The sequence below is a fragment of the Rathayibacter sp. AY1F6 genome, assembly GCF_002932035.1.
Taxonomy (GTDB): Bacteria; Actinomycetota; Actinomycetes; order Actinomycetales; family Microbacteriaceae; genus Rathayibacter.
In genome coordinates this window covers 111,259-166,555 of record NZ_PSVD01000005.1, presented here as the reverse complement: position 1 = coordinate 166,555, position 55,297 = coordinate 111,259, and the positions used below count along the sequence as shown (strand labels likewise).

Sequence of the window (55,297 nt, the reverse complement as noted above, 5' to 3'; positions counted from 1 at the left end):
CGGTGCGCGGCGATCGCCTCGCGCAGGACGGGGAAGCCGGGACCCGGCGGGTACTGGTTGAGCCCGGACGCGATGGCGTCGCGCGCGGCGTCGAGGATCTCGCGCGGGCCGTCCTCGTCCGGGAAGCCCTGGCCGAGGTTCACCGCTCCGGTGCGCAGGGCGAGCGCGCTCATCTCGCTGAAGACGGTGGCGGCGACCTCGCCACCGGGGCCGAGGAGGCCGGCGCCCGCCGCGGCGCGCGACCAGGATCCGGGAATGCTCACGTGCCCAGTGTGCCCGCTCGAGCAGTCCGGCCGGTTTCATTTCCCGCTCGCAGGCCCGTCATAAGAAACCCCCAGGTACGATCGCCAAGCTATCCACGCTTGGAAGGAGCAGCACCCATGACCGAGAGTCACGAGGGTCCTCGTCAGCCGGAGGAACCCACCACGCCGACGGAGTCCGGCGCCCGAGAGGCGACCGAGCGCACCCCCGGCGAGAGCTCCGGAGCGTCGTCCTCGACCACCGGGCCCACCGAGCCGATCCACCGGGGCGGAGCGCACCGCGAGAGCGAGAACCCGACCGTCCCCCACCCCTCCTCCTCGGCCACCCAGCCGCCGTACACGCCGAACGCGACGGCCGGCAACGAGGCGCAGCCCGTCTCCCAGCCGGCCCGCTACGGGCAGTACGCGCCGCCCGCGGCGAACACCCTGCACGGCTCCGAGGAGCCGCCCTCCTCGAGCCCCTTCGGCCCGGGCGCCGAGTACACCCCCGCCCCCACCGCCACGAAGCGCCGAGCCGGAGTGGGCGTCGTCGCGGCGCTCGCCATCGGCGCGGTCGTGGGCGGAGTCGCGGGAGCCGGCGTGTTCGGCCTCTGGTCCGCCTCCAACGGCGGCGGGACCCGCGTGGTCTCCGCCGGCGGCTCGCAGACGATCACGGTCAACAACGCCGAGGACGCGACGACCGCCACCGCGGTCGCCGCCAAGGCCACTCCGAGCGTCGTCACCATCGCGGTGAGCGGCAGCTCGTCCGCCGGCACCGGCTCCGGCATCGTGCTCTCGAAGGACGGCTACGTCCTGACCAACACCCACGTGGTCACCCTCGACGGCGAGATCGCAAACGGCACCGTCTCGGTCACGACCAGCGACGGCCGGATCTTCGACGCGACCGTCGTCGGCACCGACCCGACCCTCGACCTCGCCGTCATCAAGCTGACCGGCGCGACCGACCTCAGCCCGATGACGTTCGCGGACTCCACCAAGATCAACGTCGGCGACACGGCGGTCGCCATCGGCGCCCCGCTCGGCCTCTCCGGAACCGTGACCGACGGCATCGTCAGCGCGCTCAACCGCAGCATCCAGGTCGCCTCCTCGGCGGCTCCGGACGACTCGGGCGACAGCTCGAGCGGCGGCACCGAGAGTCCGTTCAACTTCGACATCCCGGGCCAGCAGGCGCCGACCCAGGCGAAGAGCACCATCTCGCTGCCCGTCATCCAGACCGACGCGGCGATCAACCCGGGCAACTCCGGCGGCGCGCTGCTCGACAGCGACGGCGAGCTGATCGGCGTGAACGTCGCGATCGCGAGCGCCGGCCAGTCCTCCTCGAGCGGCCAGTCCGGCAACATCGGAGTCGGATTCGCGATCCCCAGCGCGATCGCCGAGCGCATCGCGAAGGAGATCATCGCGAACGGCTCCGCCTCGCACGGCCTGCTCGGCGCGAGCGTCTCCGACTCGACCGCGGACGTCCTCGGCGCCCGCATCGAGGAGGTCTCCGGAGGCGGTGCCGCGCAGGCGGCCGGTCTCGCCAAGGGCGACATCATCACCGCGATCGACAGCACTCCGATCACGAGCGCGTCCGACCTCACCGCGCAGGTCCGCGCGCAGGCCGCGAACGCCGCGGTCGAGCTGACCTACGTCCGCAACGGCCAGAGCTACCAGGCGAAGGCGACGCTCGGCCAGATGGCCGCCGGCTGACCCTCCGCCGCCGCGCACAGCCCCTCGAGGATCCGTCCCCGGGGGGCTTTTCCGCGTCCGGGCCCGGCCCGGGGCGCGGCGCTCCCCGCTGGTAGGGTGGTGGATCCCTGCGCCCGCGCTCCTCCCGCACGAACTGGACCCATGCAGCACGAGATCCCGGAAGACGACCTCTCCGACCTGCCCGGCGTCTCCTACGTCATGCCCGTCCTCAACGAGGTCGCCCACGTGCGCGCCGCGGTCGACTCGCTGCTGCATCAGGACTACACCGGCCCCTTCGACGTCGTCCTCGCCGTCGCCCCGAGCATCGACGGCACGGAGCAGCTCGTCGCCGAGCTGAGCGCGGCCGATCCGCGGATCCGGGTCGTGCCGAACGAGGTCGGCTCCACTCCTGCGGGCCTCAACGCCGCGATCCGCGCCTCGCGCCACCCGGTCGTCGTCCGGGTCGACGCGCACTCCGTCCTGCCGCCCGAGTACGCGCGCACGGCGGTCGAGGCGCTGCAGCGCTCCGGAGCGGCGAACGTCGGCGGAGTGATGGCGGCGGAGGGCCTCACCCCGTTCCAGCGCGCGGTCGCCCGGGCCTACGGCTCCCGCATCGGGCTGGGCGGCACACCCCACCACGTGGGAGGCGAGGAGGGCCCGGCCGACACGGTGTACCTCGGCGTCTTCCGCCGCTCCGCCCTCGAGCGCGCCGGCCTGTTCGACGAGCGCTTCAAGCGCGGGCAGGACTGGGAGCTGAACCGGCGGCTGCGCGAGCGCGGCGAGGTCGTCTGGTTCACTCCGCGCCTCACCGTCACCTACCGGCCGCGGCCCTCGATGCGCGCGCTGCTCCGGCAGTTCCTCTCGACCGGGATGTGGCGGGGCGAGCTCACCCGGATGTTCCCGGCCTCGCGGTCGCTGCGCTACTTCGCTCCGCCCGTGCTCGTCGCGATGCTCGCGATCGGGCTGCTCGTCGGGCTGGCGGGAGTCGTCCAGGTGCTCGCCGGAGCTGCGCCCTGGCTCCTGCTCGGGTTCGCGGTGCCCGCCGCCTACCTCCTCCTGGTGGCGGCGGCCACTCTCGTGGTCGCGCGGCCGGACGGCGCGCGTGCGATGCTGTGGTTCGCCGTGGTCATCCCGGCGGTCCACGTGGCCTGGGGGACCGGCTTCGTGCTCGGCTTCGCCGGGCTGACCAGCAACATCTCCGCCCACCGCCACCAGCCGCGGTCCGACTCGCCGAGGGGCGCATGACCACGACGACGAGACCCCGCTCCATCGCCGAGCTGCGCGCCGTCGCGCAGCCCCCGGAGGTGCGCGGCCGCCGCAACGCCGAGCACTGGACGGCGTCGCTCTACCTGCGCCGCTTCTCGCCCTACCTGACCTGGCTGCTGCTGAAGACCTCGATCTCGGCGAACGGCGTCACCGGGCTGATGATCCTGGTCGGCTGGAGCGCGGCGGCAGCCCTCCTGATCCCGGGGATCGCCGGAGCGGCGCTGGCGCTGCTCCTCGGCCAGCTGCAGATGCTGGTGGACTGCTGCGACGGCGAGGTCGCGCGCTGGCGCCGCACGTCCTCGCCGGCGGGCGTGTTCCTCGACAAGGTCGGGCACTACACGACCGAGGCGCTGATCCCGATCGCGCTCGGGCTGCGAGCGGCGGGCGTCCCGTTCGAGGCACCGGCGGACTTCCTCTGGACCACGATCGGCTTCGCCCTGGCCCTGGTGATCGTCCTCAACAAGGCGCTCAACGACATGGTGCACGTGGCGCGCGCGAACGCCGGTCTCACGAAGCTGGCCGACACGAAGGGCGAGGCGGTGCCGTCCTCGTCCGGGCTGGCGGGGCTTCGCCGCGCCGCCCGCTTCCTGCCCTTCCACCGCCTCTACCACTCCGTCGAGCTGACGATGCTGGCCTTCGCGACCGCCCTCGTGGGCCTCGTCGTCGGAGCGGGCACGGCCGACCGGGTCCTCGTCGGGGCGCTGCTGCCGCTCGCCCTCCTCGCCCTGGTCGGCCACTTCGTCGCGATCATGGCGTCCAAGCGTGTCCGCTCCTGAGCCGCGGGTCGGCGTCGTCGTCCTGACGCAGGGGACTCGGCCCGACGACCTCGCCGCGGGGCTGGCCGGCGTCCTCGCGCAGGAGGGCGTCGAGCTGGACGTCGTCTGCGTCGGCAACGGCTGGGAGCCGGACGGCCTGCCCGAGGGAGTGCGCGCCCTGGCGCTCCCCGAGAACCTCGGCATCCCGGCGGGCCGGAACGCCGGAGTCGACGCCGTCGCGGGGGAGTACCTCTTCTTCCTCGACGACGACGCCCGGATCCCGTCCGCCCGCTTCCTCGTCGACGCGGTCGCGCTGCTCGCCTCGAACCGCCGCATCGGCCTGGTGCAGCCCCGCGTCGACAGCACGGACGGCACGCCGAGCCCGCGGCGCTGGATCCCGCGGATCCTCAAGGGCGACCCCCGCCGCTCCGGCCCCGTCTTCTCGGTCTGGGAGGGAGCGGTCGTGCTGCGGCGCGACGTGTTCGCCCGGACGGGCGGCTGGGCGGCTCCGTTCTTCTACGCCCATGAGGGCATCGAGCTGGCCTGGCGGGTCTGGGACACGGGTCGCACCGCCTGGTACGCGGGAGAGCTCGTCGCCCAGCACCCGGTCATCCAGCCGACCCGTCACGCCGACTACTACCGGCTGAACGCGCGCAACCGCGTCTGGCTCGCCCGCCGCAACCTCGCCGCACCTCTGGCGCTCGTCTACGTGGGGTCCTGGACCGCGATCCAGTGCCTCCGCTGGCGTCGCGACCCGGCCGCCCTGCGCGCCTGGTTCGCCGGCTGGCGGGAGGGATGGCGCTCGGATCCGGGCGGCCAGCGCGTCCTCTCGGCCCGCACGGTGCTCCGGATGGCGTTCGCCGGGCGTCCGCCGATCGTCTAGCATCGGGGAATCCGCCCCCGCCGGGGCCCCCGAAAGGACGACGGTGTTCGATTCGACCCAGCTCTCCCCGCCCGAGCGCGCCGAGGCGGAGGCGACCCCTGCCGGACCGGACCTCCTGACGGCGGTCCGCGAGCGCCTCGGCGCCGTCGACGACGAGTTCTCCGGCCGCCTCGACGAGCACCTCGCGCGCCTGGTCGATCTGCTCGCCACGGTGTACGCCGGCCGCGACGACCTCGAGGACCAGCTCGTCGCGATCGTCGAGCTCGCCGCCGCCTCCTGGGAGGAGCGGCCCGAGGAGCTCCGCGCGCTCGACCGCGCCCGCGAGCAGCACCCGACCTGGTTCCTCTCGAACAAGGCTCTGGGCGGGGTCTGCTACGTCGACCGCTACGCGGGCGACCTCGAGGGGCTGCGCGCCGAGATCCCGTACCTCCGCGAGATCGGCCTGAACTACCTGCACCTGATGCCGCTCTTCGATGCGCCCGAGGGCGAGTCGGACGGGGGCTACGCGGTCTCGAGCTACCGGCGCGTGCGGCCGGACCTCGGCGACATGGAGCAGCTCCGCGGGCTGGCCTCCGAGCTGCGTGAGCAGGGCATCGCACTCGTGGTCGACTTCGTCTTCAACCACACCTCGAACGAGCACGAGTGGGCGCAGCGCGCGCTCGCCGGCGAGCAGCGCTTCGAGGACTACTACTGGATCTACCCGGACCGGGAGCAGCCCGACGCCTTCGAGCGCACGACGCGCGAGATCTTCCCGGACGACCATCCCGGCTCCTTCGTTCAGCTGGAGGACGGGCGCTGGGTCTGGGCCACGTTCCACCGCTACCAGTGGGACCTCAACTACTCCAACCCCGAGGTGTTCCGGGCGATGGCGGGAGAGATGCTCTTCCTCGCCAATCAGGGCGTCGACGCCCTGAGGATGGACGCGGTCGCGTTCATCTGGAAGGAGCTCGGCACCACCTGCGAGTCGCAGCCGCAGGCGCACCTGCTGCTGCGCGCGTTCAACGAGGTCTGCCGCCTGGCCGCTCCGGCGCTGCTGTTCAAGTCCGAGGCGATCGTGCACCCCGACGAGGTGATCGAGTACATCGACGTCGAGGAGTGCCAGCTCTCGTACAACCCGCTGCAGATGGCGCTCACCTGGGAGGCGCTCGCCACCCGCGACGTCCGTCTCCTCTCGCAGGCCCTCGAGCGCCGGCACGCCCTCCCCGAGGGCACGGCCTGGGTCAACTACGTGCGCGGGCACGACGACATCGGCTGGACCTTCGCCGACGAGGACGCCGCCGAGCTCGGGATCGACGCGGCCGGCCACCGCCGCTTCCTCAACGACTTCTACACCGACCGGTTCGACGGCACGTTCGCCCGCGGAGTGCCGTTCCAGGAGAACCCGCGCACCGGCGACCGCCGCGTCTCGGGCACCACCGCGTCCCTCGCTGGAGTGGAGGCGGGTGACCCGTACGGGATCGACCGTGTGCTTCTCGCGCACTCGATCGCCCTGAGCACCGGGGGGCTGCCGCTGCTCTACCTCGGCGACGAGGTCGGCCAGCTCAACGACCACGGCTACCTCGACGACCCGACGACGGCCGGCGACTCGCGCTGGGTGAACCGGCCGCGCCGCCCCGCGGAGCGCTACGACGAGCGCGAGGTCCCGGGGACGGCCGCGAGCGAGGTCTTCGGCGGGCTGCTGCACCTCATCGCCGTGCGCAAGGCCGTGCCGATGTTCGCGGGCACCGAGCTGAGCGTCTTCGACCCGGTCAACGACCACGTGCTCGGCTACCAGCGCCCCGGCGACGGGGAGTCGGTGCTCGTGCTCGCGAACGTGTCGGACGAGGTCCAGGAGGTCGCGGCCGAGCGGTTCGGCGGGTTCGCCGCGGAGGCGGTCGACCTGGTCACCGAGATCGCGGTCGACCTGCGCGAGGGCTTCCGTCTCGCTCCGCTGCAGTTCGTCTGGCTGAGGGTGACCCCGGCCTGATCGGCCCGCGCGACGCCCCCGGCGCGGGGGCCGTCGCCGGTACCCTGGGGCGGATGACTCCCGCTCCCCGTGCCCTGATCGCCCGCCTCCGCACCGACGCGCGACTCGCGCGCAAGGTGGGCGGCGAGCTGCTCGCGGCTCGCCGGGCCCGCCACGCGGTGACCCGGCTGCTCGCGGAGCGCGGGCCGCTGCCCGAGGGCCGGTTCGAGGTCGGCGTCTACTTCGCCGACGGCGACATCAACCTGTACCAGCTGCGGCAGTGGTACCGGCCGCTGGCCGAGCTGGCGGAGACGCACCCGGTCGTGCTGCTCAGCCGCAACGCCGGCGCCGCGGAGGTGCTGCTGCGCGAGAGCCCGGTCCCCGTCGCCTACGTCCGCTCCGTCGCCGACCTCGAGAGCACCATCGCGAGCCAGCCGCTGCGGATCGTGCTCTACGTCAACCAGAACGCCCGCAACTTCCAGATGATGCGCTACGGGCGCCGCTGGCACGTCTTCGTCAACCACGGCGAGAGCGACAAGATGTACATGACGACGAACCAGTTCAAGGCGTACGACTACAGCATGATCGCCGGGGACGCCGCCCTCGCCCGGCTGCGCCGCGTGCTCTGGGACTACGACTTCGACAGGCGCGCCCTCGCCATCGGCCGTCCTCAGGCGGACCACTTCGCCGGCGCCGTGCCGTTCACGCCCGACGAGCGCCGCGTGGTGCTCTACGCGCCGACCTGGGAGGGCGACCGCCCCGCCGCGGGCTACGGCTCGATCCGGAGCCACGGCACAGCCCTCGTGCGCGGGCTCCTGGCCGACCCGCGGTTCCGGCTCGTCTACCGCCCGCATCCCCGCAGCGGCGCGGTCGACTCCGACTACGCCGCGGCCGACCGGGCGATCGTCGCGATGATCGCCGCCGCCAACGCGGCCGATCCGCGCGCCGGTCACGTGCACGACACCGGCGCCGAGCTCGGCTGGCAGCTCGCCGCCGCCGACCTCGCGATCCTCGACGTGTCGGCGATGGTCTACGACCGGCTGGCCACGGGGCGCCCGCTGCTGGTCACCCGGCCCGTCAGCGCCGAGGCCGAGGTCGACGAGAGCGGCTACCTCGGCGACGCGGAGTGGCTGCACGCCGAGGACGCCTCCGCGATCATCGCGCGGATCGACAGCGCCGAGCACGATCCGGAGTCGGTCGAGCGGCTGGAGCGCTGGGTGCACCGCTACTTCGGCGACACGTCGCCCGGAGCGGCCACGCGGCGCTTCCACGAGGCGATCGAGCACCTGCTCACCGAGTGGGAGCGGCACGCCGCTCTGCACCGGGGCGACGGCGCGGTCGACGACCACGATCCGGAGGGCTGAGCGGGCGGGAGCACCGCTCGAACGGCCGCGTCAAGGGTGGGCCGGTCGCCGGGCGGCCTCCCGGTGCCCCGCTACGCTCGTCCCATGATGACCCCGCGCGCCTTCGCCCGCTCCCGCCGGCGCCGGTCGGCATCCGCCCAGCCCGCGGTCGAGCCGGACATCGTGGTCTCCGCCGACCCGGAGAAGCCGGTCTTCACGATCCGCTCCTTCCGCATCGGCCTGTTCGGCGCGCTCGGCGTGCTGGTGGCGCTCGTCCTGGGCGGCCTCGTCGTGCAGCTGGGCACGGTGCTGACCTACATCTTCGTGGCGCTGTTCTTCGCGCTCGGCCTCGATCCGCTGGTCTCCTGGCTCGAGAGTAAGCGCCTGCCGAGGCCGCTCGCGATCACAGCGGTCTTCGCCGCGGTGGTGCTGATCTTCGCCGGCCTGCTGGTCTACATCATCCCGATCCTGGTCGAGCAGCTGACGATGTTCGTCACGAGCGCCCCGCAGATCGTCACCGACATCGCCTCGCAGCAGTGGGTGCTCGACCTCGAGCAGCAGCTGCGCGGCGTGATCGACATCGACGAGCTGATCGAGAGCGTCCAGAGCTTCATCGGCAACCCCAACAACCTGCTCTCGCTCGGCGGCGGACTGATCGCGGTCGGGACCGGGATCGCCAGCGGCGTGACCGGCGCCGTCATCGTGCTGATCCTGACGCTGTACTTCCTCGCGTCGCTGCGCTCGATGAAGGCCGTCGCCTACCGCTTCGCCCCCGCCTCGCACCGCGCGAAGGCGCACGAGGTCGGCGACGAGATCACCGGCGCCGTGGGCCGCTACGTGGTCGGCCAGGTCTCACTCGCCGGCGTGAACGGCGTGCTCACGTTCATCCTGCTGCTCTCGATCGGCGCCCCGGTGCCGGCGCTGCTGGCCTGCGTCGCGTTCCTCGGCTCCCTGATCCCGCTGGTCGGCACGCTCTCGGGCGCCGTGATCATCTCGCTCGCCTGCCTCCTGGCCTCGCCGCTGACCGCGCTGGTCGCCGCGATCTACTACCTCGTCTACATGCAGGTCGAGGCGTACCTCCTCAGCCCCCGCATCATGAACAAGGCCGTCTCGGTCCCCGGTGCGGTCGTCGTGATCGCGGCGGTGGCGGGCGGCACCATCGCGGGCGTGCTCGGCGCCCTGGTCGCGATCCCGGTCGCGGCCTCGGTGATCATCGTCGTGCAGAAGGTCGTCTTCCCCCGTCAGGACGCCAAGTAGCGGACCGCACCGCGACGGCCGGTCCGCTCAGCGCCAGGGCGGCACCGCGCCGTCGACCGCAGCGCTGAAGCGGCGGACCGACTCCGGGACCGCGACGCCCTCCTCCGCCGGCACCGGCGCGAGCGTGCGGGTGACCAGCGGCACGACGCCCGCCCAGACCCCGGCCTCCGGCTCGTCGTCGGCTCCGTGCGCGCGCACCTTCAGGCTCGCCTCGGCCAGGGGGAGGCGCAGCACCAGCGTGGCCGCGATCTCGCGGGCGGTGCTCGCTCGCACCTCCTCGTCGCGCCCCGGGAGGAGGCGTGCCACCAGCAGATCGAGGGCCCGCGCCTTCTCCTCGCCCTCCAGCGCCTCGGCCCGGCCGATCACCATCGCCGAGCGGTAGTTCATCGAGCTGTCGAAGGTGGAGCGGGCGACGACCAGTCCGTCGACCAGCGTGACCGAGGCGGTGAGGAGCGAGTGCCGAGCCGCCTCCCGCAGCAGTCCTCCGCCGCTCGACCCGTGCAGCAGGAGGGAGTCGCCGTCGCGGGCGAAGAGGATCGGCAGCACGATCGCGGCGCCGTCCCGCACGACGGCGACGTGGGCGACGAGCGCCTCGTCGAGCAGGGCGTGCAGCTCGGCGGGATCGGTGCGCTGGCGGTCGCGGAGACGGGAGACGCGGGTGCGGTCGGTGACGGGGAGGCTGTCCATGTCGGAATCGTCCCGCGCCGACTGGATCTGCCAGGATGCCACTGGGCCGCGATCGGAGTGGTCCAGAGCGGAGCGGTCGATGGCGTCGGGCGATCTGGAGATCCCGCTCCTCCTCGGGCCGTCGCCGCGCGGCTCGGTCCGCGCCGGGCTCGCCGAGGCGCTGCGCCAGGCGGTGCTGGACGGGCGCTACCGGGCGGGCGATCCGATCCCGTCGAGCCGCGTGCTCGCCGAGCGGCTCGGCGTCTCGCGGGGCTCCGTCGTCGCCGCGGTGGATCAGCTGGTGGGGGAGGGCTACCTCGTCGCCCACCCGCGCGCAGCGGTGACGGTCGCCTCCGACGGACTGCTGGCGCCGGCGCCGCAGGAGCCGCGGCCGGAGTCCCGGGAGACCGTCGTCCCGCCCGCCGCGGCGGACCTGAGGCCGGGCCGGCCGGACACCCGCGCCCTCGACACCCCGGAGTGGCGGGCCGCCTGGCGCCTGGCGCTCGCCTCGCCGCCCTCGGCGCCTCCTCGGGGTTCCGGGGACCCGGCCCTGCGGGAGCGGATCGCCGAGCAGCTGAGCCGGTCCCGCGGAGTCGACGTGCAGGCGTCGGACGTGGTGGTGACCAGCGGTACCGCGGGCGCCGTCGCGCTCCTGGTCCGCGCCGCCTCGGCCTCGCTCGGACGCGAGGTGCGCGTCGCCGTCGAGGACCCCGGCTACCCGGCCGTCCGGCGCCGCCTGCGCGCCGACGGGCACGAGGTCGTCGGCGTCCCGGTGCGCGGCGACGGCATCGACCTCGACGCTCTCGCGAGCTCCGGCGCGGACGTGGTCGTCGTGACTCCGTCGCACCAGTACCCGACCGGCGGCAGGCTCGCCCTCGCCGAGCGCCTGGAGCTGGTGCGCCGCGCGTCGGCCGGCCCCCTGCTCGTGGTGGAGGACGACTACGACAGCGAGTTCCGCTACGTCGGCGCCCCGCTGCCCGCGCTCGCCTCGCTCGACTCCGGCGGCGGGGTCGCCCATGTCGGGTCGTTCTCGAAGACCGTCTCGCCGTGGCTCCGCATCGCCTACCTGGCCGTTCCGCGGGCGTCCTGGCTGCGCGCGGCGCTGGCGGGCCTCGACGACGAGAAGGACGCCTCCGCCTCGGGTCCGACGCAGGCGGCGCTCGCGCAGTTCATGGCGAGCGGGGCGTTCCGGAGGCATCTCACGCGCTCGAGACGGCGCTACGCCCACCGCCGTGAGCTGGTCCACGCATTCGGGGAGTCGGTGCCGTGGGGGCGCGCGAGCGGACTCGACGGGGGTCTGCACGTCGTCCTCTCCCTGCCCGCGCCTCTGGACGCGCACGCCGTCGCGGCCGCGCTGCTTCGGGAGGGACTGCTCGTCGCCACTCTGCACGAGTACGCCCTGTCGGGACGGGCTGCGACCGAGGCGCTGGTCCTCGGCTACGGCCATGTCGGCGACCTCGAGCTCGCTGCGGCGCTGGACCTCGTCGACCGGACCGTCCGCGCGCTCGCCGCCGGGGCCGTCCGTGGTATCCCTGGAGGATGACCCGCGACTCCGCCCTGCACATCACCGACGATCCCGACGCCGACGCGCTGCTCAGCCGCGACCCGCTGGCGCTGCTGATCGGGATGCTCCTCGACCAGCAGGTCGCGATGGAGACGGCCTTCTCCGGGCCCCGCAAGATCGAGGAGCGCCTCGAGGCGGAGGGCGCCTCCTTCGACGCCGCGTCGATCGCGGGCTTCGACGAGGACGCGTTCTCGGAGCTCTGCCGGACTCCGCCCGCGATCCACCGCTACCCGGCGAGCATGGCGGGGCGCGTGCAGGTCCTCTGCCGCGCTCTGGTCGACGACTGGGACGGCGACGCCGCGGCGGTCTGGACGCGCGACGAGCCCGACGGCCGCACGGTCCTCGCGCGTCTGAAGGCGCTGCCCGGCTTCGGCGAGCAGAAGGCGCGGATCTTCCTCGCCCTGCTCGGCAAGCAGCGCGGATTCTCGGGGGAGGGCTGGCGCTCGGCCGCGGGCGCCTACGGAGAGGAGGGCGCCTTCCGCTCGGTCGCCGACATCGTCTCTCCGGAGTCGCTGACGAAGGTCCGCGCCACCAAGCAGGCCGCGAAGGCCGCCGCCAAGGCGGAGAAGTAGGGCCGGGGGCGGCGGCCGGATGGATCGAGCGCTCGACGACGGTCCCGGTCGCCGTCTCCGCAGTCGCAGGCCGAGCAGCCCGACCCGATGATCCCCGCCGCCACCGCCCGGCTGCGCTTCCGCGAGATGACCGCCGAGGACCTCCCCGACATGGCGGACCTGCTCGGCGACCCGGTCGTGATGCGGTACTACCCCGCGCCGAAGGACCGCGAGCAGGCAGCCGCCTGGATCGAGTGGAACCGGCGCAACTACCGCGAGCACGGCTTCGGGCTGTGGATCGTCGAGACCCTCGACGGCGAGTTCGTCGGCGACTGCGGGTTGACCTGGCAGCGCGTCGACGGCGGGATCGAGCTCGAGGTCGGCTACCACGTGCGGGCCGGGCTGCACGGCCGCGGCTACGCCACCGAGGCGGCTGCGGCCTGCCGCGACCTCGCGCTCGCCCACCGCCTCGCGGGACGACTCGTGGCGCTCGTGCACCCGGACAACGCCGCCTCGAGGCGCGTCGCCGAGAAGACCGGCCTCCGCGTGATCGCCGAGGACCGCGACGGCGGCGGACTCGTCCGCACCGTGCTCGGGATGCCGCTCGTCGGGCCCGGGCGCCGGCCTCGGGAACGCTGACCGAACGCCTCCGACGGCTCCGGACCACAGCGCGCGGCCCGCGCCGAGCAGGATGGTCTGAGCTAGATCCGGTCCTCCAGCGCCGCGATCAGCGCCGCGCGGTCCTCACGGAGGATCGAGGCCCCGCCCCCCGGCACGGTCCGCACCTCGACGCCGCGGCCGGCGAGGACGCCGCTCAGCGAGCCGTGGCCCAGCGGGTCCTCCGGCATCACGGCGAGCGTCGGCACGGGGAACGTCTCGGGGGCCTCGGCCGCACCCCGTGCCGTGAGCCCGCCGGCGGAGTCCTGCTCCCAGAGCGCGTGGGCCGACACGTCGAGCTCGATCTGCTCGTCCGTCCAGATCGGGTGGCGGTGGCGGAGGGAGCCGGCGTCGCCCTTCTCGACGTGCGCGACCGAGCCGCCGCGGTGGAGCGCGCTCGTCAGTCCGCGGGCGTCCGAGAACGCGGGGTCGAGCAGGACGAGCCGGTCGGCGCCGTACTCCGGGGCGAGCCGGGCGGCGACGACGGCGCCGAGGCCGTGGCCGATGACGAGATCGGGGGTCTGCAGCACCGAGGCGCGGACGTCCGACGCCCAGCGCTCCGGCGAGTACACGGGCGACGCCGGCGAGCCGCCGTGACCGGCGAGATCGGGGGCCACCACGCGGTAGCCGTGCTCGTGCAGCGTCGGGACCAGGGCGTACCAGATCCGGGAGTCGGAGCCGAGGCCGTGGAGGAGGAGCGCCGTCCGCTCGCCCGTCCCGCCGTAGTCGCGGACGAACAGCGCCAGCGGCTCGGCCGGCGCGGCGGCCAGCGCCTTCCGCTCGGCGCGGGTCGGCTCGAGCACGAGGGTGTTGCCGAACGCCTGCGGTGCCGGCCCGAACGCGTCGCGCGCGCTCTGGATCACCTTGCGGCCCAGCATCGCGTTGCCGACGCCGCCCAGTGCCGCTCCGATCCCGAACGGCATCGCCCGGCCGACCAGGCCCGCGCCCTGCTGGGCGAGGAAGTGCTTGGCGAAGGACTTCTTCGCGCGGTCCGCCAGCTCGCCCACGAGGAAGGACGGCAGGCCCTTCGTGACCACCGAGCCCCAGTACTGGTTGAGGCCGCTGCCCCCGCCGACGGCCTGCCCGGCCACCTGGCGCACCATCTCGCTGCCGGAGGAGCCCATCATCAGCGTGAGCACGAGGGCCCGCGCGCGGTCCGGGTCCTCGAGCGGGATCCCGTGCACCTCCGTCACCGACTGCGCGAAGAGCGCGCTCGCCTCCAGGAACCCTGCGGCTCCCGCGCCGGAGAGAGCCACCGAGGCGGCCGTGCCGATGCCGGGAACGACGGCGGTCGCCCCGATCGCCGCGCCTCCCGCGGCCACGCTCGAGAGGTACTGCCGCTCGAGCGACGTGATGATCTGCTCCGGAGTCGCCCCGGGACGGCGGCGCCGCAGCAGGCGGATGTTCGCCAGCACGGCCGGGCGCTGCACCGCGAGGAGCCGGTCGAGCAGCTTCGCCAGCTGCGCGTTCTCGGAGCCGTCGGCCTGCTCCACCTCGCCGGCCCTCTCCACGGCGCGCTCGCGCTTGCGGTCCTTCTGGGCCATGTCGTGCACTCCTGCGTCCTCGGGCGCCGCGTGCGGGAGGGGTCAGTCGTCGGAGACGGTGCCCTGGACGGGCGGGCCCTCGGCCGGCGCCGTGCTGCTCCGCGGTGTCGGCGCGTAGTCCTCAGCGTAACGCGCGAGCACCTCCTCGATCGGCGCGTCCAGCACCAGGCGGCCCTTGTCCAGGTAGAGGCCGCGCGTGCAGAAGCGGCGGAGGTCGCGCTCGTTGTGCGAGACGAAGAAGAGGGTGCGGCCGGAGGCGAGCAGCTCCTCGATCCGCGCGTAGCACTTCTCGCGGAACGCCCTGTCGCCGACCGCGAGCACCTCGTCCACCAGGATGATCGGCTCCTCGAGCCGCGACACGACGGAGAAGGCGATCCGCACCTTCATCCCGCTCGAGAGGTGTTTGTAGGGGGTGTCGAGGAAGTCGCCGATCTCGGCGAACTCGATGATCGAGTCGAAGCGCGCGTCGACCTCGCGCTTGGACATCCCGTGGAGACCCGCGGTCAGGTAGACGTTCTCGCGGACGCTCAGGTCGGCCACGAAGCCGCCGGTGATCTCGATGAGCGGAGCGACGCCACCGCGCACCTCCACCGCGCCCTCGTCCGGAAGCACCACGCCGGCGACGAGCTTGAGCAGCGTCGACTTGCCCTGACCGTTCCGGCCGACGACGCCGATGGCCTCGCCCGCCCGCACCTGCACGTCGAGCCCGCGCAGCGCCCAGAACTCGCCGGGCCGCGAGCGGCGGGAGCGGCCGGCGAAGAGGTCCTTGAAGGAGCGGCGGCCCCGCCGGTTGCGGCGGAAGCGGATACCGAGGCCGCGGCACTCGATGACCACGGGGGCGTCGGTCATCACAGCTCCTTCAGCACCGCGCGCTCGGAGCCGCGGAAGACGACGAGGCCCAGCACCAGCACGAGCACCGAGAGGCCCGCGGAGGCGAGGATGAGCGGGACGTCGAGCTCGCTCTCGAAGAACGCGGAGCGGTAGAGGGCGAAGATCCCGCTGAGCGGGTTGAGCGCCGCGAGCGGCCGGATCTGCTCCGGCAGGTTGGCCGTGGAGTAGATGATCGGCGACGCGTAGAAGAGGAACCGGAGCACGAGCTTCACGGCCCGCTCCAGATCGCGGAAGAACACCACGAGCGGGGCCACCAGCAGACCCACGCCGAGCGTGAGCACCGCCTGCAGCAGGATCGCCACGGGGAACAGCAGCGCCGCCCAGGTCAGGTGCGCGCCGGCGATCACGGCGAAGAGCACCAGCACCGGCAGGCTCGCCACGAACTCGATGCCCTTCGAGAGCACGATCCGCCCGACCCAGATGGTCCGCGGGATCGACGTCGACCGCACCAGCTTCGCCTCGCGGAGGAACGCGCGGGTCGCGTCGGAGGTCGCCTGGTTGAACCACATCCACGGCAGCAGGCCCGCGAGCAGGAAGACGATGTACGGGTCCTCGCCCACGGTCCGCCGGAAGACGACGGTGAAGACGAAGAAGTAGATGCCCGACATGACGAGCGGGTCGAGCACCGACCAGACGTAGCCGAGCGCGCTCGTGGCGTACCGGACGGTGAGGTCGCGCCTGGTGAGCAGCCAGAGGGAGTGGCGGTAGCGCCAGGCCCGGGAGCGCCGGTGGCGCAGGGCCGTCTCGGTCGCGAGGGTGTCGGCCGTGCTCACTGCGCGACTCCTCCCGTCGGCTCCGCTCGAGCCGGGGGAGGAGCCGGGAGCGTCAGACGAAGAGGTTCGCGCGCTCGAGGTCCTCGGCGAAGTCCACCTCGACGGCGTAGAGGTCGGAGATGTCCATCGGCTCGACGAGCAGGCGGTCCTGCTCGATCGCCAACTCTATGCCACGCTCGAAGTAGTCCTGGGCGTCGACCCGGGCGAGCTGGCGCACCAGCGCGGCCTTGTCGGAGGCGGACACGTAGTTGATCCCGACCGCCTCGCCGAGGCCGCCGCGCACCGTCTTGGAGAGCTCCTGGATGAAGCCCTCGGCGCTCGTCGTGTACTTGACCTCCTCGTCCGACACCTTCGAGGTGTTGACGGTGACGAAGGAGACGTCCTTCGCGATCAGCGCGGCCGCCCGGTCGAGGATGCGCGGGTCGAAGACGACGTCGCCGTTCATCCACAGCACGCCGCCCTGCCCGCTCGCCTGCAGCGCGCGGAGGAGGCTCTTGGAGGTGTTGGTCTGGTCGTACTGCTCGTTGTAGACGAACGTCGCCGAGGGGAAGGCCTCGATGATGTGCTCGAGCTTGTAGCCGACGACGATGCTCACCGGGACCTTCGTGCCGAAGGCGTGGTGGATGTTGTCGAACTGCTGCTGCATGATCGTGCGCCCGTCGCTGAGCGGCGTGAGCGGCTTGGGGAGGGAGCGGCCGAGCCGGCTGCCCATCCCTGCGGCGAGGATGACGACGGTGGCGGGGCTGCTGCTCGTCGAACCTGTGTGCATCATCGTGTGTTCTCCTCGAATTAACCGCTGCGTCTCGATCTGGTCGACTCCTCGGGTAGAGACCTAGTGTACAGTTCACGCCCCCCGGGGCCAGGGTGGTTGACCTCTCGCCGTGTCGCCGGGTGTCGGCGCGGGCGCCGGGGGCCCGCGGGCGAGTTGGTACCGTAGCCGGATGACGTCCGTGACGAACGCCGAGCCCGCTGAGGGTGCCGCGGATCCGGACGGCGCCTCGCCCGTCGTCTTCGAGCTGCACCAGCTGACCCGGACCTTCGGGAGGACGGTGGCGGTCGACCGCATCGACCTGGCCGTCCGCGCGGGGACCTTCTACGGGATCATCGGCCCGAACGGCGCGGGCAAGACCACCACGCTCTCGATGATGACGGGCCTTCTTCGACCCGACACCGGCCGCGTCCTCGTGCACGGCGTCGACGTCTGGAAGGACCCGTCGGCCGCGAAGCCGCTGATCGGGGTCCTGCCCGACCGCCTCCGGCTGTTCGACCGGCTCACCGGCGCCCAGTTCCTCGCCTACTCCGCCGCGCTGCGCGGCATCGACCTCGCCACGGCGAAGCAGCGCACGGTCGAGCTGGCCGAGGCGCTCGGCCTCTCCGACGCGCTGGAACGCCTGATCTCGGACTACTCCGCGGGGATGGCGAAGAAGGTCGCCCTCGCGGCGGCGATGATCCACGCCCCGCGCGTGCTGGTCCTCGACGAGCCGTTCGAGTCGGTGGACCCGGTCTCCTCGGCCGCCGTGATCACCGTGCTGCGCCGCTTCGTCGAGGGCGGCGGCACCGTCGTCCTCTCCAGCCACGGGCTCGACTTCATCGAGCGCGTCTGCGACGACGTGGCCGTGATCGTCGGCGGGCGCGTGCTCGCCTCCGGGACGGTCGCGGAGGTCGCCGGCACCGCGACGCTGGAGGAGCGCTTCCTCGAGCTCGCGGGCGGCAAGCAGATCGCCGAGGGGCTGCAGTGGCTGCACGACTTCTCCGGCTGAGGATCGACGTCCTCCTGGGCGCGTTCCGCTCCGGGCCCGCGCGCTCGGCCGGCGCCGTCCTGGGCGTGCTCGTGGTCGTCGCGGTGACGGCCCTGCTGATCGCGGCGATCGGCGCTCTGCGCTCCTCGGACGCGGCGGCGGGCGCTCTCGTGACCGCCGGCGGCCTCGTCTCCGTCGGCTTCCTGGTGCTGCCCTTCCTGCTCGGCCCGCTCGACCCGATGGATCCGCGCGCGTTCCGCCTCTTCGGCCTTCCGCCGCTCCGCCTCGCCGGGGCGCTCGCCCTGGCCGGCCTCGTCTCGGTCCCCACGCTCGCCCTGCTGGTGGTCGGGCTCGCGTGCGCGCCGCTCGTCCCGGGCGCAGGCGCCTTCGCCGTGGTCGGCCCGCTCCTCGCGGTGGCGACGGCCTCGCTGTTCGCGCGGATCGGCCTCGCCGCCTCCGCCGCCCTCGTCCCCTCCCGGACCGCCCGCGAGCTGCTGGCCGTCCTCGGCCTGGTGCTGATGCTGGGCGGTCCCGCAGCCCTCGGCGCCGCCGCGCTGGTCGACACGGGGGACACCCCGGTGCTCGAGCGCTGGGGCGCGGCGATGGGGGCCACTCCGTTCGGCGCGGCGTGGATGATCGCCCCGGCCGCCCGGACCGGCGACGCGCTCGGCCCGCTCCTGCTGGCCCTGGCGACGCTCGTCGCGGCGGGCGCGCTCTGGTGGCTCGTCGTCCGCCTGCTGACGGAGCGCCCCGAGCGCACGCACCGGCCGCCGCGCGGCCTCCGGCTGGGCTGGTTCGACGTCCTCGGCTCGACCCGGACCGGCGCGATCGCGGCGCGCAGCATCACCTACTGGCTCCGGGATCCGCGCTACCAGGCGTCGCTCGTCGCCGTGCCGGTGCTGCCGGTCGCAGCCCTGCTGCTGCTCGCGGTCGTCGGCGTCCCCTTCCCGCTGCTCTCGCTGCTCCCGGTCCCGCTGATCGCGCTGTTCCTCGGCTGGTTCCTGCACAACGACGTCGCCTACGACGGATCGGCGTTCTGGCTCCACGTGGCCGCGGGCGTCCGCGGCTGGTCGGACCGGCTCGGCCGCGCCTTCCCGACCCTCCTGCTCGGCGTGCCGGTCGTCGTGCTCGGCTCGCTGATCAGCAGCGCGACCTCGGGGCTCCCCGATGCGCTGCCCGTCGTGCTCGCGGTGAACACCTGCCTCCTGCTCGTCCCCGCCGGCGTCGCCAGCGCCGTCTCGGCACGGCTCGCCTATCCGGCTCCGCGCCCGGGCGACAGCGCGTTCACGCAGCCCCAGGCCCCCGGAGCCAGTGGCGCCGGTCCGCAGTCCCTCGCGTTCGGCCTGGGGCTGCTCCTCTCGGCTCCGGCCGTGGTGCTCGGCGTCCGGGCCCTGTTCGTCGACCCGGAGGCGGCGGGCGACGCCGTGCTCGTCGGCTTCGGCAGCGCCGTGGTCGTCTTCGCCCTCGGCGTGCTCCTCGGCGGCCGGCTGTTCGAGCGCCGCGCGACCGAGCTGGTCGCGTTCACCAGCCGCTACTAGCGCCGCCCGATCCGGAGCGCACGGCCGCGGGCCCGGGCTCCGCGCGTAGGATCGTCGGCATGATTCCGCGCGTCCAGAACAGCAGCACCGACCCCCTCGAGGGAGGCGGAGGAACCGCCACGCTCGACCGCGAGCTCGAGGAGCTCCTCAACCAGGAGTCCATCGAGCCGGGCGACCACGAGCGCTTCTCCCACTACGTGCCGAAGGACAAGATCCTCGAGAGCGCCATCACCGGCAAGCCGGTCCGCGCGCTCTGCGGCAAGAAGTGGCTCCCGGGCCGCGACCCGGAGAAGTTCCCGGTGTGCCCGGCCTGCAAGGAGATCTACGCGAAGATGAAGTGAGCTCCCGCCCCGCTCACTCGTAGCGGGTCGGGATGACGGGCTCGCCGCGGCCGAGCCGGAGCGCGTCGATCGGCAGCTCGAGGACCGCGTTCGCGTGGTGCGCGCGGGCTGCCGCCACTCCCTCGATGCCGAGGTGCTCGGGACGGATCGTCCCGTCCTCGATCAGGGGGACGAGCAGCGCCCGCTCGTCCTCGCCGACGGCGCCCTCGGGGCCGGCGCCCACGCGCACGACCTCGGCCTCGGCGACCCCGTCGTCGGAGAGCAGACGGCCGGCGGCCTTCCGCCCGCCGATCGACGCCTTCGAGACCGATTTCTTCGCCACCGCGACCCATTCGCCCGCGTCGTCCTCGTGCGCGACCAGCTTGTAGACCATGCCCGCCGTCGGGTGGCCCGAGCCCGTCGCCACCGAGGTGCCGACGCCGTAGGAGTCGACCGGTGAGGCCGCGAGCGCGGCGATCCCGTACTCGTCGAGGTCGTTGGTGACGGTGATGCGCGTGCCGGTCGCGCCGAGCGCGTCCAGCTGCTGCCGGACGGCGGCCACCTGCTGGGGGAGGTCGCCGGAGTCGATGCGCACGGCGCCGAGGCCGGTGCCGGCGACGCGGACCGCCAGGTCGACGGCGGCTGTCACGTCGTAGGTGTCCACCAGGAGGGTCGTGCCGGGGCCGAGCGCGGCGACCTGCGCGCGGAAGGCCTCCTCCTCCGAGTCGTGGAGGAGGGTGAAGGAGTGCGCGGAGGTGCCCATCGTGGGCACGCCGAAGCTGCGGCCCGCCTCCAGGTTCGAGGAGGCGCCGAATCCGGCGATGTAGGCGGCGCGAGCGGCCGCGACGGCGGACCGCTCACCGGCGCGGCGCGAGCCCATCTCGGCGAGCGGTCGCCCGTCGGCGGCCGAGACCATCCGCGCGGCGGCGCTCGCCACGGCGCTGTCGTGGTTGAGGACGCTGAGCACCAGGGTCTCCAGCAGCACGCCGTCGGCGAAGGGCGCCTCGACGATGAGCACGGGGGAGCCCGGGAGGTAGACCTCGCCCTCGCGGTAGCCCCAGACGTCGCCCCGGAAGCGGTAGTCGGCGAGCCAGTCCAGCGTGCGGGAGTCGACCACGCGGTTGTCGCGGAGCCAGGACAGCTCGTCGTCGCCGAAGCGGAACCGCGAGATCAGCTCGAGGAGCCGGCCGGTGCCCGCGAGCACGCCGTAGCGGCGTCCCGGCGGGAGGCTCCGGGCGAACACCTCGAACATGCAGCGGCGGTCGGCGGTGCCGCTGCCGAGGGCGCCCTCGACCATCGTGAGCTCGTACCGGTCGGTGAGGAAGGCCGTGGAGTCCATCCGCTCAGTGTTCCACGGCCGCCCCCGCGCGCCCAGGCGCGGGTGCCGGGGCTTGCGCACGCCGCCGGGCCCGGGAACGGCGTGCGGCCAGGACCGGGCCGCAGGGCGCGGGTAGGCTGTTCCTCCGTGACGGACGCACCGCTGGGCATCTTCGACTCCGGAGTCGGCGGGCTCACCGTCGCCCGCTCCGTGATCGACCAGCTGCAGAACGAGTCGATCGTCTACCTCGGCGACACCGCGCACTCGCCCTACGGTCCCAAGCCGCTCGCCGACGTCCGCGCCTACGCCCTCGACACCCTCGACACGCTGGTCGACCAGGGCGCCAAGCTGCTCGTCATCGCCTGCAACACCGCCTCGGCCGCGATGATGCGCGACGCCCGCGAGCGCTACACGCTCGGCCGCGGCATCCCGGTGATCGAGGTCATCCAGCCCGCCGTCCGCAGCGCTGTCCGCGACACCCGCAACCGCCGCGTCGGGGTGATCGGCACGGTCGGGACGATCCGCTCCCGCGCCTACGACGACGCCTTCGTGGCCGCGCCCGACCTGCAGCTGTTCACCGCCGCCTGCCCGCGCTTCGTCGAGTTCGTCGAGGCGGGCGTCACCTGGAGCGACGAGCTGCTCGCGGTGGCGGAGGAGTACCTCGCGCCGCTCAAGGCCGCGGGGGTCGACACGCTCGTCCTCGGCTGCACGCACTACCCGCTGCTGCGCGGTGCCATCGCGTACGTGATGGGGCCGGACGTCCGCCTCGTCTCGAGCGCAGAGGAGACCGCGCTCGACGTCTACCGGACCCTCGTGGCGCACGGCCTGCAGCGCACCTCCGCCGCGCCTCCGACCTACCGGTGGGAGGAGACGGGCTCGAGCGACTTCGTCCGCCTCGCCCGCCGCTTCCTCGGTCCGGAGGTCTCGAGCGTCGACCTCGTCGAGACCGGCACCATCAACCTGCGCGAGCTCGACCGGGCCGCGCTCCCGCACGATCGAGGGAGACCCGAGTGACCGACAGCACCGCATCGAAGGCCGCGCGCAAGGACGGGCGGGCGCCCGACGAGCTGCGCACCGTGACGATCGAGCGCGGCTGGAGCACCCAGGCGGAGGGCTCCGCGCTCGTCTCGTTCGGGAACACCAGGGTGCTCTGCACCGCCTCCTTCACGAACGGCGTGCCGCGCTGGCTGCAGGGCAAGGGCAAGGGCTGGGTCACCGCCGAGTACGCGATGCTGCCCCGATCCACCAACTCCCGCATGGACCGCGAGTCGGTCAAGGGGAAGGTCGGCGGGCGCACGCACGAGATCTCGCGGCTGATCGGCCGGAGCCTGCGCGCGGTGGTCGACACGAAGGCGCTCGGCGAGAACACCCTCGTGATCGACTGCGACGTCCTCCAGGCCGACGGCGGCACCCGCACCGCGGCGATCACCGGCGCCTACGTGGCGATGGCCGACGCGATCGAGTGGGCGCGGGGCAAGAAGTACGTGGGGCAGAAGGCGCAGCCGCTGATCGACAGCCTCTCGGCGGTGTCCGTCGGCATCATCGACGGCGTGCCGATGCTCGACCTGGCCTACGTCGAGGACGTGCGCGCCGAGACCGACATGAACGTCGTCGTCACCGGACGAGGCCTGTTCGTCGAGGTGCAGGGCACCGCCGAGGGGGCCCCGTTCGACCGCCGCGAGCTCGACGCCCTGCTCGACCTCGCGGTCGCCGGTGCCTCCGACCTCGCCCGCATCCAGGCCGAAGCGCTCGCCGCGGAGCCCGGAGCGTGAGCCTGGACCTCGTCCTCGCCACGCACAACGCGGGCAAGGTGGAGGAGTTCCGCGCCATGCTGGCCGGCGCGCTCCCCGGAGTCGGCGTCCGCGCCTACGACGGACCCGAGCCCGTCGAGGACGGCGTGAGCTTCGCCGAGAACGCGCTGATCAAGGCGCGCGCGGCGGCGGCGCACACCGGCCTCGTGGCGCTCGCGGACGACTCCGGGATCTGCGTCGACGTCCTCGGTGGCGCGCCGGGCATCTTCTCGGCCCGCTGGTCGGGACGCGCGCACGACGCGACGGCCAACCTCGAGCTCCTCCTGGCGCAGCTGCACGACGTGAAGGCGGAGCACCGCGGTGCGCACTTCAGCTGCACCATCGCCCTCGTGGTGCCGGACTCCGTGCTCCCCGGCGGGCAGGAGACGGTGGTCGAGGGCCGCTGGGACGGCGCGATCGCGACGGCCCCGCGCGGTGCGAACGGCCACGGCTACGACCCGGTGTTCGTCCCCGAGGCCGGGGCGCTCACGGCGGCCGAGCTCGCTCCCGAGCAGAAGAACGCCCGGAGCCACCGCGCCCGCGCCTTCACCGCGCTGCGCGCCGAGCTCGCCGCCCTGTCCGCCCGGCTCTGACCCCGGCGGGTTCCCACCGCGGGATGCCACTCCGGTGCACGCCTGTCGGCGTGCCGCGTGCCGGAGTGGCATCTCGCGGAGGCGGAGGTCAGGACTTCGGGTGCTTGTCGTCCAGGGTGTCGGCGTCGAGCACGTAGGCGGCCGACTCGGTCGAGTCGGTCTCGGGGTCGGCGGCGAGCTTCGCCTTGCGCTGCTGCTGGAAGAAGTGGAACAGCGTCGGCACCAGCGCGAGCACGACCGCGCCGATCAGGATCACGTCGATGTAGTGCGAGACGAAGTCGGCGACCGGCGGGATGAAGGCGAGCAGCCACCCGATCAGGGTGACCCCGCTGCCCCAGATCAGGGCGCCGATGAGGTTGTAGAGGCTGTACTTGCGGTAGTTCATGTGGGCCACGCCGGCCGCGATCGGCGCGAAGGTGCGGACGATCGGCACGAAGCGCGCGAGGATCACGGCGAGGCCGCCGAAGCGCTCGAAGAACGCGTTGGTCCGCTTCACGTTCTCGATGCTGAAGAAGCCGGACTCCTTGCGCTCGAAGATGCGCGGGCCGGCCTTGTGCCCGATCAGGTAGCCGACCTCGCCGCCGACGAAGGCCGAGAACCCGACGGCCAGGCAGATGAGCCAGATCGGGACGCCGAGGCCGCCGTTCGACGCGTTCTCGTGCGCCAGCAGGCCCGTGATGATCAGCAGCGTGTCGCCCGGGAAGAGGAAGCCGATCAGCAGTCCGGTCTCGGCGAACACGATGAGGCAGACCACGAGCACGCCCCAGGGGCCGAACGAGGTCAGGATCGTCTCCGGATCGAGCCAGGGGACGAGGGCGGCGTGATTCAACGGATCTCCAGTCGACGGGGGCCGGTGGCCGGTCGGCGGTCACGCGAGCGCGCTCAGCGTACCGGCCGATCCCGTGCGGAAGGAGGGACTCGAACCCTCACGCCTCTCGGCACAGGAACCTAAATCCTGCGTGTCTGCCATTCCACCACTCCCGCGTGCGGGCTCCAGTGTAGGAGGAGGGCTCCGCGCCTCAGCCGCGGGAGGCCGCCCGGGGGAGGTACCGCGGGATCCAGCGGGCGAGCGCCCCCGCTCCGCCCAGACCGAGCACCCCCATCACGACGGCGGCGAAGGGGAGGGAGACGAGGGCGGTGAGCGCCGACACGACGATCGGGGCGGCGGCGTTGCCCGCGTCACCGGTGAAGCGGAACGCGCCGAGGAACGGGGCCGGATCGGCGGGGGGCGCGAGATCGGCGCCGATGGTCATCAGGATCCCGGAGCCGATGCCGTTCGCGGCCGCGAGCACGCAGGCCACGGCGACGAACCAGGGCACCGGATCGAGGGCGAGCACCGAGGCGGCGAGGGCGAGGTGGCCGAGCCCGAGGCCGATCATCGAGGGGATCGCGGTGGCGCCCCGGCCGAAGCGGTCCATCAGCTGGCCGCCGGCGTAGAAGAGGGCGAAGTCGAGCGCGCCGGCGATGCCGATGATGATCGCGGTGTCGGTCTCGGCGAGCCCGATGCTCACCGCCCAGAGGGGGAGGATCAGCGTCCGGCTCGCCCGCAGCGCCCCGATCACGGCGGCGCCGGTCCCCATCCGAGCGAGGACCCCGCGGTGCTCGCGCAGCGTCCCGAGCAGCGACTGCGGCGACTCCGGGACGGTCGCCGACGCCTCCGCGGCGACCACGTCCTCCGGAGCGGCGCGGTCGGCCGCGGCCTGCGCCCGCCGCAGCACCGTCGCGGGGTCGGGCACGAGCAGCAGGACCACGACCGCCGCCACGCAGCAGACGATGTGCACCCAGAAGACGGACTCGACGGAGCCGGTGAGGTGCACCACCCCGGCCGCCAGGAACGGGCCGATCAGCCAGCCCGCGCGGAACGCCCCGGCGAGGGCGCTGAGCGCGCGGGCGCGGTGCGTGATCGGGACGAACGACGTCATGAACGCATGGCGCGCCAGCGCGAAGACCGCGGTCGCGAGGCCGATCACGAAGACGCCGATCGTCAGCCCGACCCACGACGTCGAGAGCAGGCACACCACGAGCCCCAGGATCGACGCGGCCGAGGCTCCGAGCATCGCGCCGCGCTCGCCGATCCGCGAGACGATCCAGCCGCTGGGGATGTCGCCCGCCAGCTCGCCGATCATGATCATCCCGGCCACGAGGCCCGCCAGAGCCAGTGTCGCGCCGAGGTCGCCGGCCGCGGCCGGCAGGAGGGGGATGATCGCCCCCTCTCCGATGGAGAAGAGGAGGGTGGGGAGGAAGGTCGACAGCAGCAGCGGCCCGACGGGGAAGGGGCGCGGAGCGGTGCTGGTCACCGTCCCCAGGGTACGCCCGGGCCGGAGGGCGGCCCCCGGCCCCCGGTAGTCTGGACGCACCATGCTGGACAACGACTTCACCGAGCAGATCACTGCTCTCCGCTCCACCTTCGCCGACATCCGCGCCGTCATCGACGTGGACGGTCTCCGCTCGAAGATCGCCGAGCTCAGCGAGCAGGCCGGCGCCCCCGACCTGTGGGACGACACGGCCAACGCGCAGAAGGTGACCAGCGCCCTCAGCCACCGCCAGTCCGAGCTCGCGCGGATCACCGCGATCGACCGGCGCCTGGACGACCTCGAGGTGCTCGTCGAGATGGCGAACGAGGCCGAGGACGCCGAGTCCGAGCAGGAGGCGATCGCCGAGCTCTCCTCCCTCCAGAAGGTCATGGGCGAGCTCGAGGTGCAGACCCTGCTCGACGGCGAGTACGACGACCGCCCCGCCGTGGTCACCATCCGCGCGGGAGCGGGCGGCGTCGACGCCTCCGACTTCGCCGAGATGCTCATGCGCATGTACCTCCGCTGGGCCGAGAAGCACAAGTACGCCGCGACCGTCATGGACGCCAGCTACGCGGAGGAGGCGGGCATCAAGTCGGCCACCTTCCAGATCGACGCCCCCTACGCCTTCGGCACGCTCTCGGTCGAGGCCGGCACCCACCGCCTCGTGCGGATGAGCCCCTTCGGCGCCGCGGGCAAGCGCCAGACCTCCTTCGCCGCGGTCGAGGTCATCCCGCTGATGGAGGAGGCCGGGGCGATCGAGATCCCGGACAACGACATCCGCGTGGACGTCTTCCGCTCCTCCGGCCCCGGCGGCCAGTCGGTGAACACCACCGACTCCGCGGTGCGCCTCACCCACCTGCCCACCGGCACCGTCGTGTCGATGCAGAACGAGAAGAGCCAGATCCAGAACCGCGCCGCGGCGATGCGCGTGCTCCAGTCGCGGCTCCTGCTGCTGCAGAAGGAGCAGGAGGCAGCCACCAAGAAGGAGCTCGCCGGCACCATCACCGCGAGCTGGGGCGACCAGATGCGCAGCTACGTCCTCGCTCCGTACCAGATGGTGAAGGACCTGCGCACCGACCACGAGGTCGGCAACCCCTCGCACGTGTTCGACGGCGATCTGGACGGCTTCATCGCCGCCGGGATCCGCTGGCGGAAGTCCTCCTAGCGCGGCTCGGGCGCGTCCCCACCGACGCGCCGCGCGCCCCCTCGGCGGACTCTTCGGGATCGTCGCTTACCCTCGTAACGACATGATTCGCTTCGACAACGTCTCCAAGCAGTATCGGGGCGGCACGAGACCCGCCCTCAACGCCATCGATCTCGAGATCCTCCGGGGCGAGTTCGTCTTCCTCGTCGGCGCCTCCGGCTCCGGCAAGTCGAGCTGCCTCCGCCTGATCCTCAAGGAGGAGCGCCCCTCCTCCGGGTCGATCCACGTGCTCGGGCAGAACCTCGGCAAGATCTCGAGCCGCAAGGTCCCGTACTTCCGCCGCAACATGGGCGTCGTGTTCCAGGACTTCCGGCTGCTGCCGAACAAGTCGGTCTTCGACAACGTCGCGTTCAGCCTCCAGGTGATCGGCAAGTCGAAGGGCTACATCCAGGAGGCCGTCCCGGACACGCTCAAGATGGTGGGTCTCGCGGGCAAGGCGTCGCGCCTGCCCCACGAGCTCTCCGGCGGCGAGCAGCAGCGCGTGGCGATCGCCCGCGCCGTCGTCAACAAGCCGGCCGTCCTGCTGGCCGACGAGCCCACGGGCAACCTCGACCCGACCACGAGCGCCGGCATCATGGCGCTGCTCGAGCGGATCAACGCGGGCGGCACGACCGTGATCATGGCGACCCACGAGGCCGGCATCGTCGACCAGATGAAGCGCCGCGTCATCGAGCTCTCGGCCGGCAGCATCGTCCGCGACGAGAGCCAGGGCGGCTACGGCCAGACCGAGAGCATCACCGTCGTCCACGACGGCGTCGTGGTCGTGGCGGCCGACGACCACGCGGTCGCCGAGCAGCCCGCGCCCCCGGCGATCATCGACAGCGAGCTCGCGCCCGCCGAGGTCCCCGAGATCGACCTGCGCCAGGAGGCCCCGGCCCCGCCGCCCGAGCCGGCCCGCCTCTCGCAGACCGCCGCCCAGCCCCGCGTCCCCGAGGGCCGCCGCTCCGCCGCCGTCGAGCCGGAGCGCGAGCCGGAGCCGGCCGCCGAGCCCGCCGCCGCCCCGCGCGTCGTCGAGCTGCAGAGCCAGACCGGTCCGATCTTCCTCCCCGCCGACACCGGCGCCCTGCCCGAGGAGTCGCTCGCCGCGCGCCTCGGCCTCCGCGCCCACGCGGGCGAGGGCGACGAGACCGGCGACGACCAGCAGAACGTAGGACCCGTCAAGTGAGATTCGCACTGATCTGGTCGGAGGTCGCCAGCGGCCTCCGGCGCAACGTCTCCATGGTCGTCTCGGTGATCCTGGTGACCTTCATCTCCCTCACCTTCGTCGGCACGGCGATCCTGCTCCAGATGCAGATCGGCCAGATGAAGAACTTCTGGTACGACAAGGCGCAGGTCGCGGTGTACATGTGCACCGCCACCTCCGGCGGCTCGAACTGCAGCGGCTCCGACGCCACCGCCGAGCAGATCGACGCGGTGCAGGGCCAGCTCGAGGGCGCCACGCTCGCGCCGTACATCGACCGCTCCTACTTCGAGGACCACGACCAGGCCTACGCGAACTTCCAGGAGCAGTTCGCGGGCAACCCGGTCGCCGAGTACGTCACTCCCGACCTGCTCAACCAGACCTTCTGGATCAATCTGAAGGACCCGACCCAGTCGGACGTCATCGTGGAGAGCCTGTCGAGCGTCTCGGGAGTCGAGAGCGTCACCGACCAGCGGCAGTACCTCGACCAGATCTTCTCGATCCTCAACGCGGCGAGCTACACGGCGATCGGCATCGCCGTCCTGATGCTCGTCGCGGCCGTGCTGCTCATCGCCACCACGATCCGCCTCTCGGCGTTCTCGCGGAGACGGGAGCTGGGCATCATGCGGCTCGTGGGGGCCTCGAACAGGTTCATCCAGACCCCGTTCATCCTCGAGGGGGTCTTCGCCGCGCTGGTCGGCTCGATCCTCGCGGGAGTCGCGGTGGTCGCCATCGTGCAGGTCTTCGTGCAGGGGTTCCTGGCGTACCGGATCCCGCTGACCTCCTTCGTGGGACTCGACGACGCTCTGATCGTCGTGCCGATCCTGATCGTGGTCGGCATCGTCCTGGCCGCCGTCTCGGCGAACGTCGCGATCGCGCGGTACCTGCGGGTCTGATCCCGGACCGGACGTATACTGGTGGGCTGTCCCGTTCGGGGCGGCCCACCGGTGCATCGCCCCGACGATGCCCGCCCCCTTCATCCGCTCGCGACCCGAGGAGCAGCCGTGCCCAGAGAACAGGGACAGAAGGTCGTCGCGACCAACCGCAAGGCGCGCCACGACTACCTCATCGAGGACACCTACGAGGCGGGCCTCGTGCTCACCGGCACCGAGGTGAAGTCCCTCCGGGCCGGCCGCGCCTCGCTGGTCGACGGCTACGCCTTCGTCGACGGGGGAGAGGCGTGGCTCGACGCCGTCCACATCAACGAGTGGGCGCAGGGCACCTGGACGAACCACCCGCCGCGCCGCAAGCGGAAGCTGCTGCTGCACAAGGCGCAGATCCTCAAGATCCACAACAAGGTGAAGGAGGGCGGGTACACGCTGATCCCGCTCTCGCTGTACTTCAGCGACGGCAAGGCCAAGGTCGAGCTGGCCGTGGCCAAGGGCAAGAAGGACTACGACAAGCGCCAGGTCCTCCGAGAGCGCCAGGACCGCCGCGAGGCGGACCGTGCGATGTCGACCCGCCGCCGCCTCGGCGAGTAGGCCCCGGCGGGCACTGTCCGACGGGTGCCGCGCAAGCCTCTTCTTCGCGCCCCGTGCTTTGGGAGACTGGGGCGCGTGACCTCCCCCGAGAACAGCGCCCCCGCCGCCCTGAGCGCCGCCGACGAGAAGACGCGGTGGCGCGCCTTCGCGGTGAGCGTCGGAGTCGCGGCCATCACGATCCTCGACCTCTCGAAGGTCAACGTCGGCCTGCCGTCGATCGAGCGCTCGCTCGGAGCGGACGCGAGCCAGCTGCAGCTGATCGTCGCGGGCTACGCGCTCGCCTTCGGACTGGCGCTCGTGCCGGCCGGTCGGCTGGGCGACATCCGCTCGCGCCGCCTGCTGTTCCTCATCGGGCTGACCGCGTTCACGGTGACGAGCCTGCTCTGCGCGCTCGCGCCGTCGATCGAGCTGCTCGTCGTCGCGCGCTTCCTGCAGGGCGTCGCCGCGGGAATCCAGATGCCCCAGGTCCTCGGGCTGGTGCAGCAGATGTTCACCGGCGCCGAGCGGGCCCGGGCCTTCGGGGTCTTCGGCGCGACCATCGGCCTGTCGACCGCCTTCGGCCCGACCCTCGGCGGCCTCCTGATCGCGATCGGAGGCGAGCAGGACGGCTGGCGCCTGCTGTTCTGGATGAACATCCCGCTGGGCGTCGCCGCGCTGGTCTTCGCCTGGAAGCTCATCCCGAAGAAGCGCTCGCGGCCCGAGGGAGACCGGTCCCTCGACCCGGTCGGCCTGCTCCTGCTGGCGGTCGCGATCTTCGCGTTCATGCTGCCGTTCCTGCTGACCACGGGCTCCTCCTCGGACTCGCCCTACCGCTGGTTCTGGCTGGTGCTCGCCGCGGCCGCCGCCGCCGTCTTCGTGCGCTGGGAGGCGCACTACGCCGCGTCGGGGCGGACGCCCGTCATCGACTTCCGCATCTTCCGGACCAGCTCCTATCGCAACGGCATCCTGGTCGCGACCTCCTACTTCGCCGCGATCCCGGCGACCTTCCTCCTCACCACGCTCTTCCTCCAGCAGGGGCTCGGCCTCGAGCCGGTGTTCGCCGGCATGGTGAGCATCCCGTTCGCGCTGACCTCGGCGGTGACCGCCTGGTACGGCGGCAAGCTCGTGCAGCGCTACGGCCGCGCACTGGTGGTGCTCGGCATCGTGCTCGTGGTCATCGGCTTCACGCTCGTGCTGCTCGCCGCCGAGCTCCTCCCGGCCGAGACCGCCGCCTACGGCATGGGTGCCGCGATGCTCGTCGCCGGGGCCGGAGGCGGCTTCGTCGTGTCGCCGAACCAGACGCTCACCCTCGCCGAGATCCCGCCGGCGCAGGGCGGCGTGGCGGGCTCCGTGGGCCAGCTCGGCCAGCGCGTGGGCACCGCGGTCGGCACCGCCTGCGCCTCCGCCGTCTTCTTCGCGACCCTGGCGAGCGAGCAGGGGATGGCGGAGGGGCTGGACCGGTACCACGACGCCTTCCGCAACGGCTACTTCGTCACCCTCGGGCTGATCGCGCTCGCGCTCGTGCTGGGTCTGCTCGATCTGCGCCGCCGCCGGGTGACCGCCCGCGGAGCTGAGGTAGACTAGGACCCGTAACTCCACAGTGTGCGACGAACGACCCACTCCAGCGGCCTCCGGGCCGTCGAGTGCTCGCGGGGATGATCGGTTTCGACATTGCCTGCGAAACTGCGAGAAGCGGGTCGAGGATCCAGGGTCATCTCGTCAACGATCCCTGGAAAACACAGGTGCCGAACAGAAGCGCACCGACTTCGCTCTCGCTGCCTAAGCCAGAGTAGATAGTCCGTCAGCCCGTGGGTGCGTCCTCGCCCCGGATCCTGGCGTCATCTAGAGGACTTGCTGCGTCGTTACGCCTGAGGGCGACGCGGGACTTGCACTCGGGCTGGGCCCGTCGACCGATGCGCCGATGGTAACGGTCGGGGCCGAGCAGAACGCTCTCATCGGCTACACCCGTAGAAGGCGCAGAATCACAGCGATGGACGGGGGTTCGATTCCCCCCATCTCCACCACCGGTCGTCGTCGCACACTGGGAGCTCCGCTCCGCCGCCCTCACGACGGTCGCACGTCGAGCTGTCTGATCCGCCCGTAGAGGGTGAGCATCGCCAGCCGGTCGTCGTCGTCGTGCGCCGGGCCGGCGAGAGCCTGCGGCGGGGCCCAGTCCCGGTAGAGCATGCCGGGCGCCAGCACGGCGACGGCGGTGCCGGCCGGGTAGTGGGCGCTGCGGTCCACCGGCAGCTCGGCGAACGCATCGGGCAGGAGCCGGTGCAGCACCTCCAGCAGAGGACGGAGGCGTACTGCTCGCGCCTCGTGCACGGAGAGGGTCACGGCGTTCATCGCGGCGAGCGCGGCCACCAGGTGCTCGGCGGCGGCGTCGTCGTCGCACCGCTCGGTGACCAGCAGCGAGACCACACCGCGCGGCTTCAGCCAGCCGAGCGTGGCGGCCTCGGCGTCGCCGTCCACCGAGACGACGCGGTCGGAGGCGTGGGCGTAGTCGTGCAGGAGCCGCGACCAGACGTCGCCCGGGCCGGGCCCGTCGACCTGCGCGACCGCCTCCGCCGCGGCGAGCAGGGAGCTCTGCCGGTGGAGCCTCGGGAACAGGCTGTCCGCCGGTCCCCAGTGCTGCTCGGCCGTGCGCGAGCGCTCGGGGGGTTCCTGGTCGTGCCGGTCCTGCATGTCGACTCCTGAGCCGCCGGTCTCCGCGCCCCCTCGCGCCTGCCGTTCGTCCCTTCACCCTGCGCTCCGACGGAGCGCGTGTCAATGAGCCGAACGGGGGTCGATCGGAGCCGTGGTCAGCGAGCGGAGCCGAAGAGGCTGCCGGTGGTGGAGTCGTCGGCCGGATCGAGGACCGCGCAGACGATCGTGCGGTCTCCATGGCGCCAGCCGACCTCGGAGGGGACGAGCGAGCGGTACTCGAGGGCGGAGTCGCCGTAGGCGATCCCCATCACGGCGCCGAACTCCGGCTCGCAGCCCGCCTCGGCCTGGGCGAGCAGCGTGTTGCGGCTGGAGTAGCGGTCTCCGGGCTGCGCGAACGTGTGGAAGACCTCCAGTGCGTGCTCCTCGGCGCACGGGACGACGTCCACGTCGGCGATGCGGTCGTCGCCCGGGTCGGCCAGGCAGTCGCCGCGCCGCAGCGAGAACACGTCGGTGAGGCCGGCGGTCGCCACCGTGCCGCCCTCGTCACGCACGGCCTCCGGGCCGTCCGGCCCGACGACGGAGGAGCAGCCCGAGAGGAGCAGGAGGAGCGCCGCCGAGGCGAGCGCGGCCGTCCGGCTCCTCATCGCGGCGCCACGATCGCGAGCACCTCGTCGTGCAGCAGGCCGTTGGTGGCGACGGCGCTGCCGTGCCACGGCCCGTCCTCCCCGTCGGCGGAGGTGAAGCGGCCGCCCGCCTCCTGCACGATCGGCACCAGGGCCGCCAGGTCGTAGGGCTTCACGTCGAACTCGCCCGCACCGTCGAGGAGGCCCTCGGCGACGAGCATGTAGGGCCACGCGTCCCCGTACGCCCGGTCGCGCCAGACGGCGCCGGCGAGCTCGAGCAGCTGCGGGAGACGGCCCGCGCCCTCCCACTGCTGGATGCTGTTGTAGCTGAAGGTCGCCGAGGCGAGCGTGTCGATCCCCGAGACGCGCAGCGGTCGCGGCTCGGCCCCGGCCTCCAGCTCGACGGCCCAGGCGCCGGAGCCCTCGGCCGCCCACCAGCGCGTGCCGAGAGCGGGAGCGGAGACGACTCCGACGACGGGGACGCCGTCGACCGCGAGCGCGATCAGGGTCGCCCAGATCGGGACGCCGCGGAGGAAGTGGGCGGTGCCGTCGATCGGGTCGAGGATCCACTGCCGCGAGGCCTCGCCCGAGGTGCCGAACTCCTCGCCGAGGATCGCGTCGTCCGGACGCTCGGCGGCGAGCAGCGCGCGGATCGCCTTCTCGACGGCGCGGTCGGCGTCGGTGACCGGGGTGCGGTCGAGCTTCGTGTCCACGACGAGGTCGAGCGCGCCGAACCGCTCCCGCGAGATCGCATCGGCCGCGTCCGCCAGGCGGAGGGCGAGTCGGAGGTCGTCGTCGAAGCTCTGGTCACTGCTCTGCGGGGTCACGCGACCACGATACCGGTGGGTCCCGCGGAGCCTCCGATCGCTGCCGCGGGCTTTCCGTCGCACTCGATTTGACGAGACGGGGGGAGACGCTGGTAATGTGATCCCTCGGTTCGGCACGCACGATCAGCCGGCCGGAACGCACCTCTAGCTCAATCGGCAGAGCAACTGACTCTTAATCAGTGGGTTCTCGGTTCAAGTCCGAGGGGGTGCACCACCAGCCCCGCACCTCCTCGTGAGGTGCGGGGCTTCGTCGTTCCCGGTCCGTGTCCGTTCCCGACCTCCTCGGAGCGCCCGCGGGGGGAGCGCCGGCCCGTGCTCACTCGCTGGAGGGTGCGGCGGTCGACGGGTCGAGCAGCGGCAGGATTCCGCGGAAGCCGACGCTCGTGGAGCCGATCCCGATGTCGAGCGCGTCCGAGGCCCGGGCCTGATCGGCGGCGGCGGCGGTCAGGCTCAGGGTGATGCCCGTCCGCGTGAAGGCCCGGGCGACGGTGCTCCAGGCGGGGTCGACGTCTCCGTCCGCCGACGCCAACAGGCGCCTGAGCATCCGCACGGTGTCCGGCGCAGAATGCGGACCGACCCCCGTTCGCGTGGCAGGATCTCCGTTCGCTTCCGTTTCCCCTCCAGAAAGGACCGATGTGCCCGAAGACGTCCTCCCCGTGATCGGCTCGATCGCGCTCGCCGTGGTGATCGCGGTCGTGATCGCCGTGGTCGCGACCGCCGTCGTCGCCCTCGTGCTGCGCTCGGTCGGCAAGCGCAAGACCTGGGCGCGCCTGCTGATCCGGCGTCTGCGCATCCCGTTCCGCGTGCTGCTGATGACCATCGCGGTCTGGGCCGCGCTCGCCGCCACCGTGTCGGGCGACCCCTGGCCGGGTCTCGTGCAGCGGGTGTTCCAGATCGCCACGATCGGCGCGGCGGCGTGGGTGATCGGATCCCTGTTCGTGTTCCTCGAGGACCTGGGCGCCGAGCGCTACCGGACCGACACGGCCGACAACCGCCGGGCACGCCGCCTCCGCACGCAGATGACGATCATCCGGAGGGTCGCCGTGGCGGCCGTCGTGGTCATCGCGATCGGCGCCTCGCTGCTGACCTTCCCCGAGGCCCGTACGGCCGGTGCGAGCCTCCTGGCCTCGGCCGGCGTGCTCTCGATCGTGGCGGGCCTGGCCGCGCAGTCGAGCCTCACGAACATCTTCGCCGGGATGCAGCTCGCCTTCAGTGACGCCATCCGCCTGGACGACGTGGTGATCGTCGAGACCGAGTGGGGGCGGATCGAGGAGATCACGCTGACCTATGTCGTCGTCCACCTCTGGGACGACCGCCGCCTGGTGCTGCCCACGAACTACTTCACGACCCAGCCGTTCCAGAACTGGACCCGCACCGGGTCCGAGCTGCTCGGCGCCGTCGAGCTCGACCTGGACTGGCGGGTGAGCCCCGAGCAGATGCGCGACGAGCTGCACCGCATGCTCGAGGAGACGGACCTCTGGGACCGGCGCACCAGCGTGCTGCAGGTGACCGACGCGACGGGCGGCTTCGTCCGGATCCGGGTGCTCGTCACCGCGAAGGACGCGCCGACGCTCTTCGACCTGCGCTGCTACGTGCGCGAGCGGCTCGTCTCGTGGCTGCACGAGAACGACCCCGTCGCCCTGCCGCGTCAGCGCGTCGAGATGGAGCGGGAGCCCGCTCGCGCCGCGACCCCGCGCCGGCACGGGTCCTCCGCCCCGGACAACCTGTTCTCGGGCGACGAGCGCTCGAACGAGCGGGGGGCGATGTTCACAGGTCTCATCGACCTGCGGGACACCCCGAAGCGGGACACCCCGAAGCGGGAGCTGCCGCCGCGGGACTGACTCCTGCGAGGACGCCGCTCGCACGGCCGCGCCCGGGGTGCGCGCGGCGAGCGGCGTCCCGCAGGGCGGTCAGCGGTTCACGGAGCTCATGTCGGCGTAGCGGTCGCCGACGGGGGCCTCGAGCGCGCCGAGGACGTCGAGCTGCTCCGCGGTCAGCACGAGGGCGTCCGCGGCCGCGTTCTCCTCGATGCGCGAGACGCGCTTGGTGCCCGGGATCGGAGCGATGTCCTCGCCCTGGGCGAGCAGCCAGGCGAGCGCCACCTGCGCGGCGGTCGCGTCCGCCTCTGCCGCCACACGGTCGACGGCCTCCACGATGCGGAGGTTCGCCTCCAGCGCTCCGTCGGCGAAGCGGGGGTTGTCGCGGCGGAAGTCGTCGCTGCCCAGCTCGGCGACCGAGCGGATGCTGCCCGTGAGGAAGCCGCGGCCCAGCGGCGAGTACGGGACGAAGCCGATGCCGAGCTCGCGGAGGACCGGCAGCACCTCCGCCTCGGGGTCGCGGGTCCAGAGCGAGTACTCGGACTGCACAGCGGTGACCGGGTGCACGGCGTGAGCGCGCCGGATCGTCGCTGGCGCCGCCTCCGAGAGGCCGTAGCCGCGGAGCTTGCCCTCCTGGATCAGCTCCGCGAAGGCCCCGGCGGTCTCCTCGACCGGGACGCCCGGGTCCATGCGGTGCTGGTAGTAGAGGTCGATGCGGTCGGTGCCGAGGCGCGCGAGCGAGCCCTCGACGGCGAGCCGCAGGTTCTCCGGGGAGCCGTCGAGTCCGCGGCCCCCGTCGCCGCGGTGGCGGATCATGCCGAACTTGCTCGCCAGCACCACCTCGTCGCGGCGGCCTGCCAGCGCGCGGCCGAGCAGCTCCTCGTTGGTGTACGGGCCGTAGATCTCGGCGGTGTCGAGGAACGTGACGCCGAGCTCGAGGGCGCGGTGCACGGTGCGGATCGACTCCGCGTCGTCGGTGCCGGCGCCGGTGTAGAACGCCGACATGCCCATCGCGCCGAGCCCGAGGCGCGAGACCTCGAGGGCGGCGACGTCGGATCCGAGGGTGATCGTCTTCATCAGTGGGTGGTCCTCTCCTGGTACGCCGCGATCTTGATGTCGATCGCGGCGAGGCTGGCGTGTGTCCGGGCGAGCTGCGCCTCGACCTCCTCGCGGTGCGTCCGGAGCAGCGCGAGGCGCTCCGGCTCCGTGGCGGGCCCGATCCGGAGGAGCCGGGCGTACTCGCGGATCCGCGCGATCGGCATCCCGGTCGCGCGGAGCTTGGTGAGGAAGTCGACCCAGCCGACGTCGGCCGGCCGGTAGCGGCGGTGCTGCGACGAGGCGCGCTCGACCGGGTCGAGCATGAGCCCGGCGCGCTCGTAGTAGCGCAGGGTGTGCACGGTGAGACCGGTGACGGCGGCGACCTGCGAGATCGACAGCACCTCCGGCTCGGCCGGGGCGGCGGTGGCGGTGGACATGGCGTCAACCTACGACTTCGAGTGCGCTCGAGGTCAAGCGGGAGCGGGCGACTCAGCCGACCTCGCGGCTGAAGCCCAGGAGGGCCTCGGCGATGCGGGCGTCCGCCTCCTCGTGGCTGATGGTCGCCTCGCCGTCGCCCGCCTGCGGCCCGTACCAGCCGAAGTCGGCGTGGTTGGCGCCGTCGATCTCGACGAGGTCGGCGGAGGAGGGCAGCCGGACGCTCGCGTCGGCGACCTTCTCCGGCGTGCTGAGCCCGTCCTCCGATCCGCTGACACTGAGGACGGGGAGCCCGGAGCCCGAGAGGTCGTTCGCGCAGTAGCTGCCGAGCAGCACCAGGCCCGCCACCGCCGGGTCCTCGGCCCACTGGCAGGCCTTCACGCCGCCGAGGGAGTGGCCGCCGACGAGCCAGCGGTCGACGCCCTCGGCCTGGCTGGTGAAGGTCTCGAGCGAGCGGAGATCGAAGAAGGCCAGGTGCAGGATCGGCCGCGTGATCACGACGGTCGCCCCGGCCTCGACCAGCGGAGCCAGGGTCGCCTCGTAGGAGGAGGCGTCGACCTTCGCTCCGGGGATGAAGACCAGGCCCGTGCCGGCCAGCTCGCCGGTCGAGGTCGGCGTCATCACGAGCGCGTCGTCCGTGCGCTCGACCGCGATCGCCGGATCGGCTCGCACACGGGCGAGGGCGTTCTCGTCGGGGCCGCTGACGATCGAGCTCCAGGTGAGGAAGCCGAGGACCGCGACTCCGAGGACTCCGCCGATGCTCGCGAGAACGACGCGGCGGCGCCTCATCGGGCTGCCGCGATCGCGTCGGCCGCCTGCACCAGGGCGAGGTGGGAGAGGGCCTGGGGAGTGTTCCCCGCGTGCCGGCGGCCCTCGACGTCGTACTCCTCCGAGAGGAGGCCCACGTCGTTGCAGAGCCCGACGAGCCGGTCCATCAGGGTCCGCGCGTCGTCGATCCGGCCGGAGTCGGCGTACTGCCGGACGAGCCAGAAGGAGCAGGCGAGGAACGGGTGCTCACCGCCGGCGAGGCCGTCGACCGAGGACTCGGTCCGGTAGCGGTGCAGCAGGCCGTCCTGCAGGAGCACGCGCTCCAGCTCGGCGACGGTGCCCAGCATCCGCGGGTCGTCGGCGGGGACGAAGCCGACCATCGGCAGCACGAGGAGCGACGCGTCGACCTCGGGCGAGCCGTAGGACTGCACGAAGTGGCCGCGCTCGGCGTCGAAGCCCTGGGCCTCGATCTCGGCGCGCACCTCGTCGCGGAGGCGCTCCCAGGTCTCGACCGGACCGGGCAGGCCGTTCTCGCGAACGGCGCGGACGCCCCGATCGAGCGCGGCCCAGATCATGACCCGCGAGTGCGTGAAGTGCCGCGGCTCGCCCCGGATCTCCCAGATGCCGTTGTCCGGCCGCTGCCAGTTGGTCTCGACGAAGCCCAGGAGCGCGCGCTGGAGCGGCCAGGAGAACTCCGTCTCGTCCACTCCGGCCACGCGGGCCTCGTGCAGAGCGACCATCACCTCGCCGATCACGTCCGCCTGGTACTGGTCGACGGCGGCGTTCCCGATCCGCACGGGGGAGGCGCCGTCGTAGCCGGGCAGGCTCGGCATCTCCCGCTCCGGCAGGTCGCGCTCGCCGGCGAGGCCGTACATGATCTGCACGTCCTCCGGCGCGCCCGCGACCGCGCGGAGCAGCCAGGCCCGCCACTTCTGCGCCTCCTGCTCGAACCCGTGCGCGAGCAGGGCCTGCAGGGTGAGCGAGGCGTCGCGGAGCCAGACGTAGCGGTAGTCCCAGTTGCGGGCGCCGCCGAACTGCTCCGGGAGCGAGGTGGTCGCCGCCGCGACGATGCCGCCGGTCTCGTCGTCGGTGAGGGCGCGGAGGGTCAGCAGCGAGCGGACGACGGCGTCGCGGTGCGGCCCGTCGTAGTCGATCGCCGACGCCCACTCGGACCACCAGGAGAGCGTGCGCTCCAGCGCGCGGTCGACGTCGAGGCGCTTCGGCGCCCGCTGGTGCGAGGGGAACCACGCCATCGAGAGGTCGACGACCGCGTCCGCGTCGACGTCGAACTCCGCCGCGTGGGCGTGGTCGACGGCCTTCAACCGCACTCCGCGCACCACGACCGCGTCGGGCCCGGCGACGGCGACGAGCAGCGGATCCTCGTCCGTCCCCTCCTGCCGCACCCACGGCATGGTGCGGGCGTAGTCGAAGCGGATGCGCAGCTCCTGCCGCATCCGGACGGTCCCCGACACTCCGCGCACCCGGCGCACCAGCTCGGCGCGCTCGTCGCGCAGCGGCATCACGTCGACCACCTCGACGACGCCGGTGGGCGTCGTCCACCGGGTGACCAGCGCGAGCGTGTCGCCGAGGTAGTGGCGCTCGCTCGTCGCCTCCCCGTCCACCGGCCGGAGCGACCAGCGCCCCTGGTCGTCGCCGCCGAGGAGGGCGCCGAAGACGGAGGCGGAGTCGAAGCGCGGCAGGCACAGCCAGTCGATCCCCCCGTCGCGGGAGACGAGAGCGGCCGTGCGGCAGTCGGAGAGGACGGCGTAGTCCTCGATCGGGGAGACCATGCGGCGATCCTCTCAGGTGCGGCTGTGGCCTCCCAGTCAAGGCGGAGCGGGGCTCTTCAGCGCCGCCGTAGGGTGAGCCGCATGGCACAGACCGTCTCGACCCTGCTCATCCTCGGAGCGACGGGGGACCTGTCCTCGCGGCTCCTCCTCCCCGCCGTCGGCCAGCTGCTGACCCGCGAGACCGACCGGCGGGTCCACCTCGTCGGCGCGGGACGCGAGGACTGGACCCAGGAGCACTGGCACGAGGTGCTGACCGCCTCCTTCGCCACCGTCGAGGCGCAGGGCGAGGGCGTGGACGCGCTCACCTCCGGCACGCGCTACCAGCAGGTCGACGTCACCGATCCGGAGGCGCTCGCCGCACTGCTCGCGAGCTGCGCCGGTCCGGTGGCGGTCTACTTCGCCCTCCCGCCGGCGATCGCGGCGAAGGCCTGCGAGGCGCTCGCCGCCCACGACCTGCCGGAGGGCACCGTGCTGGCGCTGGAGAAGCCGTTCGGGACCGACGAGGCGAGCGCGCACGCCCTCAACCAGCGCCTCGCCGCGCTGGTCCCCGAGGACCGCATCCACCGCGTCGACCACTTCCTCGGCCGCGCGACCGTGATGAACGTGCTCGGCCTGCGCTTCGCCAACCGGATCCTCGAGCCGCTGTGGTCGGCCGAGCACATCGAGAGTGTCGAGATCGTCTACGACGAGCAGCTGGCCCTCGAGGGGCGGGCGAGCTACTACGACGGCGCGGGCGCGCTGACCGACATGATCCAGAGCCACCTGCTGCAGGTCCTCGCGGTGATCGCGATGGAGCCGCCGTCCTCGCTCGACGCGGCCGACCTCCGGGACGCGAAGTCGATCGTCCTGCGCGCCACCCGCCTGCACGGCGACGACCCCGCCGCGAGCTCGCGCCGCGCCCGCTACACAGCGGGGACGATCGACGGACGCGAGCTGCCCGCCTACGCGGACGAGAAGGGGGTGGACCCCGCTCGCCGGACCGAGACGCTGGCCGAGCTGGTCGTCGAGATCGACACCTGGCGCTGGGCCGGCGTGCCGTTCACCCTCCGCTCCGGCAAGGCGCTCGGGGAGCGGCGACGCGAAGTGGTCATCCGCTTCAAGCCGGTGCCGCACCTGCCCCGCGGCTTCGTGGGCACCGAGGCGCCGTCCGTGCTGCGGCTGTTCCTCGCGCCCGACCAGATGTCGCTCGAGCTGAACATCAACGGCCCCGGCGACCCGTACACGCTCGAGCGCGCCTCGCTGGAGGCGACCTTCGGCGCGGGCGAGCTGCTGGCGTACGGCGAGGTCATCTCGGGGATCCTCGACGACGACCCGTCGCTCTCGGTCCGCGGGGACGCCGCCGAGGAGTGCTGGCGCATCGTGCAGCCCGCGATCGACGCCTGGCACGCGGACCGGGTGCCGCTCGACGAGTACCCGGCGGGCAGCGAGGGACCCGGGAGCTGGCCGACGCTCTGACGGGCGGCCGGGGGAGGGGCGGCCGCGGGGGATCTCGAGACGGCGGCCGCGCCGCCTCCTCGATCAGCGGGAAGGGCGACGTCGCTCGTCGGGTCGGCCGGAGGGCGAGCCCGCCGGCCGACCGCTCGGGTCAGGAGCGGGTCGCGACGGGGGTGTCGACGGCGACGTCGGCGGGGGCCGGCTCCGCCCAGACGGCGATCGGCTTCGGCTCCCAGGTGAGGGCGGCCGGCTCCACCGGGGGAGTGGAGGCGCGCATCACGGGGATCGCCTCGGTGACCGGGGACGACGTCCGCTCGGCGCCGGCGCGGAGCTGCTCCTCCTGGATGGCGGCGGAGAGCTCGTGGGCGAGGGAGCGCGCGAGCATCCCGTGGAAGATCGGGTCGCGGTCGTCGTGGCTGCGGCGCGTGACGACCCAGGCGCCCTGGGATCCGACGAAGGCCGCGAGCCGCGCGTGGACGACGGCGAAGAGCTCGTCCTGCGTGAGGACGGGGGCCGCCTCGACGACCTCGGGGGCCGCCTTGCGACGCCTCAGACGAAACCTCATGACGAACCCCGTTTCCCGTGCCGGCAGCGACTGAGGACAGTGTCGCCGCCACCGGGTCGGGAGACCGGCTGACACGCCGCCCCGCGGGGAGGCGGCGCGTCAGGAGGGCCTAGCGGTCGCCCTTCTTGCCGCGCTCCTCCTTGACGATCTCCTTCGAGTCGTAGGACACGGAGCCCAGCGCGACGGTGACCGAGATGGCCCAGCTGACCCACTGGAGGGCCAGGCGCCAGTCGCGCGGGCCCTTGCGCGTGGTCTGCAGGATCGACCAGCCGCCGACGATCGCGCTGATGACGCTGGAGTTGAGGATGAACTTGCGCATGCGTGTGCCTCCCGTGTTCACCCCGACGCTAGCGGGTGCGAAAGCTCTCAGAGGAACGCTTGACAGCACCGAGGGGTTGTCCCGCTACGGTGGACCGCCGCCGGGACCCGAATCCTCGAGCCGGGGCACGCCGAGGAGAACGGGAACGACATGCGCACGGCTGTGATCGGGGCGGTGCTGCTCGTCGTCGGGGCGGTGGCCGTCGTCACGGGGGTCCTCCCGATGGACGCGCTGGGCGAGCTGGTCGAGCGGACGGCGCCGATCCTCGGCTTCGTGGTCGCGGTGACCGTGGTCGCCGAGCTGGCCTCCGAGGCCGGCGTCTTCACCGTGGTCGCCGAGCGCTCCGCCGAGTGGGGCCGCGGGCGGACCGCGGTGCTCTGGCTGCTGGTGGTGGCGATGGCCGTCGTCAGCACGGTGTTCCTCTCGCTCGACACGACCGCCGTGCTCCTGACCCCGGTCGTGGTCCTGCTCGCGGCGCACGTGCGCGTCCCGCCCCTGCCGTTCGCGATGGCCACGGTCTGGCTGGCGAACTGCGCCTCTCTCCTCCTCCCCGTCTCGAACCTCACCAACCTGCTCGCGCAGCGGCGCCTGGGGGTCGAGGGCCCCTTCGCCTTCGCCGCGCTGACCGCGGTGCCCGCGCTCGTCGCGGCCGTCGTGCCCGTGCTGATCCTCGCGATCCGCTACCGGCGCGAGCTGGCCGGGCGCTACACCCCGGGGGAGCGGACGCCGGTGGAGGACCGGGTGCTGCTGGTCGGCGCGGGGACCGTCGTGGCGCTGCTCCTGCCGGCGCTCGTCTCGGGCCTCGAGGTGTGGATCCCGGCGACGGTCGCCGCGGTCGCGCTGATCGTCCTCTTCGCGGTGCGCCGTCCCGCGGCGCTCACGCCCGCCCTCCTGCCGTGGCAGCTCGTCGTGTTCGCGTCGGGCCTCTTCGTGGCGATGGAGGCGGCGCACCAGCTCGGGCTGGGCGCGGCGCTCGCCGTGGTCGCGGGGGAGGGGAGCGGGACGCTCGACCTGCTGCGCCTCGCCGGCTCCGGCGCGGTCGCCTCCAACCTGGTCGACAACCTGCCCGCCTACCTCGCCCTCGAGCCCGTCGCGGCGGATCCGCTCCGCCTGGTCGCCCTGCTGATCGGCGTGAACGCCGGACCGCTGATCACCCCGTGGGCCTCGCTCGCCACCCTGCTCTGGCACCAGAGGCTGACCGCGCTGGGCGTGCACGTCTCGTGGCGCCAGTACGCGCTCCTCGGACTCGTCGCGGTCGTCCCGACGGTGGGCGGAGCGACGCTCGCGCTCGCCCTCGTGCAGGGCTGACCCCCCGTCCCCCGTGCGGGGTCGGCTGATAGCCTCGACGGGCACGACGACGGCTCGACCGACGAAAAGGGACCACCATTCCTCCGCACTCCGCCTCCGCCTCCTCCGCCGCTGACAGGACCGACGCCGGGACCTCGGGAGGGACAGAGCGCAACGCGTTCGTGGTCGTCTCGAACCGCCTCCCGGTGGACCGCGTCGTGGCCGAGGACGGCACCGCGTCCTGGAAGACCTCGCCCGGCGGGCTGGTCACCGCGCTCGAGCCGGTGATGCGCGCGAACGAGGGCGCCTGGGTCGGCTGGCCCGGCGTGGCCGATGAGGAGGTCGCCCCGTTCGTCGACAACGGCGTGCAGATCGTCCCCGTCGCCCTCAGCGCGCAGGAGCTCGAGGACTACTACGAGGGCTTCTCGAACGACACGCTCTGGCCGCTGTACCACGACGTGATCGCGCCCCCGACCTACCACCGCGACTGGTGGGACGCCTACGTGCGGGTCAACCAGCGCTTCGCCGAGGCGGCCGCGGCCGTGACGGAGGAGGACGGCGTGGTCTGGGTCCAGGACTACCAGCTCCAGCTCGTGCCCAAGATGCTGCGGGAGCTCCGGCCCGACGTCACGATCGGCTTCTTCAACCACATCCCGTTCCCGCCCTACGGGATCTTCGCGCAGCTCCCGTGGCGCCGGCAGATCGTCGAGGGCCTGCTCGGCGCCGACGTGATCGGCTTCCAGCGCCAGGGAGACGCGGGCAGCTTCCTCCGCGCGGTCCGGCGCCTGCTGGGCTACGACACCCGCAGCACGGTCGTCGAGGTCCCGGTCGAGGAGGAGGCCGTCGGCGGCACCCGCCGCGTCAACCGCTCGCGGCGCGGGGCGAGCGTGCGCCCGGTCGTCGCCCGGCACTTCCCGATCTCGATCGACTCCGCGTCGTTCGAGGCGATGGCGCGCACCCCCGAGATCCAGGCCCGCGCCGCCGAGATCCGCGCCGAGCTGGGCAACCCCGCGACGATCATGCTCGGCGTCGACCGGCTCGACTACACCAAGGGGATCGGCCACCGCCTGAAGGCCTTCGGCGAGCTCCTGGCGGACGGCCGCCTCACCTCCGAGGACGCGGTGCTGGTCCAGGTCGCGAGCCCGAGCCGCGAGCGCGTGGACACCTACCGGCAGCTGCGCGACGACATCGAGCTGCAGGTCGGCCGGATCAACGGCGACTACAGCACGCTCGGGCACCCGGCGATCAGCTACCTCCACCACGGCTACCCGCGCGAGGAGATGGTGGCGCTCTACCTCGCCGCCGACGTCATGCTCGTCACGGCGCTGCGCGACGGGATGAACCTCGTCGCGAAGGAGTACGTCGCGTCCCGCTTCGACAACGACGGCGTGCTCGTGCTGAGCGAGTTCGCCGGAGCGGCCGACGAGCTCAAGCAGGCCGTGCAGGTGAACCCGCACGACATCTCGGGGCTGAAGGACGCGATGGAGGCCTCGGCGCGGATGCCGCGCGTCGAGCGCACCCGGCGCATGCGCGCGCTCCGTCGCCGCGTGCTCGAGAACGACGTGGCGCGCTGGTCCGAGTCGTTCCTCTCCGCTCTCGCGGAGCACGCGGCCGGCCAGCAGCTCGACGTGCGGCCCGCCGCCCGCGGGCAGGAGGCGCCGCACGGCCAGGAGGCCGAGCACCGCGACGACGCGGCCCACGGACAGGCGGCCGAGCTCGAGCGGGAGGCCGCCGACGACCGCGAGCTCGACGGCGGCGCGCGATGAGCGAGGGAGTGCCCGAGCGGCTCGCGGCGGCGCTGCGGGAGCTCGCCGCGACCGATCGGCTCCTGGTGGCCCTCGACTTCGACGGCACCCTCGCGCCCGAGGTCGACGACCCCGCCCGCGCGCGGGCGCTCCCCGAGGCGCGCGAGGCCGTGCTGCGGCTCCTCGCCCTCCCCGGCACCCGGGTCGCGCTGGTCTCCGGCCGGGCGCTCGGGAGCCTGGAGGAGGTCTCGCAGCTGCCGGACGAGGCGCTGCTGGTCGGCTCCCACGGCATCGAGATCCGCCTCGACCCCGAGGAGGACGCGGTCCGGCTCGACGACGACGAGCTCGAGAAGGTGGGAGTGCTCGAGGACGTCCTGAAGGGCATCGCCCGCGGGATCGACAACGTCTGGATCGAGGACAAGCCGGCCGGCTTCGCCCTGCACACCCGCCTCGCGACCGAGCGCCACAGCCGCGTCGCCCACGTCGTCGCCCTCTCCGAGGCGCGCGCCGAGGTGCAGGGGGTCACCGTCCGCGAGGGGAAGAACGTCCTGGAGTTCTCGGTCCGCTCGACCACCAAGGGCGAGGCCGTGCAGCACCTCCGCCGCTACACCGGCGCGACCGCCGTCCTCTACGCGGGCGACGACGTGACGGACGAGGACGCCTTCGCGGTCCTCGGCTCCGGCGACGTCGGCATCAAGAGCGGCGAGGGCACCACCGCGGCCTCCTACCGGGTCCGCGGTCCCGAGCAGGTCGCGCACGCACTCCGGCTGCTGGCCGACCTGCGCGCGGAGTAGCAGCCCCCTTCCGGCGGTCAGCGCCGGCGGGTCCCGGATCGCCGACTCGCCGAGGACGGCCGTCCGCCGACGCGGGGAGCGGCCGTTCGCGACGAGTCGGAGATCCGCGGGGACGTCCGCATCCGGTGCCGCTGCCGGAGGCCGGGGCAGGAACGGGTGCGCGGGCCGGTCCGGGTCCGCCCGGCGAGCAGGGGCACCGCGCGCGAGGCGGTAGCCTCATCGCATGCCGGAAATCGATTGGAAGCCCCGCTCGCGCACCGTCACGGACGGCATCGAGGCCACGACGTCGCGCGGGATGCTGCGGGCGGTCGGGATGGGCGATGACGACTGGGAGAAGCCCCAGATCGGCATCGCGTCCTCGTGGAACGAGATCACCCCCTGCAACCTCTCGCTCGAGCGCCTCGCGCGCTCCGCGAAGGAGGGCGTGCACTCCGGCGGCGGCTACCCGCTCCAGTTCGGCACCATCTCCGTCTCGGACGGCATCTCGATGGGCCACGAGGGCATGCACTTCTCGCTCGTCTCCCGCGAGGTCATCGCCGACTCCGTCGAGACCGTGATGATGGCCGAGCGCCTGGACGGCACCGTCATGCTGGCCGGCTGCGACAAGTCGCTGCCCGGCATGCTGATGGCCGCGGCCCGCCTCGACCTCGCCGCCGTGTTCGTCTACGCCGGCTCGATCGCCCCGGGCTGGGTCAAGCTCTCGGACGGCACCGAGAAGGACATCACGATCATCGACTCCTTCGAGGCCGTCGGCGGCGTCAAGGCCGGGATCATGTCCGAGGAGGACGCCAAGCGCATCGAGTGCGCCTTCGCCCCGGGCGAGGGATCCTGCGGCGGCATGTACACCGCCAACACCATGGCCAGCGTGGCCGAGGCGCTCGGCATGAGCCTGCCCGGCTCCGCCTCGCCCGCCGCCGCCGACCGCCGCCGCGACTACTTCGCCCGCAAGTCCGGCGAGGCCGTCGTCGAGCTGCTGCGCAACGGCACCACGGCCCGCGACATCCTCACCAAGAAGGCGTTCGAGAACGCGATCGCGGTGGCGATGGCCTTTGGCGGGTCGACCAACGTCATCCTGCACCTGCTCGCGATCGCCAACGAGGCCGAGGTCGACCTCACGATCGACGACTTCAACCGCATCGGCGACACGATCCCGCACATCGGCGACCTCAAGCCCTTCGGCAAGTACGTCATGAACGACGTCGACCGCCACGGCGGCGTCCCGGCCGTGATGAAGGCGCTCCTGGACGCCGGGCTGCTCCACGGCGACTGCCTGACGGTCACCGGGAGGACGGTCGCCGAGAACCTCGCCGCGATGGACATCGCGCCGCTGGACGGCGAGGTCATCCGCACCCTCGACAACCCGATCCACGCGACCGGCGGGCTCACCATCCTCAAGGGCTCGCTCGCCCCCGAGGGCGCGGTCGTCAAGACCGCCGGCTTCGACGCCTCCGTCTTCGAGGGTCCGGCCCGCGTGTTCGAGCGCGAGCGTGCCGCGATGGACGCTCTGACCGAGGGCCGGATCGAGAAGGGCGACGTGGTGGTCATCCGCTACGAGGGCCCCAAGGGCGGCCCCGGCATGCGCGAGATGCTCGCCATCACGGCCGCCATCAAGGGGGCCGGGCTCGGAAAAGATGTACTACTGTTGACGGACGGACGATTCTCAGGCGGCACAACCGGCCTGTGCATCGGCCACATAGCTCCCGAATCGGTGGACGCAGGTCCCATCGCATTCGTTCGCGACGGAGACCCGATTCGGGTCGACATCGCCGCTCGCTCGATCGACCTACTCGTCGACGAGTCCGAGCTCGCCGCCCGCCGAGAAGGCTGGGCCCCTCTCCCTCCGCGCTACACCCGCGGTGTCCTCGCCAAGTACGCCAAGCTCGTCCGCTCGGCAGCCGAGGGCGCCGTCACCGGGTGACCCGGCCCGCTCCGGCCGGCCGCGCACTCGCGTTCCCGGGCACTCGCCTCCGGCTCTGCCCGCCGCCGCACCACCTCCTGAAGGAATCGACACCCGCATGACTCCGGATCCGTCCGCCGTGCAGCCCGCACCGACGCCCCAGCCACCCCGACCCGCCCACGCTCCCGGGGCCGCCCCCGCGGCCGAGGTCCTCACCGGAGCGCAGGCGGTCGTCCGCTCGCTCGAGATGCTCGGGATCGAGGACGTCTTCGGCCTGCCCGGCGGCGCGATCCTCCCGGTCTACGACCCGCTGATGGACTCCTCGAAGATCCGGCACATCCTGGTCCGCCACGAGCAGGGCGCCGGCCACGCCGCCGAGGGCTACGCCTCGGCGACCGGCAGGCTCGGCGTCTGCATCGCGACCTCGGGCCCCGGAGCGACCAACCTGGTCACCGCGATCGCGGACGCCTACATGGACTCGGTCCCGATGCTCGCGATCACCGGCCAGGTGTTCTCGACGCTCATGGGGACCGATGCGTTCCAGGAGGCGGACATCGTCGGCATCACGATGCCGATCACGAAGCACTCCATCCTCGTGACGCGCCCCGAGGACATCCCCTCGGCCCTCGCCTCCGCCGCGCTGATCGCCACCACCGGCCGCCCCGGCCCCGTGCTGGTCGACATCACGAAGGACGCGCAGCAGGACCAGGCGCCGTTCCTCTGGCCGCCGAAGATCGACCTGCCCGGCTACCGTCCGGTCACGAAGGCCCACGGCAAGCAGATCCAGGCCGCGGCCCAGCTGCTGGTCGAGTCGCGGAAGCCGGTGCTCTACGTGGGCGGCGGCATCATCCGCGCCCGCGCGGCCGCCGAGCTGAAGGCGTTCGCCGAGGCCTGCGGCGCCCCCGTGGTGACCACGCTGATGGCGCGCGGAGCGTTCCCGGACTCGCATGAGCAGCACCTGGGCATGCCCGGCATGCACGGCACCGTCCCCGCGGTGCTCGCGCTGCAGGAGGCGGACCTGATCCTCGCGCTGGGCTCGCGCTTCGACGACCGCGTGACCGGCAAGGCGGCGCTCTTCGCGCCCCACGCCAAGGTCGTGCACGTCGACATCGACCCGGCCGAGATCTCCAAGATCCGCACCGCCGACGTGCCGATCGTGGGCGACCTGAAGGACGTCCTCCCGGACCTCACCGACGCGTTCGCCAAGGCCTCCGCCGACGGCCGCGCCGACACCTCCGAGTGGTGGAGCTACCTCAAGGGCCTGCAGACGGAGTTCCCGCTCGGCTACACCGAGCCGAACGACGGCCTGCTCTCGCCGCAGTACGTCATCAAGCGCATCGGCGAGATCACCGGCCCCGAGGGCGTCTTCGCCTCCGGCGTCGGCCAGCACCAGATGTGGGCGGCGCAGTTCATCAAGTACGAGCGCCCCAACTCGTGGCTGAACTCCGGCGGCGCCGGCACCATGGGCTACTCCGTGCCCGCGGCGATGGGCGCCAAGGTCGGCGAGCCCGAGCGCACCGTATGGGCGATCGACGGCGACGGCTGCTTCCAGATGACCAATCAGGAGCTCGCCACCTGCACGATCAACGACATCCCGATCAAGGTCGCGGTGATCAACAACTCCTCGCTCGGCATGGTGCGTCAGTGGCAGACCCTGTTCTACGAGGGCCGCTACTCCAACACCGACCTCAACACGGGTCACGACACCGTCCGGGTGCCCGACTTCGTGAAGCTCGCCGACGCCTACGGCGCGCTCGGCATCCGCGTCACGAAGCCGGAGGAGATCGACGACGCCATCCGTCTCGCCATCGCCACCAACGACCGGCCCGTGGTCATCGACTTCGTCGTCAGCCGCGACTCCATGGTCTGGCCGATGGTCCCGCAGGGCGTCTCCAACAGCTACGTCCAGTACGCCCGAGACCACAGCCCGACCTGGGACGACGAGGAGTAGACCCGCATGACGCACCACGTTCTCTCCCTGCTCGTCGAGGACAAGCCGGGACTGCTCACCCGTGTCGCCGGGCTGTTCGCCCGCCGCGGCTTCAACATCGAGTCGCTGGCGGTCGGTCCGACCGAGCTGGCCGGGCTCTCGCGCATCACGGTCGCCGTGGACGTCGAGGACCTGCCGCTCGAGCAGGTCACGAAGCAGCTCAACAAGCTCGTCAACGTGATCAAGATCGTCGAGCTCGACACCGACCAGTCGGTCCAGCGCGAGCACCTGCTCGTCAAGGTCCGCGTCGACAACGTCACGCGCTCGCAGGTGCTCGAGGCCGTCACGCTCTTCCGCGCCCGCGTGGTCGACGTCGCGACGGACGCCCTGGTGATCGAGGTCACCGGCGACACCGGCAAGACCAACGCGTTCCTGCGGGTGATCGAGCCCTACGGCATCAAGGAGATCGCGCAGTCGGGCCTGCTCGCCATCGGGCGCGGCTCCAAGTCGATCACCGAGCGCGTCTTCAAGAACTGACCGCGAACTCTCCACTACAGAAAAGGACTCACCACGTGACCGAGCTCATCTACGACGCCGACGCCGACCTCTCCATCATCCAGTCCAAGAAGGTCGCGATCGTCGGCTACGGCTCGCAGGGCCACGCGCACGCGCAGAACCTCCGCGACTCCGGCGTCCAGGTCGTCATCGCGCTGAAGGAGGGGTCGAAGTCGACCGCCAAGGCCGAGGACGACGGCTTCGAGGTCAAGAGCGTCGCCGACGCCGCGGCCTGGGCCGACCTGATCATGATCCTCGCGCCGGACCAGCACCAGCGCGCGATCTACAGCGAGCAGATCGCCTCCGCGCTGACCGAGGGCAAGACCCTCGCCTTCGCGCACGGCTTCAACATCCGCTTCGGCTACATCGAGGCGCCCGCGGGCGTCGACGTCATCCTCATCGCGCCGAAGGCCCCCGGCCACACCGTGCGCCGCGAGTTCGTCGCCGGCCGCGGCATCCCGGACATCATCGCCGTCGAGAACGACGCGACCGGCACCGCGTGGGAGACCGCGAAGTCCTACGCGAAGGCCATCGGCGGCACCCGCGCCGGCGTCATCAAGACCACCTTCACCGAGGAGACCGAGACCGACCTGTTCGGCGAGCAGGCCGTGCTCTGCGGCGGCACCTCGCAGCTCGTCCAGTACGGCTTCGAGACCCTCGTCGAGGCCGGCTACCAGCCCGAGATCGCCTACTTCGAGGTGCTGCACGAGCTCAAGCTCATCGTCGACCTCATGTGGGAGGGCGGCATCGCCAAGCAGCGCTGGAGCGTCTCCGACACCGCCGAGTACGGCGACTACGTCTCCGGCCCGCGCGTCATCGACCCGCGCGTGAAGGAGAACATGAAGGCCGTCCTCGGCGACATCCAGAGCGGCGCCTTCGCGAAGCGCTTCATCGGCGACCAGGACGCGGGCGGACCCGAGTTCCAGGAGCTGCGCGCCAAGGGCGAGAAGCACCCGATCGAGGAGACCGGCCGCGAGCTGCGCAAGCTCTTCGCCTGGAAGCAGACCGACGAGGACTACACCGACGGCAGCGTCGCGCGCTAGTCGCACCGCGTCGACCGGGGGAGCCCCGGCCCGACGAGGGACCCGTCCACCGGGATCCCCTCGCCGGGCCGGGGCTCCTCCGCGTCCGGGGCGCGACTACCGCTCGAGCTCGCGGACGAGACGGCGGAGACCGCCCTTCGGCGGGACGAGGACGGGGTCCGGCCACCGGGGCGAGAGGTGGTCGCCGAGCGTGACCCGGCGCAGCTTGCGGCCGACGAGGGGGAGGACCCAGTCGGCGGCCCAGCGGCGCTGCTCGCGCAGCCGCGCGCGGAGGCGGAGCGGCTCGGGGGCGTCCCAGGGCCCGGTCGAGATCGTGTGCGGCACGCCGAGCGTGTCGAGCACTCGGCCGGCCAGGACGCGGTGCCCGCGCTTGGAGAGGTGCATCCGGTCGGGCGACCAGAGCACGGGGGAGTGGAACTCCCGCATCGCCCAGTAGTCGACGAGGATCGCGCCCCGCTCGCGGGCGATCCGGCGGACGGCGCTGTTGTAGAGGTGGTTGCGGCGCAGGAACATCCGCGGGGCGGGCAGTCCCGGGATGTCGACGCCGGTGAAGAGCACGAGGGAGGCGCCGGTGGTCGCGAGCGCGTCGACGAGCGCCTCGTAGCGGGTGATCAGATCGACGGTGTCGGTGCCGAGGTCGAGGATGTCGTTGCCGCCGGCGTACAGCGTGATCAGGGTGGGGCGGAGCGCGAGGGCGGGCGCGAGCTGGTCCTCGGTGATCTGGGCGAGGCGCTTCGAGCGGACGGCGAGGTTCGCGTACTCCCAGCCCGGCTCGGCCTTCGCCAGGCGCTCGGCGACGCGGTCGGCCCAGCCGCGCACTCCGTTCGGCAGGCGCGGGTGCGGGTCGCCGACCCCCTCCGTGAAGGAGTCGCCGAGGGCGACGAAGCGGCGGCGGCGGTCGTCCATCCGCTCAGCCTCGCCCCCGGGGGAGGACGCGGGGTGTCCGCCGGGTGTCGGGGAGGCGGCGGCGGGCTCCGAGCCTCCTGCGAGGTGCGCGCGGCTAGGGTGTTGCGGTGATCGATGGTGGACCGGGCCGCTCCCTGGAGGACGACGACGCGGCGACCCCGCCGGTGGACCGCGGGCCGGACGCCGGCCCGGAGGACGACGCCGACGACGAGGCCCTGGAGTGGGCGGGCGAGGGCGCGGACCCGACGCTCGCCGCGGGGACGGCGCGCGTGCGCCGGACGCCCCGCGCGGTCGCGGGGGCGGGCCCGGCGGACGACGGCTCGGACGACGACGACCCCGAGGTCGAGGACCCCGCCGACGAGGCCGCGTCCTCGTCCGCTCTGCTGATCGCCGCGGGCATCGCGGCCGGCCTCTACCTCCTGTACGCCATCGCCTGGGCGATCACGGCGACGCGGCAGTCGCCGGTCGCCACGGCCGGCTTCGCGGGCGATGCGCTCGGCGGCGCCCTCTACTCGCTCGGGCTCTGGCTGGCGGTCCTGGCGCCGCCGGTGTGGTTCGCCGTGGCGCTCCTCGCCACCCGCGACGCCCGGGTGCGCATCCGCGTGCTCTGGCTGGTCGCCGGACTCGTCCTCCTCGCTCCGCTGCCGTTCCTGAAGGGGGCCTGATGACCGACTCGACCCGGGCCACCCTCGGCGGGACCGGCCGGCGCGACCGGCCCGGCCGGCGCCTGGCCGCCTCCGTCCTCGTCGCCGTGGTGTTCGCGCTCTTCTTCGCCTGGGACGTCTGGGAGGCGGTCGGCAACCTGATCGGCCTGCGCAGCTACGCGGCCTCCCTCGGCACCGACCTGAATCCGACGGGCTGGGCGGTGCTCCTGCTCGGCCTGGTGCTGCCGGTCGCCTGCTTCGTCGCCGCCGTCCTGCTCGGGCGCCGCCGGGGGCTCCCGGCGCGCGTCGGACTGCTCGCGGCGGCCCTCTGCGTCTCGGCGGCGCTCTCGCTCGACGTGCAGCTCGTCCTCGGCGTCGAGAGCCTGGTCTCGCTGAGCTGACCGGCGGCGTCACACGGCGCGGCGCGCGCGCACCCCTCCGCTACAGTGACGGGGGGCTGCCGACGCCCCCGCCTCGGTGCCCGCTCCGTCCCCTCTCCGAAGGAAGCGCCTCTCGTGACAAAGCCGGTCGTCCTGATCGCCGAAGAACTCTCGCCCGCCACCGTGGACGCGCTCGGTCCCGACTTCGAGATCCGCTCCGTGGACGGCACCGACCGCCCGGCGCTGCTCGAGGCCCTCGCCACGGCGCACGCGATCCTGGTGCGCTCCGCGACGCAGGTCGACGCGGAGGCGATCGCCGCGGCCCCCTCGCTCCAGGTGATCGCCCGCGCCGGTGTGGGCCTGGACAACGTCGACATCACCGCCGCGACCGCCGCGGGCGTCATGGTCGTGAACGCGCCGACCTCGAACATCATCTCGGCCGCCGAGCTCACCGTCGGCCACATCCTGAGCCTCGCCCGCCACATCCCCGCCGCCCACAGCGCGCTCGCGCAGGGCCTCTGGAAGCGCTCGAAGTACACGGGCGTCGAGCTCTACGAGAAGACCGTCGGCATCATCGGCCTCGGCCGCATCGGCGCGCTGATCACCGCGCGCCTGCAGGCCTTCGGCGTGAACGTCGTCGCCTACGACCCCTACGTGACCAGCGCCCGCGCGCAGCAGCTCGGCGTCACGCTCCTCTCCCTGGAGGAGCTGCTGGCCGAGAGCGACTTCATCACGATCCACATGCCGAGGACCCCCGAGACGACGGGCATGATCTCGGACGATCAGCTGGCGCTGATGAAGCCGTCGGCGTTCATCGTGAACGTGGCCCGCGGCGGCCTCATCGACGAGGACGCGCTGCACCGCGCGCTCGTCGCGAAGACCATCGCCGGCGCCGGACTCGACGTGTTCGTCAAGGAGCCGCCGACCGGATCGCCGCTGCTCGCCCTCGAGAACGTGGTCGTCACTCCGCACCTCGGGGCCTCGACCGACGAGGCGCAGGAGAAGGCCGGCGTCTCGGTCGCCCGCTCGGTGCGCCTGGCGCTCTCGGGCGAGCTCGTGCCGGACGCCGTGAACGTCGCCGGCGGCGTGATCGACGAGTACGTGCGCCCCGGCATCCCGCTGGTCGAGAAGCTCGGCCAGGTCTTCTCGGGCCTCGCGGACTCGCCGGTCACCTCCATCGACGTCGAGGTGCGCGGCGAGCTGGCCGGCTACGACGTGAAGGTCCTCAAGCTGGCGGCTCTCAAGGGCGTGTTCACCAACGTGGTCTCGGAGACGGTGTCCTACGTCAACGCGCCGGTGCTCGCGGAGCAGCGCGGCATCGAGGTGCGCCTGATCACGGAGCCGGTCTCGGACGAGTACCGCAACGTGATCACCCTGCGCGGCGCGCTCTCGGACGGCTCGCAGATCTCGGTCTCGGGCACGCTGACCGGCACCAAGCAGGTCGAGAAGATCGTGGCGATCAACGGCTACGACGTCGAGGTCCCCCTCGCGAAGCACCTCGTCGTCATGAGCTACGTCGACCGCCCCGGGATCGTCGCGGTCTACGGCCGCGAGTTCGGCGACGCCGCGGTCAACATCGCGGGCATGCAGATCGCGCGCACCGAGGCGGGCGGCAAGGCGCTCTCGGTGATCACCATCGACTCCCCCGCCCCGGACGGCCTGCTCGAGAAGGTCCGCGTCGCGATCGACGCCGACCTCATGCAGGAGATCGACATCACCGAGCAGTGAGCACCCGGCGGTTCGCTCAGGTCGACGTCTTCGGCGCCGCGCCGTTCCGGGGCAACCCGGTGGCGGTCGTCGTCGACGGCGACGGCGTGGGCGACGCCGCGATGGCGGAGTTCGCGCGCTGGACGAACCTCTCCGAGACGACCTTCCTCCTCCGCCCGAGCGACCCCGCGGCCGACTACCGGCTGCGGATCTTCACGCCGGGCGGGGAGCTGCCCTTCGCCGGGCACCCGACCCTCGGGAGCGCGCACGCCTGGCTCGCGGCCGGAGGGACGGCCCGCGCGGCGGGGGAGCTCGTGCAGGAGTGCGCCGCGGGTCTCGTCCGACTGCGGGTGACGGAGGAGGGCATCGCCTTCGCCGCCCCTCCCCGCCGGCGGACCGGACCGGTCGACGAGGCGACGCTCGAGCGGGTGGCCGCGGCTCTGCGGATCCCGCGCGCGGAGATCCTCGACCACGAGTGGGTCGACAACGGTCCCGGCTGGCTGGCCGTGCGGCTCGCGTCGGCGGAGCAGGTCCTCGCGCTGCGGCCGGACCAGGCTCTCCTCGCCGGGCTCCCCGTCGGCGTCGTGGGCGAGCATCCGGCGGGAGGCGAGTGCGCGGTCGAGGTGCGGGCGTTCATCCCCGACGCCGGTGTGTCCGAGGACCCGGTGACGGGGAGCCTCAATGC

At 72.8% G+C, this 55,297-nt stretch carries 54 protein-coding genes, 2 tRNA genes and 1 other RNA gene (2 of these 57 running past the window's edge); 36 read left to right on the top strand and 21 right to left on the bottom strand.

The genetic code is table 11. From position 1 onward, the window contains the following. A protein-coding gene (locus C5C44_RS07035; protein WP_104335584.1) for an aminotransferase class I/II-fold pyridoxal phosphate-dependent enzyme crosses the window boundary here: on the bottom strand, window positions 1–263 show its 5' end (the start). The gene continues 934 nt to the left of window position 1, outside the view; 263 of the gene's 1,197 nt are visible here — the first part of the coding sequence; it begins with the start codon at window positions 261–263; the stop codon falls past the left edge of the window. Between the two features lie 117 nt (window positions 264–380). Between C5C44_RS07035 and C5C44_RS07030 the strand changes: the two genes are divergently transcribed. The 7 genes from C5C44_RS07030 (at window position 381) to C5C44_RS07000 (ending at window position 9,377) form a co-directional block, all read left to right on the top strand. Then, complete coding sequence (locus tag C5C44_RS07030) at window positions 381–1,949, top strand: S1C family serine protease (RefSeq protein ID WP_104335583.1); 1,569 nt, start codon at window positions 381–383, stop codon at window positions 1,947–1,949. A 141-nt stretch (window positions 1,950–2,090) separates the two neighbouring features. After that, a complete protein-coding gene (locus C5C44_RS07025; RefSeq protein WP_181067779.1) occupies window positions 2,091–3,173 on the top strand; it encodes a glycosyltransferase family 2 protein in 1,083 nt (360 codons plus the stop codon). Then, window positions 3,170–3,970, top strand: coding sequence for a CDP-alcohol phosphatidyltransferase family protein (locus C5C44_RS07020; RefSeq protein ID WP_104223579.1), 801 nt, complete (start codon window positions 3,170–3,172; stop codon window positions 3,968–3,970). The genes C5C44_RS07025 and C5C44_RS07020 overlap by 4 nt, the downstream gene beginning before the upstream one ends. Continuing rightward, the gene (locus C5C44_RS07015) at window positions 3,957–4,832 is read left to right on the top strand and encodes a glycosyltransferase family 2 protein (RefSeq protein WP_104335582.1); all 876 of its coding nucleotides are present in this window, start codon (window positions 3,957–3,959) and stop codon (window positions 4,830–4,832) included. Before C5C44_RS07020 ends, C5C44_RS07015 begins: the two co-directional genes overlap by 14 nt. Before the next feature lie 115 nt (window positions 4,833–4,947). Next, window positions 4,948–6,798, top strand: coding sequence for an amylosucrase (locus tag C5C44_RS07010; RefSeq protein ID WP_104287983.1), 1,851 nt, complete (start codon window positions 4,948–4,950; stop codon window positions 6,796–6,798). A 53-nt stretch (window positions 6,799–6,851) separates the two neighbouring features. Next, window positions 6,852–8,141 (top strand): hypothetical protein, encoded by a 1,290-nt coding sequence (locus C5C44_RS07005; RefSeq protein ID WP_258063239.1) that lies wholly within the window; start codon window positions 6,852–6,854, stop codon window positions 8,139–8,141. Window positions 8,142–8,225: 84 nt separating this feature from the next. Next, entirely contained in the window at window positions 8,226–9,377 is a 1,152-nt protein-coding gene (locus C5C44_RS07000; protein ID WP_258063238.1) for an AI-2E family transporter, read from the top strand. Window positions 9,378–9,404: 27 nt separating this feature from the next. Here the strand turns inward: C5C44_RS07000 and C5C44_RS06995 are convergent, their stop codons facing one another. Beyond that, complete coding sequence (locus C5C44_RS06995; protein WP_104335581.1) at window positions 9,405–10,064, bottom strand: pyridoxamine 5'-phosphate oxidase family protein; 660 nt, start codon at window positions 10,062–10,064, stop codon at window positions 9,405–9,407. 79 nt (window positions 10,065–10,143) lie between these two features. Here C5C44_RS06995 and C5C44_RS06990 point away from each other — a divergent pair, with 79 nt between their 5' ends. The 3 genes from C5C44_RS06990 to C5C44_RS06980 all read left to right on the top strand — a co-directional run bounded on the left by C5C44_RS06990 (window position 10,144) and on the right by C5C44_RS06980 (window position 12,797). Then, the gene (locus C5C44_RS06990) at window positions 10,144–11,586 is read left to right on the top strand and encodes a PLP-dependent aminotransferase family protein (RefSeq protein WP_181132753.1); all 1,443 of its coding nucleotides are present in this window, start codon (window positions 10,144–10,146) and stop codon (window positions 11,584–11,586) included. Further along, entirely contained in the window at window positions 11,583–12,179 is a 597-nt protein-coding gene (locus tag C5C44_RS06985) for an HhH-GPD-type base excision DNA repair protein (RefSeq protein ID WP_104223574.1), read from the top strand. Before C5C44_RS06990 ends, C5C44_RS06985 begins: the two co-directional genes overlap by 4 nt. Before the next feature lie 87 nt (window positions 12,180–12,266). Beyond that, window positions 12,267–12,797 carry a GNAT family N-acetyltransferase gene (locus tag C5C44_RS06980; protein WP_104226961.1) on the top strand — a complete coding sequence of 177 codons (531 nt, stop codon included), beginning with the start codon at window positions 12,267–12,269 and terminating at the stop codon, window positions 12,795–12,797. A 62-nt stretch (window positions 12,798–12,859) separates the two neighbouring features. Here the strand turns inward: C5C44_RS06980 and C5C44_RS06975 are convergent, their stop codons facing one another. From C5C44_RS06975 to C5C44_RS06960, 4 genes are read right to left on the bottom strand one after another with little or no spacing between them, the layout of a single operon-like run. Continuing rightward, window positions 12,860–14,359: an alpha/beta hydrolase gene (locus C5C44_RS06975; protein ID WP_104335580.1), complete on the bottom strand. Its 1,500-nt coding sequence runs from the start codon at window positions 14,357–14,359 to the stop codon at window positions 12,860–12,862. Window positions 14,360–14,401: 42 nt separating this feature from the next. Beyond that, window positions 14,402–15,208, bottom strand: coding sequence for an ABC transporter ATP-binding protein (locus C5C44_RS06970; protein ID WP_104250130.1), 807 nt, complete (start codon window positions 15,206–15,208; stop codon window positions 14,402–14,404). Then, the gene (locus C5C44_RS06965; protein ID WP_374953968.1) at window positions 15,208–16,023 is read right to left on the bottom strand and encodes an ABC transporter permease; all 816 of its coding nucleotides are present in this window, start codon (window positions 16,021–16,023) and stop codon (window positions 15,208–15,210) included. The genes C5C44_RS06970 and C5C44_RS06965 overlap by 1 nt, the downstream gene beginning before the upstream one ends. A gap of 52 nt (window positions 16,024–16,075) precedes the next feature. Continuing rightward, on the bottom strand, window positions 16,076–16,792 hold the full coding sequence (locus C5C44_RS06960; RefSeq protein WP_104226983.1) for an NTP transferase domain-containing protein: 717 nt from the start codon (window positions 16,790–16,792) through the stop codon (window positions 16,076–16,078). 172 nt (window positions 16,793–16,964) lie between these two features. Between C5C44_RS06960 and C5C44_RS06955 the strand changes: the two genes are divergently transcribed. Genes C5C44_RS06955 through C5C44_RS06945 form a run of 3 tightly spaced genes read left to right on the top strand, consistent with a single transcriptional unit; the run spans window position 16,965 to window position 19,641 of the window. Further along, entirely contained in the window at window positions 16,965–17,783 is an 819-nt protein-coding gene (locus C5C44_RS06955; protein WP_104223570.1) for an ABC transporter ATP-binding protein, read from the top strand. Further along, window positions 17,759–19,300 (top strand): ABC transporter permease, encoded by a 1,542-nt coding sequence (locus C5C44_RS06950; RefSeq protein WP_104287971.1) that lies wholly within the window; start codon window positions 17,759–17,761, stop codon window positions 19,298–19,300. Before C5C44_RS06955 ends, C5C44_RS06950 begins: the two co-directional genes overlap by 25 nt. A gap of 59 nt (window positions 19,301–19,359) precedes the next feature. Next, a complete protein-coding gene (locus tag C5C44_RS06945; protein WP_104223568.1) occupies window positions 19,360–19,641 on the top strand; it encodes a DUF3039 domain-containing protein in 282 nt (93 codons plus the stop codon). Between the two features lie 13 nt (window positions 19,642–19,654). Here C5C44_RS06945 and C5C44_RS06940 read toward each other — a convergent pair whose 3' ends face one another. Next, window positions 19,655–20,959 (bottom strand): nicotinate phosphoribosyltransferase, encoded by a 1,305-nt coding sequence (locus C5C44_RS06940; RefSeq protein WP_104335579.1) that lies wholly within the window; start codon window positions 20,957–20,959, stop codon window positions 19,655–19,657. 126 nt (window positions 20,960–21,085) lie between these two features. On the opposite strand from C5C44_RS06940, the gene murI reads away from it, so the two are divergent. From murI to rdgB, 3 genes are read left to right on the top strand one after another with little or no spacing between them, the layout of a single operon-like run. Continuing rightward, window positions 21,086–21,952 (top strand): glutamate racemase, encoded by an 867-nt coding sequence (murI, locus tag C5C44_RS06935; RefSeq protein WP_104223566.1) that lies wholly within the window; start codon window positions 21,086–21,088, stop codon window positions 21,950–21,952. Next, on the top strand, window positions 21,949–22,710 hold the full coding sequence (rph, locus tag C5C44_RS06930) for a ribonuclease PH (protein ID WP_104233199.1): 762 nt from the start codon (window positions 21,949–21,951) through the stop codon (window positions 22,708–22,710). Before murI ends, rph begins: the two co-directional genes overlap by 4 nt. After that, entirely contained in the window at window positions 22,707–23,321 is a 615-nt protein-coding gene (rdgB, locus tag C5C44_RS06925; RefSeq protein ID WP_104223564.1) for an RdgB/HAM1 family non-canonical purine NTP pyrophosphatase, read from the top strand. Before rph ends, rdgB begins: the two co-directional genes overlap by 4 nt. Window positions 23,322–23,409: 88 nt before the next feature. On the opposite strand, the gene C5C44_RS06920 is transcribed toward rdgB, so the two are convergent. The 3 genes from C5C44_RS06920 to C5C44_RS06910 all read right to left on the bottom strand — a co-directional run bounded on the left by C5C44_RS06920 (window position 23,410) and on the right by C5C44_RS06910 (window position 25,618). Continuing rightward, complete coding sequence (locus C5C44_RS06920; protein WP_104238166.1) at window positions 23,410–24,150, bottom strand: DedA family protein; 741 nt, start codon at window positions 24,148–24,150, stop codon at window positions 23,410–23,412. Window positions 24,151–24,224: 74 nt separating this feature from the next. After that, a tRNA-Leu gene (locus C5C44_RS06915) sits at window positions 24,225–24,305 on the bottom strand. Between the two features lie 35 nt (window positions 24,306–24,340). Continuing rightward, window positions 24,341–25,618 (bottom strand): MFS transporter, encoded by a 1,278-nt coding sequence (locus C5C44_RS06910; protein WP_244230655.1) that lies wholly within the window; start codon window positions 25,616–25,618, stop codon window positions 24,341–24,343. 61 nt (window positions 25,619–25,679) lie between these two features. Between C5C44_RS06910 and prfB the strand changes: the two genes are divergently transcribed. The 6 genes from prfB to ssrA all read left to right on the top strand — a co-directional run bounded on the left by prfB (window position 25,680) and on the right by ssrA (window position 31,483). Further along, entirely contained in the window at window positions 25,680–26,780 is a 1,101-nt protein-coding gene (gene prfB / locus C5C44_RS06905; protein ID WP_104226967.1) for a peptide chain release factor 2, read from the top strand. An 82-nt stretch (window positions 26,781–26,862) separates the two neighbouring features. Further along, the gene (gene ftsE, locus C5C44_RS06900; RefSeq protein WP_104233202.1) at window positions 26,863–27,984 is read left to right on the top strand and encodes a cell division ATP-binding protein FtsE; all 1,122 of its coding nucleotides are present in this window, start codon (window positions 26,863–26,865) and stop codon (window positions 27,982–27,984) included. Continuing rightward, the gene (ftsX, locus tag C5C44_RS06895; protein ID WP_104223559.1) at window positions 27,981–28,895 is read left to right on the top strand and encodes a permease-like cell division protein FtsX; all 915 of its coding nucleotides are present in this window, start codon (window positions 27,981–27,983) and stop codon (window positions 28,893–28,895) included. The genes ftsE and ftsX overlap by 4 nt, the downstream gene beginning before the upstream one ends. Before the next feature lie 108 nt (window positions 28,896–29,003). Beyond that, entirely contained in the window at window positions 29,004–29,480 is a 477-nt protein-coding gene (smpB, locus tag C5C44_RS06890; protein WP_104223558.1) for an SsrA-binding protein SmpB, read from the top strand. A 75-nt stretch (window positions 29,481–29,555) separates the two neighbouring features. Continuing rightward, window positions 29,556–31,043, top strand: coding sequence for an MFS transporter (locus C5C44_RS06885; protein ID WP_104223557.1), 1,488 nt, complete (start codon window positions 29,556–29,558; stop codon window positions 31,041–31,043). Window positions 31,044–31,110: 67 nt separating this feature from the next. Beyond that, window positions 31,111–31,483, top strand: a transfer-messenger RNA (tmRNA) gene (gene ssrA, locus C5C44_RS06880). 40 nt (window positions 31,484–31,523) lie between these two features. On the opposite strand, the gene C5C44_RS06875 is transcribed toward ssrA, so the two are convergent. The 3 genes from C5C44_RS06875 to C5C44_RS06865 form a co-directional block, all read right to left on the bottom strand. Beyond that, the gene (locus tag C5C44_RS06875) at window positions 31,524–32,147 is read right to left on the bottom strand and encodes a hypothetical protein (RefSeq protein WP_104328548.1); all 624 of its coding nucleotides are present in this window, start codon (window positions 32,145–32,147) and stop codon (window positions 31,524–31,526) included. 116 nt (window positions 32,148–32,263) lie between these two features. Further along, the gene (locus C5C44_RS06870) at window positions 32,264–32,752 is read right to left on the bottom strand and encodes a septum formation family protein (protein ID WP_104335578.1); all 489 of its coding nucleotides are present in this window, start codon (window positions 32,750–32,752) and stop codon (window positions 32,264–32,266) included. After that, the gene (locus C5C44_RS06865) at window positions 32,749–33,558 is read right to left on the bottom strand and encodes an inositol monophosphatase family protein (protein ID WP_104267050.1); all 810 of its coding nucleotides are present in this window, start codon (window positions 33,556–33,558) and stop codon (window positions 32,749–32,751) included. The genes C5C44_RS06870 and C5C44_RS06865 overlap by 4 nt, the downstream gene beginning before the upstream one ends. Before the next feature lie 138 nt (window positions 33,559–33,696). On the opposite strand from C5C44_RS06865, the gene C5C44_RS06860 reads away from it, so the two are divergent. Continuing rightward, window positions 33,697–33,772 (top strand) — tRNA-Lys (locus C5C44_RS06860). A gap of 102 nt (window positions 33,773–33,874) precedes the next feature. Here the strand turns inward: C5C44_RS06860 and C5C44_RS16985 are convergent. Beyond that, window positions 33,875–34,102 (bottom strand): hypothetical protein, encoded by a 228-nt coding sequence (locus tag C5C44_RS16985; RefSeq protein ID WP_181132761.1) that lies wholly within the window; start codon window positions 34,100–34,102, stop codon window positions 33,875–33,877. A gap of 91 nt (window positions 34,103–34,193) precedes the next feature. Here C5C44_RS16985 and C5C44_RS06855 point away from each other — a divergent pair, with 91 nt between their 5' ends. Further along, window positions 34,194–35,399, top strand: coding sequence for a mechanosensitive ion channel family protein (locus C5C44_RS06855; RefSeq protein ID WP_258063236.1), 1,206 nt, complete (start codon window positions 34,194–34,196; stop codon window positions 35,397–35,399). Between the two features lie 69 nt (window positions 35,400–35,468). On the opposite strand, the gene C5C44_RS06850 is transcribed toward C5C44_RS06855, so the two are convergent. From C5C44_RS06850 to C5C44_RS06835, 4 genes are read right to left on the bottom strand one after another with little or no spacing between them, the layout of a single operon-like run. Continuing rightward, window positions 35,469–36,452: an aldo/keto reductase gene (locus C5C44_RS06850; RefSeq protein WP_104226238.1), complete on the bottom strand. Its 984-nt coding sequence runs from the start codon at window positions 36,450–36,452 to the stop codon at window positions 35,469–35,471. Next, entirely contained in the window at window positions 36,452–36,850 is a 399-nt protein-coding gene (locus tag C5C44_RS06845; RefSeq protein WP_104223551.1) for a MerR family transcriptional regulator, read from the bottom strand. Before C5C44_RS06845 ends, C5C44_RS06850 begins: the two co-directional genes overlap by 1 nt. A gap of 52 nt (window positions 36,851–36,902) precedes the next feature. After that, the gene (locus C5C44_RS06840) at window positions 36,903–37,637 is read right to left on the bottom strand and encodes an alpha/beta hydrolase (protein WP_104335577.1); all 735 of its coding nucleotides are present in this window, start codon (window positions 37,635–37,637) and stop codon (window positions 36,903–36,905) included. Further along, complete coding sequence (locus C5C44_RS06835; protein WP_104223549.1) at window positions 37,634–39,406, bottom strand: glycoside hydrolase family 15 protein; 1,773 nt, start codon at window positions 39,404–39,406, stop codon at window positions 37,634–37,636. Before C5C44_RS06835 ends, C5C44_RS06840 begins: the two co-directional genes overlap by 4 nt. Window positions 39,407–39,487: 81 nt before the next feature. Here C5C44_RS06835 and C5C44_RS06830 point away from each other — a divergent pair, with 81 nt between their 5' ends. Next, window positions 39,488–40,861 (top strand): glucose-6-phosphate dehydrogenase, encoded by a 1,374-nt coding sequence (locus C5C44_RS06830; protein WP_181065465.1) that lies wholly within the window; start codon window positions 39,488–39,490, stop codon window positions 40,859–40,861. A gap of 130 nt (window positions 40,862–40,991) precedes the next feature. Here C5C44_RS06830 and C5C44_RS06825 read toward each other — a convergent pair whose 3' ends face one another. Together C5C44_RS06825 and C5C44_RS06820 are read right to left on the bottom strand one after the other, a co-directional pair. Then, entirely contained in the window at window positions 40,992–41,405 is a 414-nt protein-coding gene (locus C5C44_RS06825) for a hypothetical protein (protein ID WP_104335576.1), read from the bottom strand. 109 nt (window positions 41,406–41,514) lie between these two features. Then, a complete protein-coding gene (locus tag C5C44_RS06820) occupies window positions 41,515–41,724 on the bottom strand; it encodes a hypothetical protein (protein WP_104323738.1) in 210 nt (69 codons plus the stop codon). Window positions 41,725–41,874: 150 nt separating this feature from the next. On the opposite strand from C5C44_RS06820, the gene C5C44_RS06815 reads away from it, so the two are divergent. The 7 genes from C5C44_RS06815 to ilvC all read left to right on the top strand — a co-directional run bounded on the left by C5C44_RS06815 (window position 41,875) and on the right by ilvC (window position 50,975). After that, window positions 41,875–43,032: an SLC13 family permease gene (locus C5C44_RS06815; RefSeq protein WP_104223545.1), complete on the top strand. Its 1,158-nt coding sequence runs from the start codon at window positions 41,875–41,877 to the stop codon at window positions 43,030–43,032. 161 nt (window positions 43,033–43,193) lie between these two features. Beyond that, window positions 43,194–44,777 (top strand): trehalose-6-phosphate synthase, encoded by a 1,584-nt coding sequence (locus tag C5C44_RS06810; protein ID WP_104250140.1) that lies wholly within the window; start codon window positions 43,194–43,196, stop codon window positions 44,775–44,777. Then, the gene (gene otsB, locus C5C44_RS06805; protein WP_104250141.1) at window positions 44,774–45,550 is read left to right on the top strand and encodes a trehalose-phosphatase; all 777 of its coding nucleotides are present in this window, start codon (window positions 44,774–44,776) and stop codon (window positions 45,548–45,550) included. The genes C5C44_RS06810 and otsB overlap by 4 nt, the downstream gene beginning before the upstream one ends. Window positions 45,551–45,773: 223 nt before the next feature. Then, on the top strand, window positions 45,774–47,468 hold the full coding sequence (ilvD, locus tag C5C44_RS06800; RefSeq protein ID WP_104250142.1) for a dihydroxy-acid dehydratase: 1,695 nt from the start codon (window positions 45,774–45,776) through the stop codon (window positions 47,466–47,468). A gap of 97 nt (window positions 47,469–47,565) precedes the next feature. Further along, complete coding sequence (locus tag C5C44_RS06795; RefSeq protein ID WP_104226247.1) at window positions 47,566–49,398, top strand: acetolactate synthase large subunit; 1,833 nt, start codon at window positions 47,566–47,568, stop codon at window positions 49,396–49,398. A 6-nt stretch (window positions 49,399–49,404) separates the two neighbouring features. Beyond that, window positions 49,405–49,914 carry an acetolactate synthase small subunit gene (ilvN, locus tag C5C44_RS06790; RefSeq protein WP_104223540.1) on the top strand — a complete coding sequence of 170 codons (510 nt, stop codon included), beginning with the start codon at window positions 49,405–49,407 and terminating at the stop codon, window positions 49,912–49,914. A gap of 35 nt (window positions 49,915–49,949) precedes the next feature. Then, window positions 49,950–50,975 (top strand): ketol-acid reductoisomerase, encoded by a 1,026-nt coding sequence (gene ilvC / locus C5C44_RS06785; protein WP_104223539.1) that lies wholly within the window; start codon window positions 49,950–49,952, stop codon window positions 50,973–50,975. A gap of 96 nt (window positions 50,976–51,071) precedes the next feature. Here ilvC and C5C44_RS06780 read toward each other — a convergent pair whose 3' ends face one another. Further along, a complete protein-coding gene (locus C5C44_RS06780) occupies window positions 51,072–51,881 on the bottom strand; it encodes an SGNH/GDSL hydrolase family protein (RefSeq protein WP_104223538.1) in 810 nt (269 codons plus the stop codon). Window positions 51,882–51,988: 107 nt separating this feature from the next. On the opposite strand from C5C44_RS06780, the gene C5C44_RS06775 reads away from it, so the two are divergent. The 4 genes from C5C44_RS06775 to C5C44_RS06760 form a co-directional block, all read left to right on the top strand. Continuing rightward, a complete protein-coding gene (locus C5C44_RS06775) occupies window positions 51,989–52,546 on the top strand; it encodes a hypothetical protein (RefSeq protein WP_104335575.1) in 558 nt (185 codons plus the stop codon). Beyond that, the gene (locus tag C5C44_RS06770; RefSeq protein ID WP_104335574.1) at window positions 52,546–52,926 is read left to right on the top strand and encodes a hypothetical protein; all 381 of its coding nucleotides are present in this window, start codon (window positions 52,546–52,548) and stop codon (window positions 52,924–52,926) included. The genes C5C44_RS06775 and C5C44_RS06770 overlap by 1 nt, the downstream gene beginning before the upstream one ends. 114 nt (window positions 52,927–53,040) lie before the next feature. Continuing rightward, on the top strand, window positions 53,041–54,633 hold the full coding sequence (gene serA / locus C5C44_RS06765) for a phosphoglycerate dehydrogenase (RefSeq protein WP_104223535.1): 1,593 nt from the start codon (window positions 53,041–53,043) through the stop codon (window positions 54,631–54,633). Continuing rightward, a protein-coding gene (locus C5C44_RS06760) for a PhzF family phenazine biosynthesis protein (protein ID WP_104268716.1) crosses the window boundary here: on the top strand, window positions 54,630–55,297 show its 5' portion. 169 nt of this gene lie beyond the right edge of the window; only the first 668 of its 837 coding nucleotides appear in the window; the start codon lies at window positions 54,630–54,632; the stop codon falls past the right edge of the window. Before serA ends, C5C44_RS06760 begins: the two co-directional genes overlap by 4 nt.

Bases quoted from the DNA above. Each gene is read 5' to 3' on its own strand.
- C5C44_RS06815 (WP_104223545.1), top strand. From the start codon at position 41,875: ATGCGCACGGCTGTGATCGGGGCGGTGCTGCTCGTCGTCGGGGCGGTG.
- C5C44_RS06870 (WP_104335578.1), bottom strand. From the start codon at position 32,752: ATGAGGAGCCGGACGGCCGCGCTCGCCTCGGCGGCGCTCCTCCTGCTC.
- ilvN (WP_104223540.1), top strand. From the start codon at position 49,405: ATGACGCACCACGTTCTCTCCCTGCTCGTCGAGGACAAGCCGGGACTG.
- ilvD (WP_104250142.1), top strand. From the start codon at position 45,774: ATGCCGGAAATCGATTGGAAGCCCCGCTCGCGCACCGTCACGGACGGC.
- C5C44_RS06945 (WP_104223568.1), top strand. From the start codon at position 19,360: ATGATTCCGCGCGTCCAGAACAGCAGCACCGACCCCCTCGAGGGAGGC.
- C5C44_RS06780 (WP_104223538.1), bottom strand. From the start codon at position 51,881: ATGGACGACCGCCGCCGCCGCTTCGTCGCCCTCGGCGACTCCTTCACG.
- C5C44_RS06820 (WP_104323738.1), bottom strand. From the start codon at position 41,724: ATGCGCAAGTTCATCCTCAACTCCAGCGTCATCAGCGCGATCGTCGGC.
- C5C44_RS06970 (WP_104250130.1), bottom strand. From the start codon at position 15,208: ATGACCGACGCCCCCGTGGTCATCGAGTGCCGCGGCCTCGGTATCCGC.
- C5C44_RS06830 (WP_181065465.1), top strand. From the start codon at position 39,488: ATGGCACAGACCGTCTCGACCCTGCTCATCCTCGGAGCGACGGGGGAC.
- C5C44_RS06795 (WP_104226247.1), top strand. From the start codon at position 47,566: ATGACTCCGGATCCGTCCGCCGTGCAGCCCGCACCGACGCCCCAGCCA.
- C5C44_RS07000 (WP_258063238.1), top strand. From the start codon at position 8,226: ATGATGACCCCGCGCGCCTTCGCCCGCTCCCGCCGGCGCCGGTCGGCA.
- C5C44_RS07030 (WP_104335583.1), top strand. From the start codon at position 381: ATGACCGAGAGTCACGAGGGTCCTCGTCAGCCGGAGGAACCCACCACG.
- C5C44_RS07005 (WP_258063239.1), top strand. From the start codon at position 6,852: ATGACTCCCGCTCCCCGTGCCCTGATCGCCCGCCTCCGCACCGACGCG.
- C5C44_RS06835 (WP_104223549.1), bottom strand. From the start codon at position 39,406: ATGGTCTCCCCGATCGAGGACTACGCCGTCCTCTCCGACTGCCGCACG.
- ftsE (WP_104233202.1), top strand. From the start codon at position 26,863: ATGATTCGCTTCGACAACGTCTCCAAGCAGTATCGGGGCGGCACGAGA.
- C5C44_RS07020 (WP_104223579.1), top strand. From the start codon at position 3,170: ATGACCACGACGACGAGACCCCGCTCCATCGCCGAGCTGCGCGCCGTC.
- otsB (WP_104250141.1), top strand. From the start codon at position 44,774: ATGAGCGAGGGAGTGCCCGAGCGGCTCGCGGCGGCGCTGCGGGAGCTC.
- C5C44_RS06825 (WP_104335576.1), bottom strand. From the start codon at position 41,405: ATGAGGTTTCGTCTGAGGCGTCGCAAGGCGGCCCCCGAGGTCGTCGAG.
- C5C44_RS06990 (WP_181132753.1), top strand. From the start codon at position 10,144: ATGGCGTCGGGCGATCTGGAGATCCCGCTCCTCCTCGGGCCGTCGCCG.
- C5C44_RS07025 (WP_181067779.1), top strand. From the start codon at position 2,091: ATGCAGCACGAGATCCCGGAAGACGACCTCTCCGACCTGCCCGGCGTC.
- C5C44_RS06845 (WP_104223551.1), bottom strand. From the start codon at position 36,850: ATGTCCACCGCCACCGCCGCCCCGGCCGAGCCGGAGGTGCTGTCGATC.
- C5C44_RS06850 (WP_104226238.1), bottom strand. From the start codon at position 36,452: ATGAAGACGATCACCCTCGGATCCGACGTCGCCGCCCTCGAGGTCTCG.
- C5C44_RS06875 (WP_104328548.1), bottom strand. From the start codon at position 32,147: ATGCAGGACCGGCACGACCAGGAACCCCCCGAGCGCTCGCGCACGGCC.
- C5C44_RS06840 (WP_104335577.1), bottom strand. From the start codon at position 37,637: ATGAGGCGCCGCCGCGTCGTTCTCGCGAGCATCGGCGGAGTCCTCGGA.
- C5C44_RS06770 (WP_104335574.1), top strand. From the start codon at position 52,546: ATGACCGACTCGACCCGGGCCACCCTCGGCGGGACCGGCCGGCGCGAC.
- C5C44_RS16985 (WP_181132761.1), bottom strand. From the start codon at position 34,102: ATGCTCAGGCGCCTGTTGGCGTCGGCGGACGGAGACGTCGACCCCGCC.
- C5C44_RS06975 (WP_104335580.1), bottom strand. From the start codon at position 14,359: ATGGCCCAGAAGGACCGCAAGCGCGAGCGCGCCGTGGAGAGGGCCGGC.
- C5C44_RS06995 (WP_104335581.1), bottom strand. From the start codon at position 10,064: ATGGACAGCCTCCCCGTCACCGACCGCACCCGCGTCTCCCGTCTCCGC.
- C5C44_RS06980 (WP_104226961.1), top strand. From the start codon at position 12,267: ATGATCCCCGCCGCCACCGCCCGGCTGCGCTTCCGCGAGATGACCGCC.
- C5C44_RS06985 (WP_104223574.1), top strand. From the start codon at position 11,583: ATGACCCGCGACTCCGCCCTGCACATCACCGACGATCCCGACGCCGAC.
- prfB (WP_104226967.1), top strand. From the start codon at position 25,680: ATGCTGGACAACGACTTCACCGAGCAGATCACTGCTCTCCGCTCCACC.
- C5C44_RS06955 (WP_104223570.1), top strand. From the start codon at position 16,965: ATGACGTCCGTGACGAACGCCGAGCCCGCTGAGGGTGCCGCGGATCCG.
- C5C44_RS06960 (WP_104226983.1), bottom strand. From the start codon at position 16,792: ATGCACACAGGTTCGACGAGCAGCAGCCCCGCCACCGTCGTCATCCTC.
- C5C44_RS06940 (WP_104335579.1), bottom strand. From the start codon at position 20,959: ATGGACTCCACGGCCTTCCTCACCGACCGGTACGAGCTCACGATGGTC.